Source organism: Pseudomonas sp. S30 (assembly GCF_016518545.1).
In the GTDB taxonomy this organism is placed as follows: domain Bacteria; phylum Pseudomonadota; class Gammaproteobacteria; order Pseudomonadales; family Pseudomonadaceae; genus Aquipseudomonas.
In genome coordinates, this window is record NZ_JACVTO010000002.1 from 225,009 (window position 1) to 281,253 (window position 56,245).

Sequence of the window (56,245 nt, forward strand, 5' to 3'; positions counted from 1 at the left end):
ATCGCCCAGCTGTACGGCATCGACCTGTCGATCGGCCAGCAGCTGATGCTGGTGCTGACCCTCATGGTCACTTCCAAAGGCATCGCTGGCGTACCTGGCGTGTCCTTCGTCGTGCTGCTGGCCACTCTGGGCAGCGTGGGCATCCCGCTGGAAGGCCTGGCATTCATCGCCGGCGTCGATCGGATCATGGACATGGCCCGCACCGCGTTGAACGTGGTGGGCAACGCGCTGGCCGCTGTCGTCATCGCCAAGTGGCAGGGCATGTACGATGCCAAGAAAGGCGAGGCGTACTACCTCTCGCTGTTCCCGGCCGGTGGCAGGAAAGAGGCCATGGTGGCTGGCGAGACCGCCAACCGCTGAGGCCTGGCGTTGTCATCGACGTAACCAGCTGGGGCCGCGTTTGCGGCCCCAGTGCTGTCCGGGCCTGACCTGGACCGTCCGCGTGACCGCCGCTGGAGGCGCCCCGGGGTGTACGGGTCGGCGTGAGGATTGCGTTATCATTCGGGCATTTTTCACCGGGAGATATGCGGATGCTCAACGGCCTGTGGCTCGGCTTTTTCGTGGTGGCGGCCATCTCCGCCCTGGCCCAGTGGCTGGTCGGTGGCAACGCTGGCATCTTCGCGGCCATGGTCGAGAGCATCTTCGCCATGGCCAAGCTGTCGGTGGAGGTCATGGTGCTGCTGTTCGGCACCCTCACCTTGTGGCTGGGCTTTCTGAAGATCGCCGAAAAGGCCGGCATCGTCGAGTGGTTGGCCAAGGTGCTCGGCCCATTGTTCGCCCGGCTCATGCCAGAAGTGCCACCGGGGCACCCTGCCCTCGGCCTGATCACCATGAACTTCGCGGCCAATGGCCTGGGCCTGGATAACGCCGCCACGCCCATTGGCCTGAAGGCCATGCGCGCATTGCAGGAGCTCAACCCCAGTAGCACCACGGCCAGCAACGCCCAGATTCTGTTCCTGGTGCTCAACGCGTCGTCGCTGACCCTGCTGCCGGTGACCATCTTCATGTATCGCGCCCAACAAGGCGCTACCGACCCGACCCTGGTGTTCCTGCCGATCCTGCTGGCCACCAGCGTCTCGACCCTGGTCGGACTACTGTCGGTGGCAGTGATGCAGCGGCTGCGCCTGTGGGACCCGGTGGTGCTGGCCTACTTCATCCCCGGGGCGCTGCTGCTCGGCGGTTTCATGGCCTTTCTCGGCACCTTGTCAGCGGCCGCGCTGGCGAGCCTGTCCTCGATTCTCGGCAACCTCACCCTGTTCGGGGTGATCATGCTGTTCGTGGTGATCGGTGCGCTGCGGCGGGTGAAGGTCTACGAGGCCTTCGTCGAGGGGGCCAAGGAAGGCTTCGACGTGGCCAAGAGCCTGTTGCCGTATCTGGTGGCGATGCTGGTGGCGGTCGGCGTGCTGCGCGCTTCCGGTGCCCTGGAACTGGCGCTCGATGGCATCCGCCACGCGGTCGAGTGGCTGGGCATGGACAGCCGCTTCGTCGAGGGGCTGCCCACGGCGCTGGTCAAGCCGTTCTCCGGCAGCGCGGCACGGGCGATGCTGATCGAGACCATGCAGAGCCAGGGCGTGGACAGCTTCCCGGCGCTGGTGGCCGCCACCATCCAGGGCAGCACCGAAACCACCTTCTATGTGCTGGCGGTGTATTTCGGCGCGGTCGGCATCCAGCGCGTGCGCCATGCCGTGGGCTGTGCGCTGCTGGCCGAGCTGTCCGGGGTGATCGCAGCGATCTGCGTGTGCTACTGGTTCTTCGCCTGAGCCTGCTCGCGTGAAGCTTGAGCTACGGTCCAGTCCACCAGCTGGCGCGCCAGCCGATCCCCTGCCACGCCGAAGCCGCTGACCACCCCCGGCACCTGGGTGTCGGTCAGGGGCTGGCGCACCTCGAAGCGTCTGCTGGCCAGGATGCGCTGGCTGCGGCCCAGCACCAAGCGGGCATCGTAGCGAATCAGCACGTCGACGCCACCCTCCTGGCGGTATTCGCTCTGGAAAGCCGACAGCTCTCCCACCAGCTCATAGTCCGCCTGCAAGTTGCTGTCGTCGGCGCTCAGGCGCGAGACGCGCCCGTCGCGCTGGAAGGCATCGAGCAGGCGATTGCGTACCAGCAGCGGCACTGGGTCGCTCCAGCGCGCGCCCTGGTAGCTGCTGATCACATTACCCTGGGGAATCACGGCGATGCGCGGCCCTGCCAGCACTTCACTGGCCAGTGGCTTGTTCACGCGCAGAGACCAGGCTACAGGCGTGGCGGCCTGGCTGGCCTGCTGCACCGGCAGGCGATAGACATCGTTGGGCTGGCCCTGCGGCAGGATCGAGCAGGCGCCGGTCATGCCCAGCAGGCCGGCCGCGGCCAGCAATCGAAGCGGCAGGCTCATGGCTGGAACTCCTTGTTCGGGTCGCGGCCCAGCAGGTAGCCGCCGGGGTCGGCCTCCAGGCGCCGCGAGATGCCTTTGAGGGCGTTGAGGGTTTCACGCAACTCGCGAATGGCCGGGGCCAGCTGATTGAGGCCCTGGGCGCCATCGTCCAGGGCCTCGCGGTTGTGGCTGAGCAGGTCGTTGATGGTTGCGGTGCTCTGCGCCAACGATTGCATGGCCTGTTCGGCACTGCCGATGGCCTGCCGGCCTTCGCTGCCGAGCAGGCCATTGGCATTGCGCATCAGGGTCTGGGTCTCGGCCAGGGTGGCGTTGGCCTGCTTGCCCAATTGACCGAGCTGCTCTATGGCCTGGGCGATGCCGCCTTTCTGGCTGGCGAAAGCGCCGGTGGTCTGTTCCAGATTGGCCAGGGTGTTGCTCATGCGCTCGATGTTGGCGTCCGAGAACATCTGGTTGGCGTTGTGCAGCAGCAGGTTGACGTTGGTGATCAGGTCGCTGCCGTCGTCGAGCAATCGCGAAATCGGCGAGGGCGAGGCGACGATCACCGGCACCTGGCCGTCCTTGCCCTTGAGCGAGGGGCTCTGCGGCGTGCCCCCGCTGAGCTGGATGAACGTGTTGCCGGTGACCCCGGCCAGGGTCAGCTTGGCCTGGGTGTCCTGCTTGACCGGCGTGTCGGCGCTCAGGCGAATGCGCGCCAGGACCCGGCGCGGGTCCGTGGGGTCCAGGCGCAGGGAGCTGACATCGCCCACCTTGATGCCGTTGTACTGCACCGGGCTACCGCGAGACAGACCCGAAACCGCTTCGCTGAACACCACCTCGTAGTCCTTGAAGGCATCGTCCACGCTGGACTTGGCCAGCCACAGGCCGAACAGCATGGCGGCTGCCACCACCAGCACGGCGACCAGTCCGATGAGCACATGATGTGCGCGGGTTTCCATGTTCAATGCTCCTGTTCCGCGTCGGCGGCGGCCTGCGCCGCGGCGCGCCCGCGCGGGCCGTGAAAGTAGTGGTGGATCCAGGGGTCGTCGGCGCGCTCGACCTCGGCCAGGGGGCCTGCGACCAGCACCTTCTTCTGCGCCAGCACGGCGACGCGGTCGGTGATGGTGTACAGGGTGTCCAGGTCGTGGGTGATGAGCAACACCGACAGGCCGAGGGCATCGCGCAAGGTCAGGATCAACTGATCGAAGGCGGCGGCGCCGATGGGGTCGAGCCCGGCGGTGGGCTCGTCGAGGAACAGGATGTCCGGGTCCAGCGCCAGGGCACGGGCCAGGGCGGCGCGCTTGATCATCCCACCCGACAACGAGGCGGGGTACTTGTCGGCGGCGCTGATCGGCAGCCCCGCCAGGGCCAGCTTGACGCCGGCCAGGTGCTCGGCATCGGCGCGTGACAGCCCGGCGTGCTCGATCAGTGGCAGCGCGACGTTTTCGGCGATGGTCAGCGAGGAGAACAGCGCGCCCTTCTGGAACAGCACGCCGAAGCGTCGCTCAACCTGTGAGCGCTGGGCATCGCCCAGGTTCGCCAGATGCTGCCCCAGCACCTCGACGCTGCCGGCATCGGGCCGACGCAAGCCGACGATACTGCGCAGCAGCACCGACTTGCCGCTGCCCGAGCCGCCGACCACGGCGAGGATTTCGCCGCGGTACAGCTCCAGGTCCAGTCGCTCGTGCACGCTCTGGCTGCCGAACCGATTGCACAGGCCGCGGACCCGTATCACCGCATCGCCCGCGCCACTCACCAGCCCATCTCCATGAAGAACAGTGCGGCCAGCGCATCGAGCACGATCACCACGAAGATCGACTGGACCACGGCCGAGGTGGTGTGGGCGCCCACCGATTCGGCGCTGCCGCTGACCTTGAAGCCTTCCAGGCAGCCGATGGCCGCGATCAGGAAGGCGAAGAACGGTGCCTTGAGCAGCCCGACGAGAAAATGCTGCACGCCGATGTCGCTGTGCAGCAGCGACAGGAACATGGCCGGCGGAATGTCCAGTGACAGCGCACAGACCACCGCTCCGCCGACCATGCCGCACACCATGGCGACGAATGTCAGCAGCGGCAGGGCGACGAGCAGCGCCAGCACCCGCGGCAGCACCAGCAATTCGACCGGATTCAGGCCCAGGGTGCGAATGGCGTCCACTTCTTCGTTGGCCTTCATCGAGCCGATCTGTGCAGTGAAGGCGCTGGCGGTGCGCCCGGCCATCAGGATGGCGGTGAGCAGCACGGCGAATTCACGCAGGAAGGAGAAGGCCACCAGGTCCACGGTGAATACCGTGGCGCCGAAGTCGGCCAGTACCGTGGCGCCGAGAAAGGCCACCACCGCGCCGACCAGGAATGTCAGCAGGGCGACGATGGGTGCTGCGTCCAGGCCGGTCTGTTCGATGTGCGCCACCACCGGCGTGATGCGCCAGCGGTGCGGCTGGAACAGCCGGGCGCCGAGGGTGGCGAGAATCAGGCCGATGAAACCGAGCAGCTGCAGCATGTCCTGCCACAGGGTATCCACGGCGCGACCTATGCGGGCCAGCAGTTGCACCAGCACCGGTTGCTCAGGCTCCCTGTGGGGGATGCGGTAGTCCTGCAGCGAGCGGTAGACGGTCGCCAGCAGGGCGCGGCTGGCCTCAGGCAACTGGTCGCTGCAGTGGGCCAGGCGTTCGGCACCCAGCAGCTCGGCCAGCAGCGACGCACCTGCGGTATCCAGACGTCCCAGCTGGTGCAGATCGGCCTGGGCACCAACGCCAGGCTGCTCGCGCAGGCGCTCGCTGTCGCGCCGCAGGCGGGCGTAGTGCTCCAGGGTCCAGTCACCGGCGATGCGCAGGCGCGGGGGATGCTGGCGGGTGTCGAGGGTGACGCTGGGCTCCATGCGGTTGGCTCTGCGCGGCGGCGTTGAGCCTGATGATAGCCTGATGCGACCGGGTTTTGTCTTCAGTGCGCCGCATTCACGACAAAACCGGCCAGGCCGTGCGGGGTGTCACGGCGCCGAGCCGTCCACCACCTTGAAGCGCAGCACGCCGATCACCTGGCCGTCTTCGGTGAGCACGCGCACCTGCCAGCGGCCTACCGGATTGGCCGGGAAGTTCTGCTTGTGGGTCCAGGCGCGGTAGCCCTCCTTGCGCCCGCCGTGAATGTCCAGGGCGATGCGGTCGACCTCCTGGCCGTCGTGCTGCCAGACATGGAAGATCCGCTCGTTCAGGCCGCGCGGGGCGTTGATCGAGGTATAGGCATACAGCCCGGCACTGCGGATACGGCTGGCCTGGATCTCCTTGAGCGACTCGCCCGGCTCGCGGTCCTGCAATTGAGTGGTCACCGCCACTTCGGTCATCCACAAGGTCGCCGGAGGCACCCAGGAACGGACCAGCCAGCCACCACCGCCAATGGCCAGGGTCATCACCACCACTGCCAGCGCGCGCCGCCAGCTGTTGAGCGGGAAGCTGCTGGCCAGGCTCGGGAACGACAGCACCATGGCCGCGATCAGCGCCAGCTTGAAGCTCTGCGCGGTGGTCAGGTGCAGGATGATCGGCAGCGCCGTGAGCAGCGCGGCGAACAGGGTGAAGGTGTGCAGGGCGAGAAACAGCCAGCGTTTCGGCGCGAGCCAGCGGTAATACAGCGGGTCGACGATGGAGATCAGCCCGGCGGCGCCCAGCAGGCCGGTGAACACCAGTTGGCCGCTGTTCCAGGTGGTGGTGATGAAGAAGAACGGCAAGACGAAGAACAGGCTTTCCTGATGGATCATCTGCGTCGCGTAGCGCAGTAGCGGTTGCGGGATCTCGCGTTTGAACGTGCGTGCGAACAGGGCGGTGAGGGTGTTCTCCAGCATCAGCCAGACCCAGCTGACCAGCATGAGCACCGCGATCCAGCTGGCCAGCCCGGCCTGGCGGTCGACCAGGATGAAGCTGCCGATACCCGACAGGAAGCCTCCCAGTGCGATGACCCCAGGGTAGCGTTTGAGCAGTTCGATGAGGCGCTGGACGATCTGGGGGATGGGGGGCATGGTCTGCGACTGGATCAGGAAGTGGCGGTGCCGGCACGCTCCGCAGGGCGGACCGCGCTCGGGGCGGCACAGCATAGCGCCGATTCAGCGTTCACGTGTAGCACCGCTGGGGCGATCGGGGGTGCGCCGGCGTCGACCGATCAGGCCGATGGCCAGCATTGCGGCGAGCACCAGGGCCACCAGGCCGTACAGCTCGTCATAGCCCAGCAGGGGTTTCTCGATGCGCAGGTAGCCCGGGGTGGCCAGCAATTGGCGCAGGGCATCGTTGGCCTGGGCCAGGCTGACCTGGCGCAGTTTGCCCACCGGATCGGCGAAGCGGCCGTCTTCGTAGTCGTTCAGCGCTCCCCAGTAATAGTCCGCCAGCGCACTGTTGCCCTGGCTGGTCCAACTCTCGCGGGCAATCGCGGCCTCTTTCAGGCGGGCGAAGGTCTCGGCGTCCAGGCCCTGCTCGCGCAAGTGCTCGAACAGCTCCTGCAGGACCTTGACCGCCGCGTCGATGTCGTGGCGCTCCAGGTCGGCATCGAAGCTGAGCATGCCGCTGTCGCCGAAGCTTTCGCGGCGTACCGACGGGCCGTACGACAGGCCATGGCGCAGGCGCAACTGATCGTACAGCGCCCAGTCGAGGTAGCGCGACAGCAGGTCGAGGGTCTGGTCGTGATCGTTGTCCAGTACCGGCTCGATGAACAGCCAGTGCAACCTGGCGCTGTCGCCGAGCCAGCCGCGAGTGAGGTCGCGGCGCTGCTCGGCCTGCCGGGTGATGCCGTCCAGGTCGCGGCGCTCGCCCGGCTCGGTGGCCGGCAGCTCGCCGTAGGTGCGTTCAAGGTAGGCCGGCAGCAGCCGGTCGAGACCGCCGACCACGATCAGGCTCATGTTGTTGGCCGCGTACCAGTGCTCGCGTACAGCCTGGACCTGCTTGAGGGTCATGCTGGCGATGTCCGAGCGTTCGGCGCATTTGAGGCCCAGCTCCACGGCCAGCTGTTCGCTGGCTGGATGGCCGATGTCCTGGCGGTCGAGCCAGCGTTGCAGGTGGCCATAGTGGCCGCCGTCCTCGCGCTCGACGATCTTGCGGGCGGTGTCGAGCGCCTTGGCGTCCAGCCGGGTATCGCGCACGGCGGCCAGCAGCAGGTCGAGCACCTTGCGCTGGTTGCGCGCCGGTGCCTCGATGACGAAGGTGGTGTCGGCGGCGCTGGTGAAGGCGTTCCACTCGCCGCCCAACGCTTGCAGGCGCTCTTCCAGACCGCCTTCACCGGTGTCGTCGATACCGCTGAACAGCAGGTGCTCGAGCAAGTGGGGCAACTCGCGCTGCTCGCAGGGGAAGTCGTCCAGGCCGACGCCCACCACCAGGCGGATCGACACATGGTCGCGTTCGTAGCCGGATTTGAGGATCACCTGCAGGCCGTTGGCCAACAGGTAGCCCTCGACACGCGAGCGGTCGAGGGCGAGGGAAGACAGGCTGCACAGCAGCAGGCAGGCGAACATCAGGCAACGCATGGGCAGGCTTCCAGGCCGGTCTCCAGGTGTGCGGGCGTCAGGATGGCTGGGGGTCTTGCGTGGCGTCGTCGAGCAGGAGCCCGCCGGTGTCCGCGCTACCCAGTACCACATAGGCACTGCTGCAGAACAAAGAGTTCAACCGTTTCATGTCGGCGATCAACTCCAGGTGCAGCGAGCTGGTCTCGATACTCTGCACCACCTTGCGTTGCAAACGGCTGACATGAGCATGGGCCAGGCGCCGTTCGTGGGCGCGGAACCGACGCTTCTCGCGCAGCAGCAACCGCGCGCTTTCGGGGTCGGCACTGAGGAACACCGACAGCCCCAGGCGCAGGTTGGCCAGCAGTTGCTGCTGCAGTTCGGTCAGTTCCCCCAGCCCCATTTCGGAAAACTCCCTGCGCTGGGAGGTCTTCTGCTGCTGCACCTTGCGCAGCATGCGTTCGATCAGGTCGCTGGCCAGCTTGAGGTTGATCGCCAGCTCGATGATTTCGGCCCAGCGTCGGCTGTCATGATCGCCCAGGTCCTCGCGAGGCATCTGCGCCAGGTACAGCTTGATCGCGCTGTACAGCGCTTCGGCGTCCTCACCCAGGGCGCGGGTCTGCTGGGGGAGCGCGGTCTGCGTGCCGCGCAGGGCGCCGAGCATGGCATCGAGCAGGCTCTCGACGATGTCGCCCAGGCGCAGGGTTTCCCGTGCGGCATTGGCCAGGGCCAGGCTTGGCGTCTGCAAGGCGCTCGGGTCGAGATGGCGAGGCTTGACCTGGCCGTTGGCCAGCTCGCGCTCGGGCAGCAGGGTGTTGCACAGGCGTCCCATGGGCTTGACCGTCGGCAGCATGATCAGGCAACGCGCCGTGTTGTAGAGCAGGTGGAAGCCGATCACCAGCTCCTGCGGGCTGAAGCTCAGCGAGTCCATCCAGTCGACCAGCGGATGAAGGACCGGGATGATCAACAGCAGGCCGATCAGCTTGTACAACAGGCTGCCCAGTGCCACCCGACGTCCCGCGGCGTTCTGCATGCTGGTGCTGAGGAAAGCCAGCAGGCCACTGCCGATGTTGGCACCCACCACCAGGCCGATGGCCACCGGCAGGCTGATCACCTCGGCACCGGCCAGGGTCGCGGTCAGCAGCACGGCGGCCAGGCTGGAGTAGGAAATCATGGCGAACAGCGCGCCGAACAGGGCATCGAGCAGGATGTCGCCGGTCAATGAAGCGAACAGCACCTTCACGCCCTGGGCCTGGGTGATGGGCGCCGCCGCCTGGACGATCAGTTGCAGGGCCAGGATGATCAAGCCCAGGCCGATGGCCACGCGGCCCAGTTGGCCGATGCGGGTCTGCTTGCGCGAGAGAAAGAAGATCACGCCGAGGAAGATCAGCAGGGGCGACAGCCATGACAGGTCGAAGGTGAGCACACGTGCCATGAGCGCCGTGCCGACGTCGGCGCCGAGCATGATCGCCAGTGCCGGCGTCATGGCCATCAGCCCCTGACCGACGAACGAGGTGACCAGCATGGCGGTGGCGTTGCTGCTCTGGACCACGGCGGTGACCACGATGCCGGCGACGAACGCCAGCGGCCGGCGATTCATGTTCTGCCCCAGCACGCGGCGCAGATGCGAGCCATACACGCGCAGGATGCCGGTGCGCACGATATGCGTACCCCAGACGAGCAAGGTCACGGCCGAGAGCAGGTTGAGCAGGGTCAGCATGGTGGCGACGCCCCCTTGTTACCGATGCCCCAGCGTGCGGGGCCAATGGATGAAGCCGTGAGCCCGGCCCGGGGTGGGCGATCGGATGGGGTTCACTGAACGCTTGGGTGTGTTATGCAGCAAGGTAACCAGCTTCGCACGGAGGGTGTCGGTTTGAAACAATTCTGTCATGCGAGCAGCGTCTATCTTCGGCATCGAGTCTGGCGGGGGCAAGCGCGATGGCATGGATAGGTGCCAGAGAGTGGAAATTCCTGTCGATCGGCAATTTCGCAGGAGTTTTGCAGGGCTACAGGAGGGCGCGGGCGTGTCCCCGGCTTTCAGGCCGGGCCGCTGCAGGCGCGGTGGTTCGCCACGCCTGCAAGCGCACTGTACAGCGGCGTCAGCTCACTGACCCGGCACGTCCTTGCGCAGCTTCACCGCGTCGGGCTCCTTGCCTTCCTTGCGCGCCATGGCGGTGCGCATGCGAATGTTGATTGCCTCGACGGCCAGCGAGAAGGCCATGGCGAAGTACACGTAGCCCTTGGGCACATGCACGTCGAAGGATTCGGCGATCAGCACCGTGCCCACCACGATCAGGAACGACAACGCGAGCATCTTCAGCGATGGGTGCTTGTCGATGAAATCGCTGATGGTGCCGGCGCAGAGCATCATCACCAGTACCGCGACGATGATCGCAGCGATCATCACCGGCACGTGGGACACCATGCCGACGGCGGTGATCACCGAATCCAGCGAGAACACGATGTCGATGATGGCGATCTGAATGATGGTGTAGAAGAACTTGCCGCCACCGCCTTTGGGCTCTTCGCTGCCTTCTTCCTCACCCTCGAGCCCGTGGTAGATCTCCTGGGAGCTTTTCCACAGCAAGAACAGACCGCCGAAGAACAGGATCAGGTCGCGACCGGAAATGCCTTCGCCGAGGATGACGAACAGGTCGTCGGTCAGGCGCATCACCCAGGTGATCGACAGCAGCAACATGATCCGGGTGACCATCGCCAGGGCCAGGCCGAAGATGCGTGTGCGCGGCTGCATGTGCTTGGGCATGCGGCTGACCAGGATCGAGATCATGATGATGTTGTCGATCCCGAGCACGATCTCGAGTGCGGTGAGGGTGAAAAAGGCAACCCAGATTTCTGGGCTGGTCAGCCATTCCATGTGTATTCCTTCGAGCGGTGGAGGCGAAGCCCTCCGATTCGGCAGGCTTCGCGGTGAGGTGATGCGCTTGTATCAGAGACTGCTGAACAGCGGGAAAACTCCCATGAGCAGGGCTGCGAACATTATGCACAGGCATACCAGCACTGCCCACTTGAGGGTAAAGCGCTGGTGGTCGCCGAACTCGATCCCTGCCAGGGCCACCAGCAGGTAGGTGGAGGGCACCAGGGGGCTGAGCAGGTGTACCGGCTGGCCGACGATCGAGGCGCGGGCCATTTCCACCGGGGTGATGCCGTAATGGGCGGCCGCTTCGGCCAGTACCGGCAGCACGCCATAGTAGAAGGCGTCATTGGACATGAAGAAGGTGAACGGCATGCTGACGATCGCCGTGATCGTCGCCAGGTAGGGGCCCATGGCGTCGGGAATCACTGCCAGCAGGCTCTTGGACATGGCGTCGACCATGCCGGTGCCGGAGAGGATCCCGGTGAAGATCCCGGCAGCGAAGATCAGCCCGGTCACCGCCAGGACGCTGCCGGCGTGGGCCGCGATGCGGTCCTTCTGCTGCTGTAGGCAGGGGTAGTTGACGATCATGGCGATGCTGAACGCGATCATGAACAGCACCGGCAGCGGCAACAGCCCGGCGATCAACGCGACCATCAGCGCGGCGGTGAGGGCGCCGTTGAACCAGATCAGCTTGGGGCGGCGCGCCTCGGGGAACTGCGAGACGCTGATGTCGCTGTGGTCGATGTCGTCGGTGGGCAGGTGCAGCTCGCCCAGGCGGGCACGTTCGCGCTTGCCGTACAGGTAGGCGATGACCAGGATCGCCAGTACGCCGAAGGCCATGGCCGGGATCATCGGCACGAAGATGTCCGACGGGTCGACGTGCAGGGCGCTGGCGGCGCGGGCGGTGGGGCCGCCCCAGGGGGTCATGTTCATCACCCCGCCGGCGAGGATGATCAGGCCGGCCATGATGCGCGGGCTCATGCCCAGGCGGCTGTACAGCGGCAGCATGGCCGCGCAGCAGATCATGTAGGTGGTGGCGCCGTCACCGTCGAGCGACACCACCAGGGCCAGCACGGCGGTGCCCACCGAGACTTTCAGCGGGTCGCCCTTGACCAGCTTGAGGATCTGGCGCACGGCCGGGTCGAACAGGCCGGAGTCGATCATCAGGGCGAAATAGAGAATGGCGAACATCAGCATCACGCCGGTGGGCGCCAGCTTGCTGATGCCTTCGAGCATCATGGGCCCGATCTTGGCGGCGAAACCGCCGAACAGGGCGAACAGGATCGGTACCAGGATCAGGGCGATCAAGGCCGACAGGCGCTTGGTCATGATCAGGTACATGAAAGTGATGACCATGGCGAAGCCGAGGAAGGTCAGCATGACGGTACTCCAGACGGTGTGCGGCGAAAGATGTCGGACGGATCAGCGCAGCGGGCGCTGTGGTCGGAGTACGGGAGGGGGTACAGCGAAGAGAAGGGCACAGGACAGCATCGGAAATCACCATTGTTGTTGTTGGTTGAGCCAGGCGGCCTGTTTGCGCACACCTTGGCTGACCGGTCTTGTCGCCGGTGGTGGGGCTATCCTAGGGGCGAAAGCTTTCAGCCAGCTTTCGCTGCCGAGCAATTGACCGGAGGTCGTGACGATGCATGAGGTGATGGAAGGTGGGTGCCACTGCGGCGCCCTGCGCTATCGGCTGGAGGGGGATCTGGGCGATGTCGCCCACTGCCATTGTTCCATTTGTCGGCGGGTCAGTGGCGGCCTGGTGGTGACCTGGGTCACCGTACCGCGAACCGCCTTCAGCTGGCTGGCAGGCCAGCCGCAACGCTATGTGGCGCCGGCCAGCTGCACGCGCTGGTTCTGTGGCCGGTGTGGTGCGCACGTGGCGCTGCAGACCACGCACAGCGAGGCGAGCATCGACGTGACGGTCGCCACCATGGACAGGCCGGAGCAGGTGCGCGCCAACCGGCACATCTGGACGGGCAGTCGCCTGCCGTGGCTGCATCTGGACGAGCAGTTGCCGAGCGAGGAACGGGAGCAGTTGTGAACGCGGACGGGGCCTGGTCAGAGGCCCCGTACGGTTCAGATGGTCAGCGTCCAGTCGTAGTCGACGATCAGCGGTGCGTGCTGGGAGAAGCGTGGCTGACGGGGCAGGCGCGCCTGGCGCACGCAACGACGCAGGCCCTGGGTGAGGATCTGGTAGTCGAAGCGATAGCCGAGGTTGAGCATCTCGGCCTGTTCGTTGTCCGGCCACCAGCTGAACTGGTCGCCTTCGCGGCTGACTTCGCGCAGGGCATCGACATAGCCCATTTCGCCGATGATCGCGTCCATCCAGGCCCGCTCGGGCGGCAGGAAGCCAGGCGACTGCTGGCTGTCGCGCCAGTTCTTGATGTCCAGCTTCTGCTGCGCGACGTACAGCGAGCCACAGTAGATGTACTCGCGACGCTTGCGACGCTGCTTGTCCAGGTACTTGGCGAAGTCGTCCATCAACTTGAATTTCTGGTTCAAGTCTTCATCGCCGTTCATGCCCGAAGGCAGCAACAGGCTGGCGATGCTCACCTTGTCGAAATCGGCCTGCAGGTAACGTCCGTAACGGTCGGCTGTCTCGAAGCCCAGGCCGGTGATGACTGCCTTGGGCTGCATCCGCGAGTAGAGTGCCACGCCACCTTGGGTGGGCACCTCCGCGTCGCAGGCATAAAGGAAATAGCCATCGAGCTGGAAAGCTGGGTCGTCGAGTTCAAAGGCCGAGGCGCGGGTATCCTGAAGGCAGATGACGTCGGCATTCTGGGCTTGCAACCAGCTGAGCAAACCACGCTCGGCCGCAGCCTGAATGCCATTCACGTTCACACTGATGATCCGCATAAATGGCCCCAAAAATCTCGTGCGTGTATGATACCCGAGCTCAACTCATTTAGCTAAATCCGTGGTGTCCGGGACTTTTCATGCAGCCGTATCAGCGCGACTTCATCCGTTTTGCCATCGATCGGGGCGTGCTGCGCTTCGGTGAATTCACCCTGAAATCGGGGCGTACCAGCCCGTACTTCTTCAATGCCGGCCTGTTCAACAGTGGCTCGGCACTGGCCCAGCTCGGGCGTTGCTACGCCGCCGCCATCGTCGACAGCACGATCCCTTTCGACGTGCTGTTCGGCCCTGCCTACAAGGGCATTCCCCTGGCGGCCGCCACGGCGGTGGCGCTGGCCGAGCAACATGGCCTGGACGTGCCCTGGTGCTTCAACCGCAAGGAGGCCAAGGATCACGGTGAAGGCGGCAGCCTGGTCGGCGCACCGCTGGCTGGCGAGGTGCTGATCATCGACGACGTGATCACCGCAGGCACTGCCATCCGCGAGGTCATGCAGATCATCCAGGCCCAGCAGGCGCGGGCGGCGGGCGTGCTGATCGCGCTGAACCGCGAAGAGCGTGGCAACGGCGAGCTGTCGGCGATCCAGGAAGTGGAGCGTGACTTCGGCGTGCCGGTGGTCAGCATCGTCTCGCTGACCCAGGTACTGGAATTCCTCGCCGACGACCCGCAGCTCAAGCAGCACCTGCCGGCGGTCGAGGCGTATCGGGCGCAGTACGGCATCTGACCCGGTCCAGGGTCAAAGCAAAGGCGACCTTCGTGAGAAGGCCGCCTTTTTTATCGCCTGAACCGAGGCTGTCGCGCGAGGCCCGCGCAGTTCAGTCGGTGCCGTACTTGGGCGAGCGAGGGCCGTAGAGCAGCCCGCCATTGGGGTTTGGCGAGAGCAGGCGGGCGCTGGTGATACCGGCGATCGGGTAGCCCGCGTCGTCTTGCACGCTGGAGATGATCTGGTTCACCGCCGCGGTGACCAGCATGCCGATCAACCCGCCCTGGTTCTGCCGGCCTTCTTCGCTGGACGCCGAGGCGGTGCCGGTCCACAGGGTGGTGCCGGTCTTGAGGTCGACCAGCTTGGCGCTGGCGGTGACGATGGTCGCGCTGCTCAGGATCATGTAGCGGGTGCCGTAGTCGCTGACGGTCACGTACAGCCCGGCGTCGGCACCGAAGATCTCGCGCAGCTTGGCGGTCGGCAGCTCATGGATGTCGGCCGGGGTGGTCATGCCGTTCTGGCGGAAGGTCTCGGCGACCAGCGCCACGGGCATCACGTAGTAGCCTGCCTCGGCCAGCGGGTAGGTGACCTGCGACAGCATGCTGTAGCTGGCCTTCACATCCGGCGAGTTGTTCAGCGGCGGCACGATCAGGATCGACTTGGGGCGGCTCTGCTTGAACGCGGCATAGTCGGTGGCCTTGCGCTCGGCACACCCGGCGAACAGGGCCAGGACGCAGGCGCCGACGAGCAGTTGGGTCAGGCGCTTGATCATGGCTTGGCTCCTTGCGCGGCGTTCTTCATCAGGAAGTCCATGTAGGCCGCCGACTCAGGGAACAGCGCCTTTTCCGTCTGGAACTGCTGGATCATCTGGTCGTCCTTGCCCAGGCTCGAGTAGAGCAGGCCCAGCTGCGCGTGGTAGCCCGGCGGCACGGCGCCGTTCTTGGCCTTGATCTTCTCCAGGTCGCGCTCCAGCGCGATCGCCTGTTCTTCCTTGGACTGGTCGTTGAAATATTCGCGGACCTGGGGCTGGTAGCTTTCCCATTGGTACAGCGGTTTGGGCGAATTGCAGCCGGCCAGCAGGGCGCCGGCCAGCAGCAGGCCGGCGCCAGTGCGCCAGGCCGAGCGGGTGATGCTCATGGATGTGCTTTCCTTGTCGTGTAACGGGTCTTCGAGCAGGTGCGCCGGATCAGCGCGCCTGGGGCTTCCACTGGCCGCTGTCGACGGCGTTGACCAGCTTGTTCACCGCTTCGCGCATGGCCAGGTCCAGGACCTTGCCGTTGAGCGTCGAATCGTAGCTGGCGGTGCCGCCGAAGCCGATGATCTCGCGGTTCGAGAGGGCGTACTCGCCGGCGCCCTGGCTCGAATAGACCACCTCGGAGGTGCTGATGTTGACGATGTTCAGCGCCACCTTGGCATAGGCGATCTGGGTCTTGCCGCGGCCGAGAATGCCAAACAGCTGATGATCGCCGACTTCCTTGCGGCCGAACTCGGTGACATCGCCGGTGACGACGAAGTCGGCGCCCTTGAGCTGCTGCTGCAGGCCCTTGAGGGTCGCTTCCTGCTGGATTTCGCCCAGGTTGTCGCGGTCCAGCACATTGAACCGGTTGGTCTGCTGCAAGTGGGTGATCAGGATGGTCTTGGCCTGGCCGCCCAGACGGTCTACGCCGTCCGAGAAAATGCCGCGCATGTAGCTGGAACGGTTGTCGAACTTGCCGACGGCGATGGGTGTGCGCACCCCGCTGTAGGGGCGGTTGACGCTTTCGACCTGTTGCACGGCCACGGCGGTCGAGGTTTCGGTGGCGCAGCCTGCGAGGGACCCGAGCGCGACGGCGGCCGCCAGCACGAGTCCTTGTGATGCGTATTTCACGCGTATTTCTCCAGATGAACGGTAACTTTTTGCAACGGGCGTGCATTCTGCCACGTTGTTCCGGCCGTCAGGAGGGAAAATTCAGAAGCGTGAAATGCGTCGCTCCAGGCGCTGGCATGCAGGCATGCCAGCGTTTTGCTGAAGGCGGGGAGGGGTCAGGCGCGCTTGCGATTGGTGATCAGGGTGCCGACGCCGCTGTCGGTGAAGATCTCCAGCAACACGGCATTGGGCACGCGACCATCGATGATATGCGAGCTGTTGACGCCGCCTTGCACCGCTTCCAGTGCGCACTTGATCTTCGGCAGCATGCCGCCGTAGATGGTGCCGTCGGCGATCAGCTCGTTGACCTGCTCGGTGGTCAGGCCGGTGAGCACCTGGCCCTGCTTGTCCATCAGGCCGGCGATGTTGGTCAGCAGCATCAGTTTTTCGGCCTTCAGCGCTTCGGCCACCTTACCGGCCACCAGGTCGGCGTTGATGTTGTAGGACTCGCCGTTGGCGCCCACGCCGATCGGTGCGATCACCGGGATGAAGTCGCCGCGTACCAGCATGTTCAGCAGCTCGGTATTGACCCCCACCACTTCGCCGACGTGACCGATGTCGATGATCTCGGCGGTGGTCATTTCCGGCGTCTGGCGGCTCACGGTGAGCTTCTTCGCGCGGATCAGCTCGGCGTCCTTGCCGGTCAGGCCGATGGCGCTGCCGCCGTGACGGTTGATCAGGTTGACGATGTCCTTGTTGACCTGGCCGCCCAGCACCATCTCGACCACGTCCATGGTCGCCGAGTCGGTGACGCGCATGCCGTCGATGAAGTGGCTCTCGATCGACAGGCGCTTGAGCAGGTCGCCGATCTGCGGGCCGCCGCCATGCACCACCACCGGGTTGATGCCCACCGCCTTCATCAGCACGATGTCACGGGCGAATCCGGTCTTGAGCTCTTCGCTCTCCATCGCGTTGCCGCCGTACTTGATCACCAGCGTCTTGCCGACGAAGCGGCGGATATAGGGCAGCGCTTCGGACAAAACCTCGGCTACATGGGAAGCGGCATCGCGATCGAGGGTCATGCAGGGCTCCAGTGCGTGAAAGTCAGAACGGCAGCTGCAGGCCGGGGTCGACCTTGAGCAACTGCTCGCGGAATACAGCCTTGATTCGGTCCAGCTCTGCCTCACTGTCGGCCTCGAAGCGCAGCACCAGCACCGGGGTGGTATTGGAGGCGCGGACCAGGCCCCAGCCGTGAGGGTAGTCGACTCGCACACCGTCGATGGTGGTCAGGTCGGCCGCGCCCCAGTCGGCATCGCGTTGCAGTGCATCAATGATGCTGAATTTACCCTCGTCGGTCACATCGATATTGATTTCCGGCGTGGAAATATCGTTCGGGAACGCGGCGAACAGGCTTTCGGCATCCTGGTCGGCCTTGCTGAGGATCTCCAGCAGGCGTGCGGCGCTGTAGATGCCGTCGTCGAAACCGTACCAGCGTTCCTTGATGAAGATGTGTCCGCTCATCTCGCCAGCCAGCAGCGAGCCGGTGAGCTTCATCTTCTTCTTGATCAACGAATGACCGGTCTTCCACATCAGGGCACGACCGCCGTGGTGCTCGATCAGCGGGGTGAGGCGGCGGGTACACTTGACGTCGAAGATGATCTCGGCGTTGGGGTTGCGCGACAGCACGTCCTGGGCGAACAGCATCAGCAGGCGATCGGGGTAGACGATGTTGCCGGTGTTGGTCACCACGCCGACGCGGTCGCCGTCGCCGTCGAAGGCCAGGCCGATGTCGGCGCCGGTCTCGCGCACCTTGGCGATCAGATCCTGCAGGTTTTCAGGCTTGCCCGGATCGGGATGATGGTTGGGAAAGTGGCCGTCGACCTCGCAGAACAGCGGGATCACCTCGCAGCCCAGGGCCTGGATCAGGCGCGGGGCGATGACGCCCGCCGCGCCGTTGCCGCAGTCGACCACCACCTTGAGCTTTCGCGCCAGCTTGACGTCGCCGACGACCTGCTGGAAGTAGCGATCGAGGATCTCGACCCGCTCGATGCGGCCTTCGGCCTGGGTCAGGTCGTTGTCCTTCAGGCGCGTCAGCAGGGCCTGGATCTGTTCGTTGGCCAAGGTATCGCCAGCGATGACGATCTTGAAGCCGTTGTAGTCCGAAGGGTTATGGCTGCCGGTGAGCATCACCCCGGAGGTGCCGGCCAGCACGTTGGCGGCGTAGTAGAGGGCAGGGGTGGGCACCAGGCCGACGTCGCTGACCTGGCAGCCGGCATCGGCCAGACCCTGGATCAGTCGCTCGACCAGCATCGGGCCGGACAGGCGGCCGTCGCGGCCTACGGAAATGTTCGGTTCGCCCTGGGCCAGGGTCTGGGCGCCGATGGCGCGACCGATCCAGTAGGCGGTCTCGGCGTGCAGTGTCTTGCCGACGATGCCGCGGATGTCATAGGCGCGGAAAATGCTGTCCGGCAGGGCGGGGACCAATTGGGCCATGTCGCTCATCTCAGGGTACTCCAAAGGGCTGAGGCTACTGGGTAGGCGAAAACAGAACGCTTGGACGGTGCTTAGACCCGAGAGTTCACCATCCCAGGCGCCAGCGTTCGTCTCAGCGGGTGCCGGAATGACCGAATCCGCCGGTGCCGCGCTGGGTTTCGTCGAAGGCCTCGACGATTTCGAACTGCGCCTGCACCACCGGCACCAGGATCAGTTGCGCGATGCGCTCGCCCACGGTGAGGGTGAAGGGCGTGTCGCCTCGGTTCCAGCACGAGACCATCAGTTCGCCCTGGTAGTCCGAGTCGATCAGGCCCACCAGGTTGCCCAGCACGACGCCATGCTTGTGGCCCAGGCCCGAGCGCGGCAGCACCATGGCCGCCAGGCCCGGGTCGGCGATGTAGATCGACAGGCCGGTGGGGATGAGCAGGGTCTGGCCGGGCTCCAGAACGGTGTCCTGTTGCAGCAGGGCGCGCAGGTCCAGGCCGGCCGAGCCGGGCGTGGCGTACTGCGGGAGGGGGAATTCGCTACCCAGGCGTGGGTCGAGGATCTTGGCTTGTAGGGCGTGCATGTAACTCATTGAACCTGATTGAGCCGTTCGGCGATGAAGGCGACCAGTTGCCGGGCGATCTTGCCTTTGCTGGTCTGCGCGAAGAGGGTCTGGTGCTGCTGGCGATCGATCACGGTCAAGGCGTTCTCCTCGCTGTTGAAGCCGATGCTGGGGTTGGCCACATCGTTGGCGACGATCAGGTCGAGGTTCTTGTCCTTGAGCTTGCGCGTGGCGTAATCGAGCAGGTGTTCGGTCTCGGCGGCGAAGCCGACGCTGAACGGTCGATCGGCACGACCGGCCAGGGTGGCAAGGATATCCGGATTGCGCACCATCTGCAGCAGCATGCCGTCGCCGGTCGTAGGGTCTTTCTTGAGCTTCTGCGGGGCGACCACTTCCGGGCGGTAGTCCGCCACCGCCGCCGAGGCGATGAACAGGTCGCATGGCATGGCCGTTTCACAGGCCGCGAGCATGTCCCGCGCGCTCACCACGTCGATGCGCTGGACCCGGTCCGGGGTGGGCAGGTGCACGGGACCGGTGACGAGGGTCACCCGAGCCCCCGCTTCGGCGGCCGCCTCGGCCAGGGCGAAGCCCATCTTTCCGGAGCTATGATTGGTGATGTAGCGCACCGGATCGATGTTTTCCTGGGTCGGGCCGGCGGTGATCAGCACGTGCTTGCCAGTCAGCGCCTGGCGCTTGAAGCTTTCGGCAGCGCACCAGGCCAGGTCGGTGGCCTCGAGCATGCGGCCCAGGCCGACGTCGCCACAGGCCTGGCTGCCGGAGGCCGGGCCGAAGACCTGGATGCCCCGGCGCTGGAGCAGCGCCAGGTTGTCCTGGGTCGCTGGATCGCGCCACATGGCCTGGTTCATGGCCGGCGCCACGGCGACGGTGGCATCGGTGGCCAGCACCAAGGTGGTCAGCAGGTCGTCGGCCATGCCTTGGGCCAGGCGCGCCATGAGGTCGGCGGTGGCCGGGGCGATGAGCACCAGGTCGGCCCATTTGGCCAGTTCGATGTGGCCCATGGCCGCTTCTGCGGCCGGATCGAGCAGGTCCAGATGCACCGGGTGACCGGAGAGCGCCTGCAGGGTCAGTGGAGTGATGAACTCGGCACCGCCGCGGGTCATGACCACGCGCACCTGTGCGCCGTGTTCCAGGAGTCGGCGGATCAGCTCGGCGCTCTTGTAGGCGGCAATGCCGCCACCCACGCCGAGAACGATGCGCTTGCGATACAGCCGCTGCATAGGCTTGCCTTATTCCAGTGAAAGCGGGCGACGAAAAAAGTGAACATGCCTGCGGCAGAACGTCGCATTCAACGAGGCGAACTAGATTAACACAGGGCTCGGAGCCACCGCAGCAGCACGCAAGGAGGGGTATGAACATCAGGGAATGGCCGGCGCAGGAGCGGCCCAGGGAAAAGTTGCTGGCGCGAGGTGCGGCGGTGCTGTCCGATGCCGAGCTGCTGGCCGTGCTGCTGGGGTCGGGCGTGGCCGGACGCAATGTGGTCGATCTGGCCCGCAGCCTGATCGGCCGGTTCGGCGGGCTGCGGCCCTTTCTGGAGGGCGACCGCCACGCGCTGCTGCGCGAGCCGGGCATGGGGCCGGTGAAGTATGCGCAGTTGCAGGCGCTGCTGGAAATTGGCAGACGCTACCTGGACGAGACCATCGTGCGCACCCCGGCACTGGAGAATCCGGCGGCGGTGAGGCGCTACCTCAAGGCCATGCTGCGCCACGAGCGCTGCGAGGTGTTCGGTTGCCTTTTCCTGGACACCAAGCACCGGCCGGTCGCGTTCGAAATCCTCTTCCGCGGCACCATCGACCGGGCGAGCATCTATCCGCGCGAGGTGGTGCGCCGATCGCTGCTGCACAATGCGGCGGCCCTGATCATCTGTCACAACCACCCTTCCGGAAGCCCCGAGCCCAGCCAGGACGACGTGCGCCTCACCTGCACCCTGAAGCAGGCCCTGGCGCTGATCGATGTGCGCGTGCTCGACCATGTGATCGTCGGCGACGGCGAGCCGTTGTCGATGGCCGAGCGAGGTTGGATCGGCGCCTAGGCTTTTCAGACGCAAGCCAAGGGGCGGTCGTAGCGAGGCCGATCAGCGCTGCACCGACACCTTGCTGAAGTCTACCCGTCCGAACGGGCTCACCTGATAGCCGTGCACTGCCTTGGTCAGCAAGGCCGACGCGGTAGGATGGGCCAGCGGCAGCCACAGCGCCTGCTGCTGGATCACTGCCTGCGCCTGCTGATACAGCCGGCTGCGCACGCTCTGGTCGTTGGTGGTGCGGCCGGCGCTGATCAACTGGTCCAGTCGGTTGTCGCAGAACCGCGCGAAGTTGGTTCCGGAAGTGACCGCGGCACAGGAAAACTGCGGCGTGAGGAAGTTGTCCGGGTCGCCGTTGTCGCCGGCCCAGCCCATGAACAGCAGGTCGTGCTCGCCGGCCTTGGCGCGGCGGATCAGCTCGCCCCATTCGAGGGTGCGGATCTGCGCCTTGATGCCGACCTTGGCCAGGTCCGCCTGGAGCATCTGCGCGCCCAGGCTGGGATTGGGGTTGAGCAGGCTGCCGGTGGGGCGCGTCCAGATCGTGGTGTCGAAGCCATCGGCCAGGCCGGCCTTGGCCAGCAGCGCCTTGGCCTTGTTCAGGTCGAGCGCATAGCCCGGCAGGTCCTTGGCGTAACTCCAGGTGTTGGGCGGGTAGGGGCCATTGGCCGCGATCGCGGTGTCGTCGAACACCGCCTTGAGGTAGGCCGCCTTGTCGAAGGCGAGGTTGATCGCCTGACGCACCTCAGGCTTGTCCAGGGGCGGATGCTCGCTGTTCAGGGCCACGAACGCAGTCATGAACGCGGGCGTCGAGGCGACCTGGAGCTTGTCGTTCGCAGCTGCGTCGGCGATGTCCAGCGGCTTGGGCGACAGGGCCACCTGGCACTCGTTGCGCTTGAGCTTCTGCAGGCGCACGTTGGGGTCGGTGGTGATGGCGAAGATCAGCGGATCCACCGCAGGCTTGCCGTCGAAATAGTCCGGGTTGGCGCGATAGCGCACCACCGCGTCCTTCTGGAAGCGCTGGAACACGAACGGCCCCGTGCCGATCGGCTGGCTGTTGAGCTTGTCCGGCGTGCCGGCCTTGAGCAGCTTGTCGGCGTATTCGGCCGAGTAGATCGAGGCGAAGCCCATGCTCAGGGTGGCCAGGAAGGTGGCGTCCGGGTGCGTGAGGGTGAAGCGCACGTGCTGCGCGTCGGGCGCGTCGATCGACTTGATCAGGCTGCCCAATTGCAGCGACTGGGCATGGGGGTAGCCGCCAGGCGCGGTCTTGTGCCAGGCGTGGGCCGGGTAGAGCATGCGCTGGAAGCTGAACAGCACGTCGTCGGCGTCCAACGTCCGGCTGGGCTTGAAGTACTCGGTGGTGTGAAACTTCACGCCGTCGCGCAGGGTGAAGTCGTAGGTCAGCCCGTCATCGGAGATGCGCCAGGCTTGCGCCAGGCTCGGCACCACCTTGCCTTGCCCGGCGTCGAATTCCACCAGGCGGTTCATCAGCACATCGGCCGACGCGTTGGTGGTGGTCAGCGAGTTGTACTGGACCACATCGAAGCCTTCGGGGCTGGCTTCGGTGCACACCGCCAGCGGAGCTGCCTGGGCCAGGCCAGTGGCGAGCAATGAAGTGAACAGGACGGTAAGGGCGGCGACGCGCATGCTAGATCCTCGGCTGGTCAGTGGCCCATCTGCCAGTGCAGTCTGGAAGCGGAAAAGCTCTAACCCTAGAGTGCCGCTGCGCAAATGGCTACCGGATTTTTACCGCGTGCGGCGACGAGCGGTCGACAGCGTGCAACCCTTGTCGCTATGCTGGCTCGGCGCGATCGGCCCGCTCGGCAATGTGCATCTTCTATTGTTGCGGCCGACCCTTTCTGGTATAAAGCAGCGCTCTTTTCTAGGGGCTGTGTCCGTCGCTTTACCAGCCGGTCCGATAAGACCCCCGGAAACACGGCGCCTTGGCGCCATAGACTGAGAGATTAAGCGGCCAACCCATGCCGGGTTGGGCATGTGGTTTTAGAGGGCTGAGGCATGTCGAGAGTCTGTCAAGTTACCGGTAAGGGTCCGGTAACCGGGAATAACATTTCCCACGCGAACAACAAAACCCGTCGTCGTTTCCTGCCGAACCTGCAGCATCACCGTTTCTGGGTCGAGTCCGAGAAGCGTTTCGTGCGTCTGCGCGTTTCCGCCAAGGGCATGCGCGTCATTGACAAGCGTGGTATCGACGTCGTGCTGTCCGAGCTGCGTGCTCGCGGCGAAAAGTTCTAAGGAGAACGTCATGCGTGAATTGATCCGTCTGGTTTCGAGTGCTGGCACTGGCCACTTCTACACCACCGACAAGAACAAGCGCACCACCCCGGACAAGATCGAGATCAAGAAATACGATCCGGTCGTCCGCAAGCACGTGGTGTACAAGGAAGCCAAGATCAAGTAATTGATCGGCGACCACAAAAAACCCGCTGTCGAAAGACCGCGGGTTTTTTTGTGCGTGTTACCGGTCAGAATCAGCTGATGCGCAGTTGGGTGATGATGCCGGCTTCGTCAGCGTCGATGATGATGCGATCCTGCCTGATGTCCATGGTCGTCACATCGCCTGGGCCTGCGGCCAGGTGCAGGCCGGTCAGCTCCAGCAGGTAGGCTTTGACGCTTTCCACGTAGCGAGTGCCGATCACATGGCGGGCTGGGCTGAGAATGTCGGTGGTCATGATGGATGCTCCCGGTTCAGTTGAATGTGCGCGTAATGAGGTCGTTGGCCGTCAGGATCGAATCAGCCGAATTGGATACCTGTGATCAGGTCCTGATCGTCGGTCTGAATCGTGATGCGAAAAGGGTTCAAGTCTCGGCTCTTGGCATCATGAGGCCCATAGACCGGGCGGTCGGTGAGTCGCAGGAGTTCGTCGCGAATCGACGGCTCGTAAGGCATGCCCATGAAACGCTGCATGGCTTCGAGCGCCTGATCGTCGGTCGAGGGGTTCCAGTGCTCGGGCGGCTGCCAGCCAATGCCCGGTTCGCTCTGGCTCTTGCGTGTATCGCTGGTGTCGTCAGACATGAGGCTGTCTCCAATAGGTGTCCGGTATGGACAAGCCATGTTCGCCTCAGTCCCTCGCACCCTTGCGGTAGATAGTTCTCCTGCACACTGTCAGCGACCTTCGAACATCGCATAGATCTTGCGGCACGGCTCCAGCACTTCCCAGGTGCCCTGGAAGCCTGCCGGTATCACGAAGCGGTCGCCGGCGCGCAAGGTCTTGGCATTGCCGTGCCGATCGCGCAGTACCGACACGCCCTGGACGATCTCGCAGTACTCGTGTTCGGTGTAGTTCACCGTCCACTGGCCCACCTCGCCTTCCCAGACGCCGGCAGCGAACTGTCCGCACGGGCTGGCATAGTGGTTGTACAGGGTCTGGTGCGGATCGCCCTTGAGAATCTTTTCCGCTGCCGGGCGGTAGCGCTCGGCCTCGGTCAGGGCGTGGGAGAAGTCGATGATGTGGTCGATGCTCATGCGGATGATCCCTGGGTTGTTTAATAAAATTAACATCAGTAGGCTTTTGGCCTGCTAGTGTCAAATATATTGATAGTTCGAGTCGCCTGGTTTAGGGTGTTCGATGCCTGGGTGCGCTCGTCGCCCGGCCAGAATACCCGACAGTGCCCGTGAGTCCTCGGTGCGGGGCTGCACTTCAACAAGAGGAGGAGTTTCGTATGACTACCTTGACGCGTGCGGACTGGGAACAACGTGCCCAGCAACTGAAGATCGAAGGCCGCGCCTTCATCGACGGCCACTACACCGACGCCGCCTCGGGCGACACCTTCGACTGCCTCAGCCCGGTCGATGGACGCTTCCTGGCCAAGGTCGCCAGCTGCGACCTGGCCGATGCCAACCGTGCCGTGGAGAATGCGCGCGCCACCTTCGCCTCTGGCGTGTGGTCGCAGCTGCCACCGGCCAAGCGCAAGGCCACGCTGATCCGTTTCGCGGGCCTGCTGCGCCAGCACGTCGAAGAGCTGGCGCTGCTGGAAACCCTGGACATGGGCAAGCCGATCGGCGACTCCTCCGGCATCGACATTCCGGGGGCGGCCAACGCCATCCAGTGGACCGCTGAAGCCATCGACAAGGTCTACGACGAGGTCGCGCCCACCCCGCACGACCAGCTCGGGCTGGTCACCCGCGAGCCGGTGGGCGTGGTCGGTGCCATCGTACCCTGGAATTTCCCGTTGATGATGGCCTGCTGGAAGCTCGGCCCGGCGCTCGCCACCGGCAACTCGGTGGTGCTCAAGCCGTCGGAAAAATCGCCGCTGACTGCCGTGCGCATCGCGCAACTGGCCATCGAGGCCGGCATTCCGGCGGGCGTGCTCAACGTGCTGCCTGGCTATGGGCATACCGTCGGCAAGGCCCTGGCACTGCACATGGATGTCGACACCCTGGTGTTCACCGGCTCCACCCGAGTCGCCAAGCAACTGATGGTGTACGCGGGCGAATCGAACATGAAGCGCATCTGGCTGGAAGCCGGTGGCAAGAGCCCGAACATCGTCTTCGCCGATGCGCCGGACCTGCACGCCGCCGCCGAGGCCGCGGCCAGCGCCATCGCCTTCAACCAGGGCGAGGTGTGCACCGCAGGCTCGCGTCTGCTGGTCGAGCGCTCCATCAAGGACCGCTTCCTGCCGATGGTGGTCGAGGCGCTCAAGGCCTGGAAGCCCGGCAACCCGCTGGACCCGGCGACCACGGTCGGTGCGCTGGTGGATACGCAGCAGATGAACACCGTGCTGTCCTACATCGAATCCGGCCAGCAAGGCGGTGCTACCCTGCTGACCGGTGGCAAGCGCATCCTCGAGGAGACCGGTGGCACCTACGTCGAGCCGACCATCTTCGATGGCGTCACCAACGCCATGAAGATCGCCCAGGAAGAGATCTTCGGCCCGGTGCTGTCGGTGATCGCCTTCGACAGCCCGGAAGAGGCCGTGGCCATCGCCAACGATACGCCCTATGGCCTGGCGGCCGGGATCTGGACCGCCGACCTGTCCAAGGCGCACCAGACCGCTCGCGCCGTGCGCGCCGGTAGCGTGTGGGTGAACCAGTACGATGGCGGCGACATGACCGCACCGTTCGGCGGCTTCAAGCAGTCGGGCAACGGTCGCGACAAGTCGCTGCATGCGCTGGAAAAATACACCGAGCTGAAGGCGACCTGGATCAAGCTCTGATCGTTCGCCGCCTGCCTCGCGGGTAAAGCGCCCTGGCGCACCACGGTCGCTGCACGCAGACGTTTGCAGCAGGCGGGGTGCGCCGGGGCGCTTTGCGCGTGATCGTCTATCACTTGTTCAGGAGGCGCCATGCGTTGGGGCACCTACTTCGCCGTACTTGCCGCAGTGCTCAGCGTCGGCCTCGCCCTGGGCGTGAGCATGCCGCTGGTGTCCCTGCGTCTGGAAAGCTGGGGCTACGGCGGCTTCGCCATCGGGGTGATGGCAGCGATGCCCGCGATCGGCGTTCTGCTGGGGGCCAGCCTGGCCAGTCGCCTGGCTGGATGGATCGGCGTGCCGGCCACGATGCGCCTGTGCCTATGGGGCGGAGCGCTGTCGGTCGGGCTGCTCGCCGTGCTGCCCAGCTACCCGCTCTGGTTGGTCCTGCGCCTGCTGATCGGCACCTCTCTGACCGTGGTGTTCATTCTGGGTGAAAGCTGGATCAATCAACTAGTGGTGGAGCAGTGGCGTGGCCGTCTGGTGGCGCTGTATGGCAGTAGCTATGCCCTGAGTCAGCTGGCCGGTCCGCTGGTGCTCGGTGCGCTCGGCTCGGACGACGACTTCGGCTTCTGGGCTGCCACGGGCCTGTTGCTGGTGGCGCCGCTGCTGCTGTTCGGTCGCAGCGGCGCGCCGTCCACCGACGCATGCAGCGTGACCTTCGCCGATCTGCTGGGCTTCTGTCGGCGCCTGCCGGTGATCGCCTGGGCCATCGCTCTGTTCGCCGGGTTCGAGGCGATGATCCTCACCCTGTTGCCCGTCTATGTGCTGCGCCAAGGCTTCACTGCCGAGGTGGCGCTGTTCATGGTCAGCACGGTGGTGGTCGGCGATGCGGTCCTGCAATTGCCGATTGGCGCGCTGGCCGACCGCCTGTCCCGGCAGGCCCTGTTCAGTGGCTGTGCGCTCAGCCTGCTGTGTTCCAGCCTGGCCATTCCGCTGCTGCTGCACACGCCGGCGATCTGGCCGCTGTGGGTGCTGTTCGGCGCGAGCGCAGGCGGCCTGTTCACGCTATCGCTGATCCTGATCGGCGAGCGTTATCGGGACGATGCCCTGGTGCGGGCCAATGCCCACGTGGCGCAGTTGTGGGGCGTGGGCTGCCTGCTCGGCCCGCTGCTGGCCGGTGCCGGCAGCCAGTGGGTCAGCGGCCACGCGCTGCTGTGGCTGATGGCGGCCGGAGCTCTGGGGCTGGTGCTGCTGACGCGACGCCCGGACGCCTTCGAGCCGAGCGCCGCCTGACGAGCTTCACAGGCCCGCACGCCTAGAGCATACGCTCCAGGCCGACGGCCTTGGCCACCCAGGCGTTGAAGCGTCGCCACAGATCGCCCGGTTCGGTGGTCAAGGTGTGCAACTGGCCATTGTCTTCGGTCACCCAGACCATCTTGCCGTCCTTGAGCCTGGGCTGATAGCTCAGCGCCGGAGCCATGCCCTGCTCGGCCAGTTCACGGGTGTACTCGGCCAGTTCCGGGCTGTCCACCAGCACCCCCACCTCGGTGTTCCACAGCACCGAGCGCGGGTCGAAATTGAACGAGCCGATGAAGGTCTTCTGCCGGTCGAAGACCATGGCCTTGCTGTGCAGGCTCGAATCCGACTGTCCCTTGAAGCTCAGCGCGCCGCGCACCGCACTGGGGTCGCCCGGCTGGCGGCGCAGCTCGAACAGCTCCACCCCGTGCTCGAGCAGCGCGCGGCGATAGGGTGCATAGCCGCCATGCACCGCCGGCACATCGGTGGCCTCCAGGGAGTTGGTGAGCAACTTCACCGAAGCGCCGGCGTCGGCGCGGCCTGTGAGGTACAGCAGGCCTGTTCTGCCTGGCACGAAGTAGGCCGACACCAGGATCAGCTCGCGGTGCACCTGCTCCAGGTCCGGTGCCAGTTGCCGGGTCATCAGCAACTGGGGGTCGGGGTCGCCGCTGGACAGCACCTTGCTGGGGGCGTCCCACAGGGCCTGGCTGTGGGCCCAGATCAGTTCGTTGCGCCAGAAGTCCAGGCGCGGCTCGGTCCGATAGGCCATCAGCCGATCGTACAGCGCCCTGCGTTGCACGCGGGCCTCGGCCAGCCACACCTCCAGACGCTGGCGACTGGCGTGCAGGTCGTCGGCGTCCGGCGTGCGCCAGAGAAAATCGCCGATCGGCCGGCTCAGGGCGCTGTTCCAGTATTGATCGAAACTGTGCCCGAGCTGTTCGGCCACGGGTCCCACGCCCAGCAGGTCGATGTCGGTGAAGTTCAGGTTGGGTTCGGCGTCGAAGTACTCGTCACCCAGGTTGCGGCCACCGACGATGGCCATGGCACCGTCGACCAGGAACAGCTTATTGTGCATGCGCCGGTGCTGCAGCGACAGGTCGAACAGCCGGCCCATGGCCCGGGTGAGGCCGGTGCTGCGGCCCAGGTGCAAGGGGTTGAACAGGCGGATCTGGATGCGCGGATGGGCGTCGAGGGTGGCGATCAGGCTGTCCAGGCCGTCGCTGGTGGTGTCGTCGAGCAGGATGCGCACCCTCACACCACGGTCGGCGGCTCGCAGCAGCTCATGCACCAGGGCGCGCGTGCTCAGGCCGTCGTGGACGATGTAGTACTGCAGGTCGATGCTGGTCCTGGCGTGGCGGATCAGCTCGGCACGGGCGCGGAACGCCTCGCTGCTGTTGGGCAGCAGGCGAAAGCCGGAGCGGCCGGCGTAGGGCGCGGCCTGGCGCAGCACCGAGCGACCGAAGGCCGAGTCGCTGGCCGGCAATGCCTGGCTGACATCGCGCGGGGCGTCGACGCTGGCGCAGCCATGCAGGCCGAGCAGTAGCGCCAGCAGCAGGGGCAGGGCTCGCTGGAAGGTCAAGGGTGGTCCTGTGGGCGGGTCGGTGGAAAGCCTTGGACCCTGCAAGAGTGTGCAACGTTACCCGGCGTTGCCTTCCTGCGCCAGTAGCCGGCTGGCCGTTTCACCGACCTTGCGCACGGCCGCTTCGATCTGTGGCGTGGCTTGGGCGGCGAAATTCATGCGCAGGCAATGGCGGTACTTGCCCGACGCCGAAAAGATGCTGCCGACCGCGATCTGTACGCCCTGCTCGAGCAGTTCGCGGTTCAAACGCAGGGTGTCGAAACTTTCCGGCAGCTCCACCCACAGCATGAAGCCGCCTTGTGGACGACTGGCGCGGGTTCCCGGCGGGAAGTAGCGTGTCACCCAGTCGCTCATCTGGTCGCGGGCACGCTGGTACTGGGCACGCATGCGGCGCAGGTGCGGTGCGTAGTGACCCTCGGCGATGAAGTCGGCGACCGCCAGCTGCGGCTGGCAGGCCGTGCTGCCGGTACTGATGTATTTCATGTGCAGCACCCGCTTCAGGTATCGCCCCGGCGCCACCCAGCCGACCCGCAGCCCTGGGGCGAGGGTCTTGGAGAAGGAGCTGCACAGCAGCACGCGGCCGTCCTCGTCGAAGGATTTCAGGGTGCGTGGGCGCGGGTAGGTATAGGCCAGGTCGCCGTACACGTCGTCTTCGATGATCGCCACGTCATAGCGCTGGGCAAGGGTGAGCAGCGCCTTCTTGCGCGTCTCGGGCATGGTGTAGCCCAGCGGATTGTTGCAGTTCGGCGTGATCTGGATGAGCTTGATCGGCCACTGTTCCAGGGCCAGTTCCAGCGCCTCCAGGCTGATGCCGGTGATCGGGTCGGTGGGAATCTCCATGGCCTTCATGCCGAAGCCCTTGAGGGTCTGCATGGCGCCATGGAAGCTGGGCGAGTCGACCGCGACGATGTCGCCCGGCTCGCACACCGCACGGATGCTGGTCGACAGCGCCTCATGGCAACCGGTGGTCACGACCAGGTCGCCGGGTGCCAGGGTGCAGCCCGAATCCAGGGCCAGGCGCGCGATCTGTTCACGCAGGCCCTGGTTGCCGTGGATGTTGTCGTAATACAGCCCAGGCATGTCTCGGCGTCGGCTGAGCTGGGCCAGGCTGCGCAGCAGGGGTTTGAGCGTGGGGCTGTCGATGTCCGGCATACCGCGGCCGAGCTGAATGACATCGGGGTGCGGGGTCGCGCGGACCAGCTCGAGCACCTGCTCCCATTGAGAGATGTCCACCGGCCGTTGGGCGGGGCGGCTGATCGCGGGCAGGGCCGGCACGCCCAGGTGCTCGGTGACGAAATAGCCCGATTTGGGCCGTGGCGCCACCAGGCCGCTGTCTTCCAGCTGGCGGTAGGCCTGCTGCACGGTATTCAGGCTGACGCCGTGCTCCAGGCTCAAGGCACGTACAGATGGCAGGCGTTCGCCCGGACGATAAAGACCCTGCTGAATGCGTGCGCCCAGTACCTGGGCGAGGTTCATGTAGAGCGTCATACCATACTCCCGGGTCATCGCCGCGTAGCTGACTGATACAGATAAGCTGAAAATACAGCATTCAGTGTAAAGTCGGGTAATTCTGTATGGCGATAAAAGTGCTTGTTTGAATCTGTATTGTCGTAATGGTCTGGCGCATGCTTTCTCCGTGCCCTTTCAGGAGAATTCAGGATGAACAGCATGAGAAAGGTCGGTTTACCTACTGCAGTCCAGGCGTTCGAACGGGTTCAGGGAGCCGATGCCCCTGATGCACCGATGGATTTCGGACGCCTGGGGCTGATGCTGCATCGCTGGAACTCGCGCCGCGCGCTGGGCGAGTTGAGCGACCAGGCGCTGCAGGACATCGGCCTGAGCCGCGAGCAGGCTCAGCGTGAAGCCAGCAAGCCGTTCTGGCTAGGTTGATCAGAGCAGCGCCTTGAGCCGGTACCAGAGCATGCCCAGCGCCAGCAGTGGCGAGCGCAGGTGCCGGCCGCCAGGGAAGGTAGGATGCGGCACCTTGGCGAACAGGTCGAAGCGCCCCGTCTGCTGACCGCTGATGGCTTCACCGAGCAAGCGGCCAGCCAGGTGCGTGACGTTCAGCCCGTGGCCGGCATAGGCCTGGGCGTAGTACACGTTGCGCTGCTCGGGCAGGCGACCGATCTGCGGCAGGCGATTGGCCCCGATACCGATCATGCCGCCCCATTGGTAGTCGATGCGCACGCCCGCCAGTTGCGGGAACACCTTGAGCATCTTCGGCGCCATGTAGCCGGCGATGTCCTTGGGGTCGCGACCCGAGTAGTGGCAGGCACCACCGAACAGCAGGCGGTGGTCGGCGGACAGGCGGAAGTAGTCCAGCGCCACCCGCTGATCGCACACCGCCATGTTCTGCGGCAGCAGCTCGCGGGCGCGTGCCTTACCCAGCGGCTCGGTGGCGATGATATAGCTGCCGGCGGGCAGCACCTTGCCGCCCAGTTCGGCATTGAGGTCGTTGTGGTAGGCGTTGGTGCACAGCACCAGGGTATTGGCCCTGACCCGGCCGTGCGCGGTGTGCACCGCTACCTGCGCACCGTAGTCGATGCGCGTGACTGCCGAACGCTCGTACAGCTTCACACCCAGGCGCACGGCCACGTCGGCTTCGCCGAGCGCCAGGTTGAGCGGATGCAGGTGGCCCGAGCCCCGGTCGACCAAGGCGCCGACGAAACGCTGCGAACCCACCACGCTGCGCACCTGCGCCTGAGGCACGATCTGCAGGTCGTGTTCATACCCCAGGCCGCGCAGGGTCTCGATTTCCTTGGCAAAGCCCTCCAGCTCGCTGGGCTTGTAGGCCAGGTCGGCGTAGCCCCAGCTGAGGTCGCAGGCGATGGCGTGGCGCTCGATACGCTGGCGAGCGATCTGCACCGCCTCCAGCCCCATGCGTTTGAGGCTGCGCACACCGTCTTCGCCCAGCACCGGCAGGAACTGCTCGACATCGTGACCCACGCCGCGAATCAGCTGCCCGCCGTTGCGCCCGCTGGCGCCCCAGCCGATGCAGCGCGCTTCGAGCAGGATCACCGAGAAGCCACGTTCGGCCAGTTCGATGGCGGTGTTCAGGCCCGAATAGCCGCCGCCGACGATGCACACATCGGCCCGCTGCTCGCCCTCCAGCGAGGGGTGACGCGGCTGTGGTGCGCTGCTGGCCGCATAGTAGGAGGCGGCATGCTCTGCGCTGTGGATCATCTTCGGGCCCTGGCGTCGATGGGAGGGCGGCGAGAATAAGCCGGTATTTCACCTCACGGCAACCGGGCGTGGGCCTCGACACGGGTTATAATTTTCCGCCCCTTCGCCCCACAGGCTGACCATGTCCTGCAACCACAAGATCCAGTTCCTGCGCGAACTCGTTCCGGCCTTCGAATGCGAGCCTGGCTGCCACGACTGTTGCGGCCCGGTGACCACTTCGAGCGCGGAAATGGCGCGCCTGCCGCGCAAGACGCCGGCCGAGCAGCAGGCCGCGCTCGAGCGCCTGGATTGCGTGCACCTGGGGCCGCAGGGCTGCACGGTGTACGAGCAGCGACCACTGATCTGTCGACTGTTCGGCACCACTCCACGGATGCCCTGCCCGCGTGGGCGCGGGCCGCAGACGCCGATCGAGCCCGAGGCCGAGCGTCTGATTCACGGCTATATCGCCAGTACCCGCCAGGTGCTGGTCTGACGGCTCAGTCGGGGATCGGCAGGCACAGGCTCTCTTTCACCTCTTCCATCACGATGTAGCTCTTGGATTCGCGCACGTGCGGCAACTTGAGCAGGATGTCGCCGAGCAGCTTGCGGTAAGAGGCCATCTCCGAGATCCGCGCCTTGACCAGGTAGTCGAAATCGCCGGATACCAGGTGGCACTCCAGCACGTGAGGCAGTTTCAGCACGGCGCGGCGAAACTCTTCGAAGGTGTCGCCGGATTTGTAGTCCAGGCTGATCTCCACGAACACCAGCAGGCTGCCCTTGAGGTGCTGCGGATTGAGCCGCGCGTTGTAGCCCATGATGATCCCCTCGCGCTCCAGCCGGCGGACGCGTTCGGTGCAGGGGGTGGTGGACAGGCCGACCTTTTCGCCCAGCTCAGTGAACGAAATACGCCCGTCGCTTTGCAGGATGCGCAGGATGTTGCGGTCGATCTTGTCCAGCTCGCGCTTGCTCTGATGCTGGGTTCTCATAGGGGATGCCCCTCCGTAGAAGGCGATTGCGCCGAGAATTCTCGCCAAATATAGGCTTTTATATAGTGAAATGCACTGGCCTCAGATTCTTATACTGCGCCCATCCATGCCATTTCGAACAACACAGCGGCGTGCCGCGCATGAGGGATAGACGATGCGAGTTCTGGTACTTGGTAGCGGCGTGATCGGGACCGCCAGTGCCTATTACCTGGCCCGGCAAGGCTTCGAGGTGACGGTGGTCGATCGCCAGCCGTCGGTGGCCCTGGAAACCAGCTTCGCCAACGCCGGCCAGATCTCTCCCGGCTATGCCTCGCCCTGGGCAGCGCCCGGTGTTCCCCTGAAGGCCATCAAGTGGCTGCTCGAACGTCACGCACCGCTGGCCATCAAGCTCACCGGCGATGTCGACCAGTACCTGTGGATGGCGCAGATGCTGCGCAATTGCACCGCCAGCCGCTATGCGGTGAACAAGGAACGCATGGTGCGGTTGTCCGAATACAGCCGCGACTGCCTCGACGAGCTGCGCGCCGAAACCGGCATCGCCTACGAAAGCCGTACCCTGGGCACCACCCAGCTGTTCCGCACCCAGGCCCAGGTGGATGCCGCGGCCAAGGACATCGCCGTGCTCGAACGCTCGGGTGTGCCTTACGAACTGCTCGACCGTGACGGCATCGCCCGTGTCGAGCCTGCGTTGGCCGGAGCCAGGCACCTGCTGGCCGGCGCGCTGCGCCTGCCCAACGACCAGACCGGCGACTGCCAGTTGTTCACTACCCGACTGGCGCAGATGGCGGTCGAGCTGGGTGTCGAGTTCCGTTTCGGCCAGAACATCGAGCGCCTGGTGCAGTCCGGCGACCGCCTGGACGGCGTGATGATCGACGGCAAGCTGGAAACCGCCGACCGCTACGTGCTCGCCTTGGGCAGCTACTCGCCCCAGTTGCTCAAGCCGCTGGGCATCAAGGCACCCGTCTACCCGCTCAAGGGCTACTCGCTGACCGTGCCGATCACCGACGCGGCCATGGCGCCTGCCTCGACCATTCTCGACGAAACGTTCAAGGTCGCCATCACCCGCTTCGACGACCGTATCCGGGTCGGCGGCATGGCCGAGATCGCCGGTTTCGACCTGTCGCTGAACCCGAGTCGGCGAGAAACGCTGGAGATGATCGTCAACGACCTTTATCCTCGCGGCGGCGACCTGAGCCAGGCCAGCTTCTGGACCGGCCTGCGTCCGGCGACGCCGGACGGCACGCCGATCGTCGGCGCCACGGCGCTGAACAACCTGTATCTGAATACCGGTCACGGGACCCTGGGCTGGACCATGGCCTGTGGCTCCGGCCGACTGCTGGCCGACCTGATCGCGCGCAGAACGCCGCAGATCAGCGCGGCCGGGCTGGACATCGCTCGCTATGGCCAGGGCGGCGAGGTGCAGCGTCACGGCAAGCCGGTGTCGGCGCTGTAGGCGCCGGTTCACCTGCTACCGGCCGCGTCGGTCTCACAACCTGTCATCACCTGTTTCATCACAAGGCTGCCCCATGCGTCCCGCCCGTGCCCTGATCGACCTCCAAGCCCTTCGTCACAACTACCGCCTGGCCCGTGAGCTGTCAGGCGCCAAGGCCCTGGCCGTGATCAAGGCCGATGCCTACGGCCACGGTGCCGTGCGCTGCGCCCTGGCGCTGGAGGCCGAGGCCGATGGCTTCGCCGTGGCCTGCATCGAGGAGGCGCTGGAGTTGCGGGCGGCGGGTATCAAGGCGCCGGTGCTGTTGCTCGAAGGCTTCTTCGAGGCCAGCGAGCTGGCCACGATCGCCGAGCACTCGCTGTGGTGCGTGGTGCACTCGCTGTGGCAGCTCGAAGCCATCGAGCAGCACCCGGTGCACAGGCCGTTGAATGTCTGGCTCAAGCTCGACAGCGGCATGCACCGCGTCGGCCTGCACCCTAAGGACTACCACGAGGCCTATCGACGCCTGCTGGCCAGCGGCAAGGTCGCTCGCATCGTGCTGATGAGCCATTTCGCCCGTGCCGATGAGCTGGGTACGGCAAGCACCGAACAGCAGGTCGCGGTCTTCCAGGCCGCGCGCGAAGGCCTGGCCGCCGAGTGCAGCCTGCGCAACTCGCCGGGCGTGCTGGGTTGGCCGCAGATTCCAAGCGACTGGGTGCGGCCCGGCATCATGCTGTACGGGGCCTCGCCGTTCGAGGTCGAGCAGGCGCAGGCGGCGCGTCTTCAGCCGGTGATGACGCTGCAGTCACGGATCATCAGCGTACGCGAGCTGCCCGTGGGTGAGCCGGTCGGCTACGGCGCCCGCTTCACCAGCGAACGTCCCACCCGCGTCGGCGTGGTCGCCATGGGCTACGCCGACGGCTATCCGCGCCATGCGCCCACGGGCACGCCGGTGATGGTGGCCGGTCAGCGCACCCAGCTGATTGGCCGGGTGTCGATGGACATGCTGTGCGTCGACCTGACCGACATTCCCGAAGCGACCCTGGGCAGTCACGTGGAGCTGTGGGGCAAGCAGGTGCTGGCCAGCGACGTGGCGCAGCAGGCTGGCACCATCCCGTATCAGATCTTCTGCAACTTGCGCCGGGTCCGCCTGGAATACGAAGGCAACTGACCCGGCATCCTGGCGCAGTACGGGCGGCGTGTTGTGAATACTGAACGGCGTTGACATGATATCGTTCACATTCCGCACCTGATCGTTTCTGGAGACCCCCGCCTTGGACGTTGGCGAACGACTGCAAGCCATCCGCAAGCTCAAGGGCCTGTCCCAGCGCGAACTCGCCAAGCGGGCGGGGGTGACCAACAGCACCATTTCGATGATCGAGAAGAACAGCGTGAGCCCGTCGATCAGCTCGCTGCGCAAGGTGCTCGGCGGGATTCCGATGTCCATGGTCGAGTTCTTCTCGGTGGAGCTGGCACCGCCAAGCCCGACCCAGATCGTCTACAAGGCCGACGAGTTGATCGACATCTCCGACGGTGCGGTGACCATGAAGCTGGTCGGCAAGTCGCACCCCAATCGGTCCATCGCCTTTCTCAACGAGGTGTATCCGCCCGGCGCCGACACCGGTGAGGAGATGCTCACCCATGATGGCGAAGAAACCGGCATCCTGCTCGAAGGACGTCTGGAACTGGTGGTGGGGACCGAGACCTTCCTGTTGGAAGTGGGCGACAGCTACTATTTCGAAAGCACCCGTCCGCACCGTTTCCGCAATCCATTCGACCAGCCCGCTCGCCTGATCAGCGCCGCCACCCCCTCGAATTTTTGATTTAGCGCAGGCTTTCGCGTCGCCAATACCCCATTGCGCAGTGGGGTCGTTCACCCTCCCCAAGTGCCTCGGTATACTCTGCGGCGCTCGCCGACCGTGGCCGCGGGCGTGATCAGCCACCATGAGGGTGTACGCGTGAACCCAATCAAGAAGATGCTGGCTCTACCAGCAGCCCTGCTCGCGCTGTGGACGATGAGCGCGACAGCGACCACCAGTGACGAAATCGCCAAGCGTCTGGAGCCGGTCGGGCAGGTATGCATCCAGGGCCAGGAGTGCAAGGGCATGGCCGTGACCGCAGCGGCGGCCGGCGCAGGCGCCAGGAGCGCTGACGACATCGTTGCCAAGCATTGCAACGCCTGTCATGGCACGGGGCTGCTGGATGCGCCCAAAATCGGCGATACGGCCGCGTGGCAGGCGCGCGCCGATCACCAGGGAGGCCTCGACGGCATCCTGGCCAAGGCCATCACCGGCTTGAATGCGATGCCGCCGAAGGGCACCTGCGGCGACTGCTCGGACGACGAGCTGATGAAGGCGATCAAGAAGATGTCCGGGCTCTGAAGCGCCTGGCGACTATGGCTGGAGGCCGCGCGCGCTGATCCCGTGTGCGGGGCAGGCAACTGTCGCAGGTTTGTATCGAGGCGTGTGGCGGGGTCAGCAAATCGGCCCGGGCAGTGGTCACATCCTGCAGGTGCAGACCACATCTCAGGAGCCCGCCCATGCCCCAGCGCTGTTCCATCGACCAGGCCGTCGATCAGGTCCTGGCCCATCTGCCGGCCCATATTCACATGGGCCTGCCGTTGGGCCTGGGCAAACCCAACGCCTTCGTCAACGCGCTGTATTCACGCATTCGTGCGCTGCCCGAACGTCGCCTGACGATCTACACGGCGCTCAGCCTGGGTCGTCCGCCACTGGGCGAGGGCTTGCAACGGCGCTTTCTCGAGCCGTTCGTCGAGCGGGTCTTCGCCGACTACGAGGAACTGGACTACCTCGCGGACCTGCGCAATGACACCCTGCCCGCCAACATCCGTGTCGAGCAGTTCTTCATGCAGCCGGGCTCCCTGCTGCACAGTGCCCCGGCCCAGCACGACTACGTCAGCAGCAACTACAGCCATGCGGCGCGCGACATCAACGCCAAGGGACTGAACCTGATCGCCCAGCTGGTGGCGGCGTCGCCGCAGCGGCCCGATCACCTGAGCCTGGCCTGCAACCCCGACATCACCCTCGATCTGCTGCCGATGGTCGCCAGGCGCCGCGCGGCCGGCGAGACCATCCTGGTGCTGGGGCAGGTCCACGCCGAGCTGCCCTACATGCCGGGCGAGGCGGAGTTGACGACCGAGGCCTTCGACCTGCTGATCGACGAGGTCGAACAGCGGCGCCTGTTCTGCACGCCCAACATGCCGGTGACCACCCAGGATCACTTCATCGGCCTGTACGCCAGTGCTCTGGTGCGCGACGGTGGCACCTTGCAGATCGGCATTGGCGCCATGGGCGACGCCGTGGCGGCGGCCTTGTTGGCGCGGCAGGCCGACAACGCCGGCTACCGGGCGCTGCTCGAAGCGTGCGACCTGGGTCCTTGGCGCGCACTCGTCGAGCGTGAGGGTGGCCTGGACGATTTTACCCAGGGCCTCTACGGTTGCAGCGAGATGTTCGTCAATGGCCTGCTCGCCCTCGCCGAGGCGGGCGTGGTGCGGCGTCCGGCCGACGAGCAGGGGGCGCTGGTGCATGGCGGTTTCTTCCTCGGCCCGGCCGATTTCTACCAGCGCCTGCGGCAGATGACCCTCGAGCAGCGCGCACGCTTTTGCATGAGCGCCATCAGCTTCATCAACGAATTGTACGGCGACGAGTCGCTCAAGCGCCGCCAGCGTCGGGATGCGCGCTTTCTCAACACGGTGTTCGGCATGACCCTGCTCGGCGCCGGCGTGGCGGACCAGCTCGAAGACGGTCGCGTGCTCAGTGGGGTGGGCGGGCAGTACAACTTCGTCGCCCAGGCCCATGCGCTAGAGGGCGCGCGCTCGATCCTGCTGCTGCGCAGCTGGCGCGAGGCCGGTGGCCAGGTCAGCGCCAACCTTTACTGGCAGTACGGCCACTGCACCATCCCGCGACACCTGCGCGACATCGTCATCACCGAATATGGCATCGCCGACCTGCGTGGGCAGACCGACGCCGAGGTCATCGCCCGGCTGCTGGCCATCAGCGACTCGCGCTTTCAGGAAACATTGATGGCGCAGGCGAAGAAGGCGGGCAAGCTGGCCAAGGATTTCACGCTGGATGCGCGCTTCACCGACAACACGCCCGAACGCCTCGAAGCGATCCGCTCACGGCACGCCGCGCTGTTCGCCGAATACCCGCTGGGCAGCGATTTCACCGCCCAGGAGCAGGACCTGCTGCGCGCCCTGAACTGGCTCAAGGGCAAGTTCAAACTCAGCGAAATGCTCGAGCTGGGCAAGGCCGCGCTGGATGCGCCCGAGCCCGAGGCGTATCCCGCGCACCTGCTGCGGATGGGGCTCGACCAGCCTCAGGGGCTGAAGGAGGAGCTGTATCAGCGGCTGCTGCTGGCAGGCTTGCAGGCCACCGCGCCATGCCCGGCAGGGTGAGGCCGGCGCGGCGCTTCACGGCGGCGACCGACCCGCGATGGCCGACGGAACCGGCCCTTGTAGGGCGTCACGCGGGGGCGGCCACAGTCGAATGCAGCCCCCGCCTGGACGCAGCGAAGTGCCTAGAGGAACGACACCACGCCGCCTTCCAGTGACTTCACCCGAGCCAGCGACTCCACCCGATAACCCTGGCTGTCCAGCTCGGCGCGGCCGCCCTGGAACGACTTCTCGATGACGATGCCCAGGCCGGCGACGGTGGCGCCGGCCTGCTTGATGATCGAGATCAGGGCTTGCGAGGCCTTGCCGTTGGCCAGGAAGTCGTCGATCACCAGTACCCGGTCGCTGCTGTTCAGGTGGCGCGGCGAGATGGCCACGGTGTTCTCGGTCTGCTTGGTGAACGAGTACACCGACGCGGTCAGCAGGTTTTCGGTGAGGGTCAGCGACTGGTGCTTGCGGGCGAAGATCACCGGCACGCCCAGTTTCAGGCCGGTCATCACTGCCGGCGCGATACCCGAGGCCTCGATGGTGACGATCTTGGTCACGCCGGCATCGGCGAACAGGCGGGCGAACTCGTCACCGATCAGCTGCATCAGCGCAGGGTCGATCTGGTGGTTGAGAAACGCGTCGACTTTGAGAACCTGATCGGAAAGCACGATGCCTTCTTCGCGAATCTTCTGATGCAGTGCTTGCACTGTGTATTCCTCGATGTAGCAGAAAGTTGCCGCATCCAAGGGTCGCGGCACAGGTTGAAAGAGTAGGGGTGATTCAGCGTTTGAGCATGGCCCGGATGTCGGCCAGCGCGTTGTTGCCTCGCGCCGCCTTGACCTCCACCGGGGCATCGTCCAGGCCCTCCCAGGCCAGGTCGTCCGGAGGCAGTTCGTCGAGGAAGCGGCTGGGCGTGCAGTCGATGATCTCGCCGTATTGCTTGCGCTTGGCGGCGAAGGTGAAGGCCAGGGTCTGGCGCGCGCGGGTGATGCCCACGTAGGCCAGGCGCCGTTCTTCCTCGATGGTGTCGGCTTCGATGCTGGAGCGGTGGGGCAGGATCTCTTCTTCCATGCCCATGATGAACACGTAGGGAAACTCCAGGCCCTTGGAGGCGTGCAGGGTCATCATCTGCACGCCCTCGGCGTTTTCTTCCTCCTCCTGCTGACGCTCGAGCATGTCGCGCAGCACCAGCTTGCCGATGGCGTCCTCGATGGTCATGTCACCCTCTTCGTCCTTCTCCAGGGTGTTCTTCAAGGCGTCGATGAGGAACCAGACATTGCCGATACGAAAGTCCGCCGCCTTGTCGCTGGCGGTGTTCTGGCGAATCCAGTTCTCGTAGTCGATGTCCTTGACCATCTCGTGCAGCGCGGCGATCGGATCTTCCAGGGCGACCTTGTGGCGCACGCCATCGAGCCAGTGCTTGAAGCGTTGCAGGCGTTCGGTGTAGCGCGCGTCCAGGTGCTCGCCCAGGCCCAGCTCCTCGCTGGCCGCGTACATCGACACGCCGCGCTCGGTGGCGTAGTTGCCGAGCTTTTCCAGGGTGGTAGAGCCGATTTCGCGGCGCGGCACGTTGATCACCCGCAGGTAGGCGTTGTCGTCATCGGGATTGACCAGCAGGCGCAGGTAGGCCATGAGGTCCTTGACCTCCTGGCGACCGAAGAAGCTGTTGCCGCCGGACAGGCGATAAGGCACCTGGTGGTGCTGCAGCTTCAGTTCGATGAGCTTGGCCTGGTAGTTGCCCCGGTAGAGGATGGCGAAGTCGCTGTAGGGCCGGTCGGTGCGCAGGTGCAGGGTGAGGATCTCCATGGCCACGCGCTCGGCCTCGGCGTCCTCGTTCTTGCAGCGGATCACGCGAATCTCGTCGCCCACGCCCATTTCGCTCCACAACTGCTTCTCGAAGTCATGGGGGTTGTTGGCGATCAGCACGTTGGCGCAGCGCAGGATGCGGCTGGTGGAGCGGTAGTTCTGCTCGAGCATCACCACCTTCAGGGACGGGTAGTCCTCCTTGAGCAGCATCAGGTTCTCCGGCCGCGCACCGCGCCAGGCGTAGATCGACTGGTCGTCGTCACCCACCACGGTGAACTGGTTGCGCATGCCGATGAGCATCTTCACCAGCAGGTACTGGCTGGCGTTGGTGTCCTGGTACTCGTCCACCAGCAGGTAGCGCACGCGATTCTGCCAGCGTTCGAGGACATCGGCGTGCTCCTGGAACAGCTTGACCGGCAGCAGGATCAGGTCGTCGAAGTCCACCGCATTGTAGGCCTTGAGCGTGCGCTGGTAGTGGGTGTAGACGATGGCGGCGGTCTGCTCGCGTGGGTTGCGCGCTTTTTCCAGGGCCTCGACGGGCAGGATCAGGTCGTTCTTCCACGAGCCGATCATGTTCTTGATCTCGTCCAGGCCGTCGTCGCCGGAATACTCCTTCTGCATGATGTCCGACAGCAGCGCCTTGATGTCCGATTCGTCGAAGATCGAGAAGCCCGGCTTGTAGCCCAGGCGCTGGTGTTCCCGGCGAATGATGTTCAGGCCCAGGTTGTGGAAGGTGCAGACCGTCAGGCCCCGACCCTCGCCCGGGCGCAGCAGGGTCGCGACCCGCTCCTTCATCTCGCGCGCGGCCTTGTTGGTGAAGGTCATGGCGACGATGTACTGGGCACGGATGCCACAGTTCTGGATCAGGTGGGCGATCTTGCGCGTGATCACGCTGGTCTTGCCCGAACCTGCACCGGCGAGCACCAATAGAGGGCCGCCGACGTAGTCTCGGGCTTCCTGTTGCCGGGGATTGAGTCGGGACATGCTAGAAACCGGGGTGACCAGAAAATAGCCGCGCATTCTAGCAGGCATGGGTCGCTTGTGGCGCGCCCGTCTGACCGGGCGGTTAGGTCAGTCGATGCGATTGCCCGATCAGGGCATTTGGCGCAGGATGCACCACGAAAACCGGCGAAATGACGCAAAGTGACCACCACGACTAAAAGTGAGAATCATTGCCAGTCGTCGGTTAGCATACGGCCAGTCTAGATCATCGGTCCAAAGGCCTAAGGAGCCCGCTTGTCCACGCCCATCGAACCCGTGCGTCTGCTGCTGTTGGCCGAGGAGCCGTACTGGGCTGCACTGCTGCGCGAGTGCGTTCGACCGCTGGCCGGCAGCGCGGTGCTGCTGACCGCACCGAGTTGGGAAGCCGTGGACAGCCTCTTCGCCCATGATCCACAGGCTGTGGTGGTGGCCACCGCCCAGTTGCAGCCGGCCGCTGGCCGCTGCGATCTGCCGGTCATCCTGCTGCTGGAGGCCGAACCGGAGGCGCCGCCGGAGGGTGTCAGCGACTGGCTGGTGCGTGACTCGCTGAGCAGCGATGCCTTGCGCCGTTCGCTGCGTCATGTACGCGAGCGCAGCGTGCTGATGGCGTCGCTGCAGCGGCTGGCCGAACAGGATCCGCTCACCGGCATCGCCAACCGCCAGGGCTTCCAGGCACTGCTCACGGCGCGCCTGGCGCAGCACGGCGGTCGCGGCCTGGCCCTGGGGCACCTGGACCTGGACGCGTTCCGCCACGTCAACGACGCGCTGGGTCATCAAGGTGGCGATCGAGTGATCCTGCAGGTGGTGCATAGGCTCAAGCAGCGACTGGGACCCGACGACCAGCTGGCGCGCCTGGGCAGCGACGAATTCGCCCTGTTGATCGACACCCGCCGCGACCCCAACCGAGCCGAGCGCGTGGCCGAAGCCATCGTCGAAGCACTGGCCGAGCCGTTCTGGGTCGACGGCGAGAGCCTGCTGCTGGGCTGCAGCCTGGGCCTGGCCCACGCCCGGGCGCAGGCGGGCGCCGATCCGCTGCTGTGGCACGCGCACATCGCCATGCGCCAGGCCAAGGATGCCCAGGGCTGCACGTATCAGGTGTTCAACGAACGCATCAACCGCCACGCACGCAGCCTGGCCGACCTGGAAAGCGAACTGCGCCGTGCCCTGCGTCGCGACGAACTGGAACTGCACTATCAGCCTCGGCTGAGCCTGGAAGAAGGGCGGATCGTCGGGCTGGAGGCGCTGGTGCGCTGGCGCCATCCGCAGCGGGGTCTGCTGGCGCCCAGCGAGTTCGTGCCGCTGGCCGAGCAGAGCGGCCTGATCGTGCCGCTGGGGTACTGGGTCATCTGCCGCGCCCTGCGTGACATGCAGGCCTTGCGGCTGTGTGGGATGGAGCCGCTGCACATGGCGGTGAACCTGAGTTTCCGCCAGTTCCAGGACAGCCAGCTGCTGGCGACGCTCAGTCGCCTGATCGTCGAGCATGGCGTGGATGCACGCTGGCTCGAGTTCGAGCTGACCGAGACGGCGGTGATGCGTCGCAACGAAGTGGTGCGCCAGACCATGGATGCGCTGGGGCGGCTGGGCGTGCGCTTCTCACTGGACGACTTCGGCACCGGTTTTTCTTCGTTCGTACACCTGAACAGCCTGCCCATCGCCTTGCTGAAGATCGACCGCAGCTTCGTCGCCGGCATGGAAACCCGGCCGGAGAACTGCAAGCTGGTGCACGCGATGATCCATCTGGCGCACAACCTCAACCTGGAGGTGGTGGCGGAAGGGGTCGAGCGCGACGGGCAGCTGGCGCTGCTGCGCGAATTCGGCTGCGACCAGGTACAAGGGTTCCTGGTCAGCCGGCCGTTGCCGATCGATGAGCTGATGGTCTATCTGGCGCAGGCTGGCGGGCAATGCCACGACGGCCAAGGCCGATAACGGGCGCTGGCGGTCGGTGTCGACGCGCCGGGCCGCCAGGCTTTTCAGACAGAGCCTGACGTTGCTTGTGAAACATCACACTAGCCTGCCGCCGGCGTCGCACGACCCACGCCGGCCTTGCGCAGCAACCGCTTCATTCGCCATTCGAACGCGAGGGTCAGTGCGACCGCCGCGCATGCCAGCCCCAGCGCCAGCCCCCACCAGATGCCCACCGCGCCGCCGCCGAGGGTGAAGGCGAACAGCCAGGCGCTGGGAGCACCGACCAGCCAGTAGCACAGCAGGCCGATGATGAAGGTGGTCTTGGCATCCTTGAGGCCGCGGATCGAGCCCATGGCGATGGTCTGGGTGCCGTCGAACAGCTCGAACCAGGCGGCTACCATCACCAGTTGCACCGCCAGCGCGAAGATGCCGGCGAATGCCGGGTCGTGGCGGTCGACCAGCCAGCCGACGAAGGTGTCCGGGAACAACCAGAACAACAGGGCGAAGGCGAACATGAGTACCGCGCCCATGCCGATCCCCACTCGACCGGCACTGCGTGCGGCAAGCAGGTTGCCCGCACCGTAGTACAGCCCGACGCGCATGGTGACGGCGTAGGACAAGCCGGTCGGCACCATGAACGCCGCCGACACGATCGGCAGGGCGATCTGGTGCGCCGCCAGTTCGGTATTGCCGAGCACGCCCATGCACAGGGCGGCGAAGGCGAACAGGCCGACCTCGACGATGTAGGTGCCGCCGATCGGCAGACCCAGTCGCCACAGTTCGCGCAAGGCGTCCAGCGAGGGTCGCGACAGGCCCTGGCGCAGCGGGTAGGCCTCGTAGGCGCGGTGCCAGCGGATATACAGGGCCAAGGCGACGGCCATGCCCAGCGAGACCAGCGCAGTGACCAGGCCGATACCCATCAGGCCCAGCTTGGGCAAGCCATACAGGCCTTCGATCAGCGCATGGTTGAACAGGTAGTTGAGCACTGTGCCCACCAGGCTGATGATCATCACCGGTGTTGAATGGCCCAGGGCGCTGGTGAAGCCGCGCAGCGCCATGAAGGTGAGGTAGCCGGGCAATGCCAGCGGCAGCAGGGTGAGAAACTGCATGGCCATGTCGACGTTGTCCGGGCGCTGGCCGAACAACAGCAACACAGGCTTCAGGTTCCACAGCGCCAGACCTGCCCCCAAGGCCAGTCCCCAGGCCAGCCACAGGCCGTTCTGCGCCAGGCGGGTGGCGCCGGGGATGTCACCGGCGCCCTTGCGAAACGCCACCAGGGTGCCGACCGCCGCGATCACGCCCAGGCAGAAGATCGACACGAACGAATAGCTGGCGGCGCCGAGCCCGCCGCCAGCCAGGGCCTGTGGGCTGATGCGCGCCATCATCAAGGTGTCGGTGAGCACCATCAGCATGTGCGCCAACTGCGAGGCGACCAGAGGCCCTGCCAGGCGCAGCAGGGCCTTGAGTTCGGTGGTGGGCGCGACGTGCATGGGCGGGGGTCCTTCGAATCGGGTGTCACGGGGAAAGCGATTCTGCGGCCTGGGCGGAGATTGCACAAAAGGAAAAATCCGATCTCTCGCATGAGTCTGACTCATGCCGGTAAAATCCGCCCGGTCGACTCATCGCCCGACGAAGGAGCCGTATGTCCCGTCAGTTGCCCCCGCTGTATGCGCTGCGCGCATTCGAAGCCGCCGCCCGTCTGTGTTCGTTCACCCGCGCCGCAGAGACGCTGTCGATCACCCAGAGCGCGGTCAGTCGGCATGTGCGCACGCTCGAAACCCATTTCGGGTGCCGGCTGTTCATTCGCCAGGGTCGCCAGCTTCGGCTCACCGAGGCGGCACGCACGTTGCTGCCGGGCGTGCGTGACGGCTTCGCGGCGCTGGAGCGGGCTTGCGGCACACTGCGAGGGGAAGACGAGGTGTTGCGCATGAAGGCGCCCTCCACGCTGACCATGCGCTGGCTGCTGGCACGCCTGAGCCGCTTTCGGCATTTGCAGCCAGGCAATGAGGTGCAGCTGACCAGCGCCTGGATGGAGGTCGACCACGTGGACTTCAACCACGAGCCTTTCGACTGCGCCGTGCTGCTCAGCGACGGCCAGTTTCCCGCCGACTGGGAAGTGCGCCGGCTGTTCGCCGAACTGCTGATTCCGGTGTGCGCACCGCACGTGCTGGCCGAGGCGCCGTGGGACGCAGGCCGCCTGGCCCAGACCGAACTGCTGCACCCCACGCCCGACCGCCGCGACTGGCGCAACTGGTTGGCGCGAATGGGTCTGAGCGAACGCGTGTCGATCAAGGGCGGCCAGGTGTTCGATACCCTGGAGCTGGGCATGATCGCCGCGGCCCGGGGCTATGGCGTGTCGATGGGCGATCTGCTGATGGTGGCCGAAGACGTCGCTGCGGCGCGCCTGAGCCTGCCCTGGCCAACCGCCGTGCCCAGCGGGCTGGACTACTATCTGGTGTGGCCACGCACACGGCCGGGTGGCGAGCGCCTGCATCGGCTGAGTGCGTTTCTGCAGCAGGAGGCGCTGGCGATGGTATTGCCGGAGGTGGAGGTCCTGCCGGTCGACGCTTGATCTGTTGCAGAATTTTTCAAGAATTCGCGCGGTCAGCCTTGAGCCGGTAGAAGCGGATGTGAACAATGCTCGCTTTCGTCTTTCCCGCCGAGATTCGTCATGAACGTCCGTTCCTCCCTTCTGGCCTGGCTGGTGGTGCCTGTGCTGGCGCTGTGCAGTTGCCTGGCGCTGGCCGAAGCCCCTGCCGAGGCCACCAAGGCCCTGCACCTGCTGGACTACATCGGCGCCGACTACCCGCCGACCGTGCGCGACGGCCAGGTGGTGGACGCGGGCGAATATCGCGAGCAACAGGAGTTCAGCGCCGTGCTGGCGGACCTGCTGGCGCGCCTGCCGGCCCATGCCGAGCGCGAGGCGTTGAGCCAGGGCGTGGCGGCGCTGCGTGAGGCCATCGACCAGCGCCAGGCTGGCGCGGCGGTGGCGCGTCAGGCTCGGCAACTGGGCGCGCGCCTGGCAGTGGCCTATGAAGTCAGCCAGGCTCCCGTGATCACGCCTGATCCGGCCCGTGGCGCGTCGCTGTACGCACAGAACTGCGCCATCTGCCATGGCGACAGCGGCGCCGGCGACGGCCCTGCGGGGGTTGGCCTGGAGCCTGCACCGGCCAACCTGCGCAGCCTCGAGCGGCTGGACCAGCTAAGCCTGTTCGACCTCTACAACACCCTGGGGCTGGGCATCGAAGGCACCGAGATGCCGTCCTTCGCCGACCAGCTCGACGAGCGCCAGCGCTGGGACGTGGCCGCGTACATCGCCGGCTTCAGCGCCGATCCGCAAACGGCCCAGGGCGAGCGCGTCTGGGATATCGCCGACCTGGCGCGCCAGACGCCCGCTGAAATCGCCGCGGCCGAGGGGGCCGAGGCCGTCGCCGCGTTCCGCGCCCAGCGCGCCCGGCCACCGGTGGTCAAGCGCGGCCCGGCGCAGTTGCTCGACTACACCGCCACTACCCTGGACAAGAGCCTGGCGGCCTATCGCGAGGGCGATCACGACCAGGCCTATGACCTGTCCGTAGCGGCGTACCTGGAAGGCTTCGAGCTGGTCGAAAGCTCGCTGGACAACATCGATGCCCAAGTGCGCAAGGACACCGAAAAGTCGTTGATGGCCTACCGTCAGGCGCTGCAGGACGGCCTGCCGGTCGAGCAGGCCACCCAGCGTCTGGCAGAGGCCAAGGTGAAGCTGGAGCAGGCGGCAAAGCTATTGGGCAGCGATGGTCTGAGCTGGTCGCTGAGCTATGTCTCGGGCTTGCTGATCCTGCTGCGCGAAGGACTGGAGGCGATCCTGGTGCTGGCGGCGATCCTGGCCTTCCTGCGCAATACCGGTCAGCAGTCGGCGGTGCGCAGCGTCAACATCGGCTGGGCCCTGGCGCTGGTCGCAGGCTTCGCCACCTGGGCCCTGGCCGCCTACGTGATCGACGTCGGCGGTGCCCAGCGCGAGTTGCTCGAAGGCTGCACGGCGCTGTTCGCCGCGGTGATGGTGCTGTGGCTGGGCGTGTGGATGCATGACCGGCGCCACGCCGATGCCTGGCAGGACTACATCAAGAGCAGCCTGGTCAGCGGCGGCGGGCGCTTCGGCTTCGCCCTGCTGGCGTTCTTCTCGGTGTATCGCGAGCTGTTCGAGGTGATCCTGTTCTACGAAACCCTGTGGTTGCAGGCCGGACCCGCGGGCCACCAGGCGGTGCTGGCTGGTGGCGCCACGGCGCTGGTGCTGCTGGTCGGGCTGGCCTGGGTGATCCTGCGCGGCTCGGCGCGCCTGCCGTTGTCGCTGTTCTTCAGTATCAACGCAGCCCTGCTCTGCGCCTTGTCGGTGGTGTTCGCAGGACACGGAGTGAAGGCCTTGCAGGAAGCCGGGGTGCTGGGCACGCGGCCGGTGCCGTTCTTCGAGTTCGACTGGCTGGGCATCCACGCCGACGCCTATTCGCTCAGTGCCCAAGCCGTGGCGCTGCTGGCGATCGCGGTGTTGTACGGACGGTCGCGTATCGCCGAGAAGCGCAGGCATACTGTCGCCCGCTCGTAGACGCGAACGACCGAAGGTGGCCGGCTTCGCCGAGCCACCCCACCGCACGCCGCCTCACACCCAGGCGCCACCGCCGCCCAAGGAGATGAACCCATGCGTATCTGGATCGACGCCGATGCCTGCCCCAAGGCCGCGAAGGACCTGATCGTCAAATTCGCCCTCAAGCGCAAGCTCGAGGTGGTGATGGTCGCGGGTCAAGCGGTGGCCAAGCCGGCATTCGCGGTCGTGCGCCTGATCGTGGTGCCCGCCGGGCCGGATGCCGCGGACGATTACCTGGTCGAGCACGCGGTGCCTGGAGAGCTGGTGATCTGCAGCGACGTGCCGCTGGCCGACCGTCTGGTCAAGAAAGGCGTGGCGGCGCTGGATCCGCGGGGTCGCGAGTTCGACGAGCGCAACATGGGTGACCGTCTGGCGGTGCGCAACCTGTTCACCGAGCTGCGTGAACAGGGGCAGGTGGGCGGCGGCCAGGCGCCCTATGGCGAGCGCGAGAAACAGGCCTTCGCCAACAGCCTGGACCGGATACTGACGCGCCTGTCCAGACGCTGACCGGCGGCGTCTGGCGCCACGGCGCTGGCGGGCGTCACTCGTCGGCTTCGTGGGTCATTTCCAGCACGCGGTCGACCAGCTTGTAGATCCCGCTCGCAGCTTCGCTGATGGAGGTGGCCAGCATGTAGGCCGGGGTGCTCACCAGCTTGCGCTGGGTGTCCTCGACGATGTCGTGCACGTCGCATTCCTGGTGCGTGCCGCCCATTTTCACCACGGCGGCACTGGTCTGGGCGTCGTTGCCGATGGTGCACACGACACCCGGGCCGTAGATCTTCGCGGCCAGGGCCGGCGAGATGCAGATCAGCCCCACCGGTTTGCAGGCGGCGGCGAAGGCCTCGGCCAGCGCCAGCACATCGGGATGCACCGTGCAGTTGGCACCCTCCACCGCGAAATCGGACAGGTTCTTCGCTGCACCGAAGCCACCGGGGACGATCAGGGCGTCGAACGCCTCGACCTTGGCTTCGCGAATGTCCTTCACCTGACCACGGGCGATGCGCGCCGACTCCACCAGCACATTGCGCGACTCGGGCATCTCCTCGCCGGTGAGGTGATCGACCACGTGCCGCTGCGCCACATTCGGCGCGAAGCACTGCACCTGGGCCCCGCGCTGGTCCAGGCGCAGCAGGGTGATCACGCTTTCGTGGATTTCGGCGCCGTCGTAGACGCCGCAGCCCGATAGAATCACCGCGACTTTCTTGGTCATGTTGGTTGCTCCCGTGTCGAGACGTTCGATGCCTGTCGTATGACGTATTGGATCGTCGCGACGGCGCCGTGTTCAGTGCAAAGGCGTACCGCGACGGCCGACACTCAGCGCCGGTCGCTGGACTCGTCGCTCGGGCCATCCGCCTCTGGCGCGGCGCTCTGGCTGGCCAAGGCGGCCTTGCGCTCGGCGCGGCGGTTGCGCACGCTGCGGCGCACCCACAGCAGCACGCCGATCACCAGCAAGGTGCCCAGCACCCACAGCTCGTAGCGCTTGATGTTGCCCAGCATGCCTTCGAGGATGGCGCCGAAGTGGTAGGCCGCAGCGCCGAGGGCCAGCGCCCAGACAGCGGCGCCGATGCCATTGAGCAGCAGGTAGCGCCTGGGCGGGTAGCCGGACAGACCGATGGCCACCGGCATCACGGTACGCAGGCCGTAGACGAAGCGAAAGCTCAGCACCCAGATGTCCGGGTGCCGGCGGATATGCTCCAGGGCACGGTCGCCCATGGCCTGCCAGCGCGGCTTGCGCGCGAGGATCTTGCGTCCATGGCGACGGCCCATGAAGTACCACAGCTGGTCGCCGGCATAGCTGCCGAAAAATGCGACCACCACCACCCAGGAAATGTCCATGTACCCGCGGAAGGCGAGAAATCCTGCAAGCACGAGGATGGTCTCGCCTTCGAAGAAGGTGCCTAGAAAGAGGGCGAAGTAGCCAAAATCATGCAGGAATTGTTGGAGCATTTTCTAAGATGCTGGCGAAATGAACGCGCAGCCTACCCCTTCACGCGTCTGGGGGAAAGTGTCCAAATGTGTCTCAAAGTGAACATTTCCTACATACAAGTACCCTGCGGCGACAGGTCGCAGGGTTGCCCTTCCCTGTAACCTACGCGTCATAATGGACGCTTATAACTGTCGCGCTAGCCCGCCTGCGCGGGCTCAGGAGTCTGCCGTGAGCTTTACCCCCGCCAATCGCCTGTTTCCTGCCACACGCCTGCGTCGCAACCGCCGGGATGACTTTTCTCGTCGTCTGGTTCGCGAAAATACCCTCACCGTCGATGACCTGATCCTGCCGGTGTTCGTGCTCGACGGTGAAAATCGTCGAGAGCAGGTGCCGTCGATGCCGGGCGTGGAGCGCCTGTCCATCGACCTGTTGCTCGAAGCGGCCCAGGGCTGGGTGGAGCTGGGCATCCCGGCCCTGGCGCTGTTCCCGGTCACCCCGGTGGAGAACAAGTCGCTCGATGGTGCCGAGGCGTGGAACCCGCAGGGCATCGCCCAGCGTGCCACCCGCGCGCTGCGTGAGCGCTTCCCGCAGCTGGGGGTGATCACCGACGTCGCGCTGGATCCGTTCACCACCCATGGTCAGGACGGCATTCTCGACGAAGAAGGCTACGTACAGAACGACATCACCGTCGACGCCCTGGTGCGTCAGGCCCTGTCCCACGCCGAGGCCGGCGCGCAGGTGGTGGCGCCGTCGGACATGATGGACGGTCGCTTGCAGGCCATCCGCGAAGCCCTGGAACTGGCCGGGCATGTGAACGTGCGCATCATGGCGTACTCGGCCAAGTACGCCAGCGCCTACTACGGCCCCTTCCGCGATGCGGTGGGCTCGGCGCTGAACCTGGGCAAGGCCAACAAGGCCTCCTACCAGATGGACCCGGCCAACAGCGACGAGGCCCTGCATGAAGTGGCCACCGACCTGGCCGAAGGCGCCGACATGGTCATGGTCAAGCCGGGCATGCCGTACCTGGACATCGTCCACCGGGTGAAGACCGAATTCCGCGTACCGACCTTCGTGTACCAGGTCAGTGGCGAATATGCCATGCACATGGCCGCGATCCAGAACGGATGGCTCAGCGAAGCGGTCATTCTGGAGTCCCTCACCGCTTTCAAACGAGCCGGCGCTGATGGCATCCTGACCTACTTCGCCGTGCGTGCCGCTCAATTGTTGAGAGGGCAGTAACGCCCTCACAGGAACTCAGATGAATAACGAAGTGCTCACTGCTGTCGAGATCAAACACGCCAAGGCCCTGCCCGAGGAACTGGTGCAGACCCCGCCGGACCTGCCTGTGGCGTCCCAGCCTGCGGCCGAGCCCGAGACGGTCGTCGAAGCGGCCACGCCAGCGCCGGCCCCGGCCATTCCGGTGCCGAGCCTGGACGACAGCAGCCTGTACATTCATCGTGAGCTCTCGCAGCTGCAGTTCAACATCCGCGTGCTGGAGCAGGCGCTGGACGAGTCCTACCCGCTGCTCGAGCGTCTGAAGTTCCTGCTGATCTTCTCCAGCAACCTCGACGAGTTCTTCGAGATCCGCGTGGCCGGCCTGAAGAAGCAGATCAACTTCGCCCGCGAGCAGGCCGGTGCCGATGGTCTGCAACCGCACCAGGCCCTGGCGCGGATCAGCGAACTGGTGCACATCGAGGTCGATCGCCAGTACGCGATTCTCAACGACGTGCTGCTGCCCGAGCTGGAGAAGCACCAGATCCGTTTCATCCGTCGCCGCTACTGGACGCCCAAGCTCAAGACCTGGGTGCGCCGCTACTTCCGCGACGAGATCGCGCCGATCATCACGCCCATCGGCCTGGACCCGACTCACCCATTCCCGCTGCTGGTCAACAAGAGCCTGAACTTCATCGTCGAGCTGGAGGGGGTGGATGCCTTCGGGCGCGATTCGGGCCTGGCGATCATTCCGGCCCCGCGCCTGCTGCCGCGGGTCATTCGCGTGCCCGAAGAAGTGGGCGGGCCGGGTGCCAACTACGTGTTCCTGTCGTCGATGATCCACGCCCATGCCGACGACCTGTTCCAGGGCATGAAGGTCAAGGGTTGCTACCAGTTCCGCCTGACCCGCAACGCCGACCTGGCCCTGGACTCCGAAGAGGTCGACGACCTGGCCCGCGCCCTGCGCGGCGAGCTGTTCTCCCGTCGCTATGGCGATGCGGTACGCCTGGAAGTGGCCGACACCTGTCCCAAGCATCTTTCGGACTACCTGCTCAAGCAGTTCAGCCTGAGCGAGAGCGAGCTCTACCAGGTCAACGGTCCGGTCAACCTGACCCGCCTGTTCAGCATCACCGGCCTGGACAGCCACCCGGAGTTGCAGTACACGCCGTTCACCCCGGCGATTCCCAAGACCTTGCAGAACGCCGACAACCTGTTCAGCGTGATCAGCAAGCAGGACATGCTGCTGATGCACCCGTTCGAGTCGTTCACCCCGGTGGTCGACCTGCTGCGCCAGGCGGCCAAGGACCCGCACGTGCTCGCCGTGCGCCAGACGCTGTACCGCTCCGGCGCCAATTCCGAGATCGTCGACGCGCTGGTGGATGCGGCGCGTAACGGCAAGGAGGTCACCGCGGTGATCGAACTGCGTGCGCGCTTCGACGAAGAGTCCAACCTGCAGATGGCCAGCCGCTTGCAGGCGGCGGGCGCCGTGGTGATCTATGGCGTGGTCGGGTTCAAGACCCACGCCAAGATGATGCTGATCCTGCGCCGCGAGCAGGGCGAAATCGTCCGCTACGCCCACCTGGGCACGGGCAACTATCACGCTGGCAACGCACGCCTGTACACCGACTACAGCCTGCTGACCTCCGACGATGCCCTCACCGAGGACGTCGGCAAGCTGTTCAGCCAGTTGATCGGCATGGGCAAGACCCTGCGCATGAAGAAGCTGCTGCACGCCCCCTTCACCCTGAAGAAGGGCATGCTCGACATGATCGCCCGCGAGACGCAGTTCGCCCTGGATGGCAAGCCGGCGCACATCATCGCCAAGTTCAACTCGCTGACCGACGCCAAGGTGATCAAGGCGCTGTACAAGGCCAGCCAGTCGGGCGTACGCATCGACCTGGTGGTGCGCGGCATGTGCTGCCTGCGCCCGGGTATCGCCGGCGTATCGCACAACATCACGGTGCGCTCGATCATCGGCCGGTTCCTGGAGCACACTCGGGTGTTCTATTTCCTCAATGGCGGCGACGAGCAGATCTACCTGTCCAGCGCCGACTGGATGGAACGCAACCTCGACAAGCGGGTGGAGACCTGTTTCCCGGTGGAGGGCAAGAAGCTGCTGCTGCGGGTCAAGAAGGAGCTGGAGAGCTACCTGACCGACAACACCCAGGCCTGGACCTTGCAGCCCGATGGCCGCTACGTGCGCAGCACGCCGACCGGCAACCAGAACCCGCGCAGCGCGCAGGCGACGCTGCTGGAGCGCCTGAGCAACCCGGTGCTGAACGTGCGCTGAGGCCTGGCCGGCGCGGTGACCGGCAGCGCGGCTGAGCCGGGGTCGGTCACGCCGTGGCCGGTGCCCCTGCACCGGCGCCTGGGAACGTGGATCGGGTCACCGACCCTCAGCGCACGCTGAGGATGAACCCGACCCGTGCCAGCCATTCGGCTTCGTTGGCGAAATCGGCCTGGGTCAGCTGGTTCTGCTCCAGCCAACCTTCCGGGAACACCACTTCCAGGCTGTCGTCGCCGGCCTTGAGTTCCACCTTGGGCATCTGCTGGGTGCCACGAATGTGGTGGAACAGGATGGCGAAGCGCAGCAGCACGCACAGGCGGATCAGCTTGACGCCTTCGTCGCCGAACTCGGCGAACTTGTCCTTGGGAATGTTGCGGCGGTGGCCACGCACCAGCAGCGCGAGCATCTGCTGGTCCTCGCGGGAAAAGCCCGCCAGGTCGGAGTGCTCGATGAGGTAGGCGCCGTGCTTGTGATAGTGGTAGTGGGCGATGTCCAGCCCCACCTCGTGCACCTTGGCCGCCCAGCCCAGCAGGTCGCGCCAGTTGCCGTTCTCCAGGTCCCAGGCTTTGGCCACCTGGTCGAAGGCATGCGCGGCCTTGCGCTCGACCCGCGCCGCCTGGCTCTGGTCGACATGGTAGCGCTCCATCAGCGAGTTCAGCGTGCGCTCGCGCACATCCTCGTGATGGTGCCGGCCCAGCAGGTCGAACAGCACGCCCTCGCGCAGGGCCCCGTCGCAGTGGTCCATGCGCTGCAGTTCCAGGGCGTCGAAGATCGCCTCCAGAATGGCCAGGCCGGCAGGGAAGATCGCCCGGCGGTCGGGCTTGACGCCCTCGAAGTCGATCCTGTCGACCTCGCCGAGCTTGAACAGCTTGCGCTTGAGCGAGGCCAGCCCTTCGGCGTTGACCTCGCCACTGCCCTGGCCATGCGCCTTGATCGCGGCGCCGATGGCGCGGATGGTCCCGGAAGAGCCGATGGCTTCGTCCCAGGTCAGGCGATGCAGGGCGTTCTCGATGCTCATCAGTTCCAGGCGCGCGGCGGTGTAGGCCTGGGCGTAGCGCGCCGGAGTGATCTTGCCGTCGCGGAAGTAGCGCTGGGTGAAGCTCACGCAGCCCATCTGCAGGCTTTCGCGCAGCAGCGGCTCGAAGCGCTGGCCGATGATGAATTCGGTACTGCCGCCGCCGATGTCGGCGACCAGGCGTTTGCCGGGGTTGTCGGCCAGGGTGTGGGAGACACCCAGGTAGATCAGGCGGGCCTCTTCACGGCCGGAAATCACCTCCACCGGGTGGCCGAGGATCGCTTCTGCACGCTGGATGAAGGCGTTGCGGTTGCGCGCCTCGCGCAGGGCATTGGTGCCGACGATGCGCACGGCGCCGGCCGGCATGCCGTTGATCAGTTGGGAAAACCGCTTCAGGCATTCGAGGCCGCGCTGCATGGCTTCCTCGCTCAGCAAGCGGTCTTCGCTGATGCCGGCGGCCAGCTGAACCTTCTCCCCCAGCCGCTCGAGAATGCGGATCTCGGTATGGTGGGCCTTGGCCACGACCATGTGGAAGCTGTTGGAGCCAAGGTCGATGGCGGCGATCAGAGACAGGTTCTTCGCGGTGGTATGCGGCATATCTGGTTGTTCTCGGTCGATAACCTGGCAATCCTGCCACGATCGCAGGCCGACGCCAACGCGCGGCATGGCAAGGTTTGACGCAAGGCAATGTACAGGTGGCCTGTGCGATGAATGAATGCAGGCCTCGGATAAGCCTATGACGCGTGTATGACAGTTTCGATTCGTGACGTCTTGCATCACTATAGCCACACTCAATCGACCGTCGGCTTCCTGTAGGGCCTGGGTGCGGCTATGATGGGCGACGTTTTTTTATGCTTACGACCTGGAGAACTCCATGAGCAGCGATCTGATCAAATACGTCACCGACGCCACCTTCGAAAGCGAAGTGCTCCAGGCCGGTGTTCCAGTGCTGGTCGACTACTGGGCCGAATGGTGCGGTCCCTGCAAGATGATCGCGCCGGTTCTGGACGACGTCGCCACCACCTACGAGGGCAAGCTGCTGGTCGCCAAGCTGAACATCGACGAAAACCAGGAAACCCCGGCCAAGCACGGCGTGCGCGGCATCCCGACCCTGATGCTGTTCAAGAACGGCAACGTGGAGGCCACCAAGGTCGGTGCGCTGTCCAAATCGCAGCTCACGGCGTTCCTCGACGCCCACCTGTGATGCAAGAGAGCCCCGCCGATGCGGGGCTTTCGCTGTCCCCTGTTCACGCACCACGTCCCAGGACACCGTCCAGACCCGTTGCCACGGGTGCCGATTTCCCCGGTCAAAACCACTAG

At 65.5% G+C, this 56,245-nt stretch carries 52 protein-coding genes and 2 pseudogenes (1 of these 54 running past the window's edge); 23 read left to right on the forward strand and 31 right to left on the reverse strand.

All coding sequences use genetic code 11. The features are described from left to right. Positions 1–360, forward strand: partial view of a glutamate/aspartate:proton symporter GltP gene (gltP, locus tag IAE34_RS03895; RefSeq protein WP_200137539.1) — the final stretch only. 975 nt of this gene lie to the left of the window's left edge; 360 of the gene's 1,335 nt are visible here — the last part of the coding sequence; its start codon lies off the left edge, out of view; its stop codon occupies positions 358–360. A gap of 170 nt (positions 361–530) precedes the next feature. Then, positions 531–1,760, forward strand: a complete 1,230-nt coding sequence (locus tag IAE34_RS03900; RefSeq protein ID WP_200137540.1) for a nucleoside recognition domain-containing protein — start codon at positions 531–533, stop codon at positions 1,758–1,760. Here the strand turns inward: IAE34_RS03900 and IAE34_RS03905 are convergent. The 9 genes from IAE34_RS03905 to IAE34_RS03945 form a co-directional block, all read right to left on the reverse strand. Then, a complete protein-coding gene (locus IAE34_RS03905) occupies positions 1,742–2,371 on the reverse strand; it encodes an ABC-type transport auxiliary lipoprotein family protein (protein WP_200137541.1) in 630 nt (209 codons plus the stop codon). The two genes, IAE34_RS03900 and IAE34_RS03905, sit on opposite strands and share 19 nt — an antisense overlap. Next, positions 2,368–3,306 carry an MlaD family protein gene (locus tag IAE34_RS03910; RefSeq protein WP_200137542.1) on the reverse strand — a complete coding sequence of 313 codons (939 nt, stop codon included), beginning with the start codon at positions 3,304–3,306 and terminating at the stop codon, positions 2,368–2,370. Before IAE34_RS03910 ends, IAE34_RS03905 begins: the two co-directional genes overlap by 4 nt. Positions 3,307–3,308: 2 nt before the next feature. Beyond that, complete coding sequence (locus IAE34_RS03915) at positions 3,309–4,103, reverse strand: ABC transporter ATP-binding protein (protein WP_200137543.1); 795 nt, start codon at positions 4,101–4,103, stop codon at positions 3,309–3,311. Further along, a complete protein-coding gene (locus tag IAE34_RS03920) occupies positions 4,100–5,221 on the reverse strand; it encodes an ABC transporter permease (RefSeq protein ID WP_200137544.1) in 1,122 nt (373 codons plus the stop codon). The genes IAE34_RS03915 and IAE34_RS03920 overlap by 4 nt, the downstream gene beginning before the upstream one ends. A 108-nt stretch (positions 5,222–5,329) precedes the next feature. Continuing rightward, a complete protein-coding gene (locus tag IAE34_RS03925) occupies positions 5,330–6,349 on the reverse strand; it encodes a DUF5924 family protein (protein ID WP_200137545.1) in 1,020 nt (339 codons plus the stop codon). An 84-nt stretch (positions 6,350–6,433) separates the two neighbouring features. After that, entirely contained in the window at positions 6,434–7,840 is a 1,407-nt protein-coding gene (locus IAE34_RS03930; RefSeq protein WP_200137546.1) for a M16 family metallopeptidase, read from the reverse strand. A 37-nt stretch (positions 7,841–7,877) separates the two neighbouring features. Continuing rightward, entirely contained in the window at positions 7,878–9,536 is a 1,659-nt protein-coding gene (locus IAE34_RS03935; protein ID WP_200137547.1) for a Na/Pi cotransporter family protein, read from the reverse strand. 384 nt (positions 9,537–9,920) lie between these two features. After that, positions 9,921–10,691, reverse strand: a complete 771-nt coding sequence (locus IAE34_RS03940; RefSeq protein WP_200137548.1) for a TerC family protein — start codon at positions 10,689–10,691, stop codon at positions 9,921–9,923. Between the two features lie 72 nt (positions 10,692–10,763). Then, a complete protein-coding gene (locus IAE34_RS03945) occupies positions 10,764–12,071 on the reverse strand; it encodes a CitMHS family transporter (protein ID WP_200137549.1) in 1,308 nt (435 codons plus the stop codon). A gap of 262 nt (positions 12,072–12,333) precedes the next feature. Here IAE34_RS03945 and IAE34_RS03950 point away from each other — a divergent pair, with 262 nt between their 5' ends. Continuing rightward, a complete protein-coding gene (locus tag IAE34_RS03950; RefSeq protein ID WP_200137550.1) occupies positions 12,334–12,735 on the forward strand; it encodes a GFA family protein in 402 nt (133 codons plus the stop codon). Between the two features lie 35 nt (positions 12,736–12,770). Here the strand turns inward: IAE34_RS03950 and IAE34_RS03955 are convergent, their stop codons facing one another. Further along, on the reverse strand, positions 12,771–13,550 hold the full coding sequence (locus IAE34_RS03955; RefSeq protein ID WP_200137551.1) for an exodeoxyribonuclease III: 780 nt from the start codon (positions 13,548–13,550) through the stop codon (positions 12,771–12,773). 80 nt (positions 13,551–13,630) lie between these two features. Between IAE34_RS03955 and pyrE the strand changes: the two genes are divergently transcribed. Then, complete coding sequence (gene pyrE, locus IAE34_RS03960; RefSeq protein ID WP_200137552.1) at positions 13,631–14,272, forward strand: orotate phosphoribosyltransferase; 642 nt, start codon at positions 13,631–13,633, stop codon at positions 14,270–14,272. Between the two features lie 91 nt (positions 14,273–14,363). Here the strand turns inward: pyrE and IAE34_RS03965 are convergent, their stop codons facing one another. The 7 genes and pseudogenes from IAE34_RS03965 to coaBC form a co-directional block, all read right to left on the reverse strand. Next, the gene (locus IAE34_RS03965; RefSeq protein WP_200137553.1) at positions 14,364–15,023 is read right to left on the reverse strand and encodes a DUF799 domain-containing protein; all 660 of its coding nucleotides are present in this window, start codon (positions 15,021–15,023) and stop codon (positions 14,364–14,366) included. After that, positions 15,020–15,388 (reverse strand): DUF4810 domain-containing protein, encoded by a 369-nt coding sequence (locus IAE34_RS03970; protein ID WP_200137554.1) that lies wholly within the window; start codon positions 15,386–15,388, stop codon positions 15,020–15,022. Before IAE34_RS03970 ends, IAE34_RS03965 begins: the two co-directional genes overlap by 4 nt. A gap of 49 nt (positions 15,389–15,437) precedes the next feature. Continuing rightward, the gene (locus IAE34_RS03975; RefSeq protein WP_200137555.1) at positions 15,438–16,118 is read right to left on the reverse strand and encodes a CsgG/HfaB family protein; all 681 of its coding nucleotides are present in this window, start codon (positions 16,116–16,118) and stop codon (positions 15,438–15,440) included. 155 nt (positions 16,119–16,273) lie between these two features. Beyond that, positions 16,274–17,179, reverse strand: coding sequence for an acetylglutamate kinase (gene argB / locus IAE34_RS03980; protein ID WP_200137556.1), 906 nt, complete (start codon positions 17,177–17,179; stop codon positions 16,274–16,276). A gap of 22 nt (positions 17,180–17,201) precedes the next feature. Then, positions 17,202–18,578: pseudogene (locus IAE34_RS03985) on the reverse strand (phosphomannomutase/phosphoglucomutase); the annotation flags it as partial. A 124-nt stretch (positions 18,579–18,702) separates the two neighbouring features. Then, positions 18,703–19,158, reverse strand: a complete 456-nt coding sequence (dut, locus tag IAE34_RS03990) for a dUTP diphosphatase (protein ID WP_200137558.1) — start codon at positions 19,156–19,158, stop codon at positions 18,703–18,705. Between the two features lie 5 nt (positions 19,159–19,163). Then, positions 19,164–20,375, reverse strand: a complete 1,212-nt coding sequence (gene coaBC, locus IAE34_RS03995) for a bifunctional phosphopantothenoylcysteine decarboxylase/phosphopantothenate--cysteine ligase CoaBC (protein WP_200137559.1) — start codon at positions 20,373–20,375, stop codon at positions 19,164–19,166. Between the two features lie 131 nt (positions 20,376–20,506). Between coaBC and radC the strand changes: the two genes are divergently transcribed. Beyond that, positions 20,507–21,187 (forward strand): RadC family protein, encoded by a 681-nt coding sequence (gene radC, locus IAE34_RS04000; RefSeq protein ID WP_200137560.1) that lies wholly within the window; start codon positions 20,507–20,509, stop codon positions 21,185–21,187. Positions 21,188–21,229: 42 nt separating this feature from the next. On the opposite strand, the gene IAE34_RS04005 is transcribed toward radC, so the two are convergent. After that, positions 21,230–22,819, reverse strand: a complete 1,590-nt coding sequence (locus tag IAE34_RS04005) for an ABC transporter substrate-binding protein (protein ID WP_200137561.1) — start codon at positions 22,817–22,819, stop codon at positions 21,230–21,232. A 369-nt stretch (positions 22,820–23,188) separates the two neighbouring features. Between IAE34_RS04005 and rpmB the strand changes: the two genes are divergently transcribed. Beyond that, a complete protein-coding gene (gene rpmB / locus IAE34_RS04010) occupies positions 23,189–23,425 on the forward strand; it encodes a 50S ribosomal protein L28 (RefSeq protein WP_200137562.1) in 237 nt (78 codons plus the stop codon). Positions 23,426–23,435: 10 nt separating this feature from the next. Beyond that, positions 23,436–23,591: a 50S ribosomal protein L33 gene (rpmG, locus tag IAE34_RS04015; RefSeq protein ID WP_003253507.1), complete on the forward strand. Its 156-nt coding sequence runs from the start codon at positions 23,436–23,438 to the stop codon at positions 23,589–23,591. 70 nt (positions 23,592–23,661) lie between these two features. Here the strand turns inward: rpmG and IAE34_RS04020 are convergent, their stop codons facing one another. The 3 genes from IAE34_RS04020 to IAE34_RS04030 form a co-directional block, all read right to left on the reverse strand. Next, entirely contained in the window at positions 23,662–23,862 is a 201-nt protein-coding gene (locus tag IAE34_RS04020) for a hypothetical protein (protein ID WP_200137563.1), read from the reverse strand. A 62-nt stretch (positions 23,863–23,924) separates the two neighbouring features. Next, a complete protein-coding gene (locus IAE34_RS04025; protein WP_200137564.1) occupies positions 23,925–24,206 on the reverse strand; it encodes a hypothetical protein in 282 nt (93 codons plus the stop codon). Between the two features lie 90 nt (positions 24,207–24,296). Next, complete coding sequence (locus IAE34_RS04030) at positions 24,297–24,656, reverse strand: cupin domain-containing protein (RefSeq protein ID WP_200137565.1); 360 nt, start codon at positions 24,654–24,656, stop codon at positions 24,297–24,299. A 197-nt stretch (positions 24,657–24,853) separates the two neighbouring features. Here IAE34_RS04030 and IAE34_RS04035 point away from each other — a divergent pair, with 197 nt between their 5' ends. Both IAE34_RS04035 and IAE34_RS04040 read left to right on the forward strand, forming a co-directional pair. Beyond that, positions 24,854–26,347, forward strand: coding sequence for an aldehyde dehydrogenase (locus tag IAE34_RS04035; RefSeq protein WP_200137566.1), 1,494 nt, complete (start codon positions 24,854–24,856; stop codon positions 26,345–26,347). A 129-nt stretch (positions 26,348–26,476) separates the two neighbouring features. Beyond that, positions 26,477–27,616 (forward strand): MFS transporter, encoded by a 1,140-nt coding sequence (locus IAE34_RS04040; RefSeq protein WP_200137567.1) that lies wholly within the window; start codon positions 26,477–26,479, stop codon positions 27,614–27,616. Between the two features lie 22 nt (positions 27,617–27,638). Here the strand turns inward: IAE34_RS04040 and IAE34_RS04045 are convergent, their stop codons facing one another. After that, the gene (locus IAE34_RS04045; protein WP_200137568.1) at positions 27,639–29,198 is read right to left on the reverse strand and encodes a phospholipase D family protein; all 1,560 of its coding nucleotides are present in this window, start codon (positions 29,196–29,198) and stop codon (positions 27,639–27,641) included. Positions 29,199–29,255: 57 nt separating this feature from the next. Beyond that, positions 29,256–30,686: an aminotransferase-like domain-containing protein gene (locus IAE34_RS04050; protein WP_200137569.1), complete on the reverse strand. Its 1,431-nt coding sequence runs from the start codon at positions 30,684–30,686 to the stop codon at positions 29,256–29,258. A 171-nt stretch (positions 30,687–30,857) separates the two neighbouring features. Here IAE34_RS04050 and IAE34_RS04055 point away from each other — a divergent pair, with 171 nt between their 5' ends. Next, positions 30,858–31,088 carry a DUF1127 domain-containing protein gene (locus tag IAE34_RS04055; RefSeq protein WP_200137570.1) on the forward strand — a complete coding sequence of 77 codons (231 nt, stop codon included), beginning with the start codon at positions 30,858–30,860 and terminating at the stop codon, positions 31,086–31,088. Here IAE34_RS04055 and IAE34_RS04060 read toward each other — a convergent pair whose 3' ends face one another. Beyond that, entirely contained in the window at positions 31,089–32,381 is a 1,293-nt protein-coding gene (locus IAE34_RS04060; protein ID WP_200137571.1) for an NAD(P)/FAD-dependent oxidoreductase, read from the reverse strand. It lies immediately after the preceding gene. 121 nt (positions 32,382–32,502) lie between these two features. On the opposite strand from IAE34_RS04060, the gene IAE34_RS04065 reads away from it, so the two are divergent. Further along, positions 32,503–32,853 carry a YkgJ family cysteine cluster protein gene (locus IAE34_RS04065; protein WP_200137572.1) on the forward strand — a complete coding sequence of 117 codons (351 nt, stop codon included), beginning with the start codon at positions 32,503–32,505 and terminating at the stop codon, positions 32,851–32,853. Positions 32,854–32,857: 4 nt separating this feature from the next. On the opposite strand, the gene dadR is transcribed toward IAE34_RS04065, so the two are convergent. Beyond that, a complete protein-coding gene (dadR, locus tag IAE34_RS04070; protein ID WP_039581953.1) occupies positions 32,858–33,346 on the reverse strand; it encodes a transcriptional regulator DadR in 489 nt (162 codons plus the stop codon). A 154-nt stretch (positions 33,347–33,500) separates the two neighbouring features. On the opposite strand from dadR, the gene dadA reads away from it, so the two are divergent. The 5 genes from dadA (at position 33,501) to IAE34_RS04095 (ending at position 39,192) form a co-directional block, all read left to right on the forward strand. Then, the gene (dadA, locus tag IAE34_RS04075; RefSeq protein WP_200137573.1) at positions 33,501–34,799 is read left to right on the forward strand and encodes a D-amino acid dehydrogenase; all 1,299 of its coding nucleotides are present in this window, start codon (positions 33,501–33,503) and stop codon (positions 34,797–34,799) included. Between the two features lie 73 nt (positions 34,800–34,872). Then, positions 34,873–35,946, forward strand: coding sequence for an alanine racemase (alr, locus tag IAE34_RS04080; RefSeq protein ID WP_200137574.1), 1,074 nt, complete (start codon positions 34,873–34,875; stop codon positions 35,944–35,946). Positions 35,947–36,049: 103 nt separating this feature from the next. Beyond that, the gene (locus tag IAE34_RS04085) at positions 36,050–36,598 is read left to right on the forward strand and encodes a cupin domain-containing protein (protein ID WP_200137575.1); all 549 of its coding nucleotides are present in this window, start codon (positions 36,050–36,052) and stop codon (positions 36,596–36,598) included. A gap of 135 nt (positions 36,599–36,733) precedes the next feature. Continuing rightward, complete coding sequence (locus IAE34_RS04090) at positions 36,734–37,156, forward strand: c-type cytochrome (protein WP_325100968.1); 423 nt, start codon at positions 36,734–36,736, stop codon at positions 37,154–37,156. 158 nt (positions 37,157–37,314) lie between these two features. Further along, positions 37,315–39,192, forward strand: a complete 1,878-nt coding sequence (locus IAE34_RS04095) for an acetyl-CoA hydrolase/transferase family protein (protein WP_200137576.1) — start codon at positions 37,315–37,317, stop codon at positions 39,190–39,192. A 122-nt stretch (positions 39,193–39,314) separates the two neighbouring features. On the opposite strand, the gene IAE34_RS04100 is transcribed toward IAE34_RS04095, so the two are convergent. Continuing rightward, positions 39,315–39,884 carry a xanthine phosphoribosyltransferase gene (locus tag IAE34_RS04100; protein ID WP_200137577.1) on the reverse strand — a complete coding sequence of 190 codons (570 nt, stop codon included), beginning with the start codon at positions 39,882–39,884 and terminating at the stop codon, positions 39,315–39,317. A 73-nt stretch (positions 39,885–39,957) separates the two neighbouring features. After that, positions 39,958–41,967: a DNA helicase Rep gene (rep, locus tag IAE34_RS04105; RefSeq protein WP_200137578.1), complete on the reverse strand. Its 2,010-nt coding sequence runs from the start codon at positions 41,965–41,967 to the stop codon at positions 39,958–39,960. 252 nt (positions 41,968–42,219) lie between these two features. Here rep and IAE34_RS04110 point away from each other — a divergent pair, with 252 nt between their 5' ends. Beyond that, entirely contained in the window at positions 42,220–43,890 is a 1,671-nt protein-coding gene (locus IAE34_RS04110; RefSeq protein ID WP_200137579.1) for a putative bifunctional diguanylate cyclase/phosphodiesterase, read from the forward strand. A gap of 80 nt (positions 43,891–43,970) precedes the next feature. Here IAE34_RS04110 and IAE34_RS04115 read toward each other — a convergent pair whose 3' ends face one another. After that, positions 43,971–45,359 carry a NorM family multidrug efflux MATE transporter gene (locus IAE34_RS04115; protein ID WP_200137580.1) on the reverse strand — a complete coding sequence of 463 codons (1,389 nt, stop codon included), beginning with the start codon at positions 45,357–45,359 and terminating at the stop codon, positions 43,971–43,973. 152 nt (positions 45,360–45,511) lie between these two features. Between IAE34_RS04115 and IAE34_RS04120 the strand changes: the two genes are divergently transcribed. The 3 genes and pseudogenes from IAE34_RS04120 to IAE34_RS04130 form a co-directional block, all read left to right on the forward strand. Then, positions 45,512–46,441: a LysR substrate-binding domain-containing protein gene (locus IAE34_RS04120; RefSeq protein ID WP_200137581.1), complete on the forward strand. Its 930-nt coding sequence runs from the start codon at positions 45,512–45,514 to the stop codon at positions 46,439–46,441. Between the two features lie 99 nt (positions 46,442–46,540). Continuing rightward, the gene (locus tag IAE34_RS04125) at positions 46,541–48,445 is read left to right on the forward strand and encodes an FTR1 family protein (protein WP_200137582.1); all 1,905 of its coding nucleotides are present in this window, start codon (positions 46,541–46,543) and stop codon (positions 48,443–48,445) included. A gap of 93 nt (positions 48,446–48,538) precedes the next feature. Then, positions 48,539–49,016 (forward strand): annotated as a pseudogene (locus IAE34_RS04130) (YaiI/YqxD family protein); the annotation flags it as partial. 9 nt (positions 49,017–49,025) lie between these two features. On the opposite strand, the gene elbB reads toward IAE34_RS04130, so the two are convergent. Then, positions 49,026–49,694, reverse strand: coding sequence for an isoprenoid biosynthesis glyoxalase ElbB (gene elbB / locus IAE34_RS04135; protein WP_200137584.1), 669 nt, complete (start codon positions 49,692–49,694; stop codon positions 49,026–49,028). 104 nt (positions 49,695–49,798) lie between these two features. After that, positions 49,799–50,431 (reverse strand): DedA family protein, encoded by a 633-nt coding sequence (locus IAE34_RS04140; protein WP_200137585.1) that lies wholly within the window; start codon positions 50,429–50,431, stop codon positions 49,799–49,801. Between the two features lie 208 nt (positions 50,432–50,639). Between IAE34_RS04140 and hemB the strand changes: the two genes are divergently transcribed. Continuing rightward, complete coding sequence (gene hemB / locus IAE34_RS04145) at positions 50,640–51,650, forward strand: porphobilinogen synthase (RefSeq protein ID WP_200137586.1); 1,011 nt, start codon at positions 50,640–50,642, stop codon at positions 51,648–51,650. Positions 51,651–51,669: 19 nt separating this feature from the next. Beyond that, positions 51,670–53,913, forward strand: coding sequence for a polyphosphate kinase 1 (gene ppk1 / locus IAE34_RS04150; protein WP_200137587.1), 2,244 nt, complete (start codon positions 51,670–51,672; stop codon positions 53,911–53,913). Positions 53,914–54,019: 106 nt separating this feature from the next. Here the strand turns inward: ppk1 and ppx are convergent, their stop codons facing one another. Then, complete coding sequence (gene ppx, locus IAE34_RS04155; RefSeq protein ID WP_200137588.1) at positions 54,020–55,522, reverse strand: exopolyphosphatase; 1,503 nt, start codon at positions 55,520–55,522, stop codon at positions 54,020–54,022. 277 nt (positions 55,523–55,799) lie between these two features. On the opposite strand from ppx, the gene trxA reads away from it, so the two are divergent. Then, entirely contained in the window at positions 55,800–56,129 is a 330-nt protein-coding gene (gene trxA, locus IAE34_RS04160; protein WP_200137589.1) for a thioredoxin TrxA, read from the forward strand. The last annotated feature ends 116 nt before the right edge of the window (positions 56,130–56,245 follow it).

Excerpts from the sequence above, each read along its gene's own strand:
- IAE34_RS03900 (WP_200137540.1), top strand. The coding sequence starts at position 531 with ATGCTCAACGGCCTGTGGCTCGGCTTTTTCGTGGTGGCGGCCATCTCC.
- IAE34_RS03905 (WP_200137541.1), bottom strand. The coding sequence starts at position 2,371 with ATGAGCCTGCCGCTTCGATTGCTGGCCGCGGCCGGCCTGCTGGGCATG.
- IAE34_RS03910 (WP_200137542.1), bottom strand. The coding sequence starts at position 3,306 with ATGGAAACCCGCGCACATCATGTGCTCATCGGACTGGTCGCCGTGCTG.
- IAE34_RS03920 (WP_200137544.1), bottom strand. The coding sequence starts at position 5,221 with ATGGAGCCCAGCGTCACCCTCGACACCCGCCAGCATCCCCCGCGCCTG.
- IAE34_RS03925 (WP_200137545.1), bottom strand. The coding sequence starts at position 6,349 with ATGCCCCCCATCCCCCAGATCGTCCAGCGCCTCATCGAACTGCTCAAA.
- IAE34_RS03930 (WP_200137546.1), bottom strand. The coding sequence starts at position 7,840 with ATGCGTTGCCTGATGTTCGCCTGCCTGCTGCTGTGCAGCCTGTCTTCC.
- IAE34_RS03935 (WP_200137547.1), bottom strand. The coding sequence starts at position 9,536 with ATGCTGACCCTGCTCAACCTGCTCTCGGCCGTGACCTTGCTCGTCTGG.
- IAE34_RS03940 (WP_200137548.1), bottom strand. The coding sequence starts at position 10,691 with ATGGAATGGCTGACCAGCCCAGAAATCTGGGTTGCCTTTTTCACCCTC.
- IAE34_RS03945 (WP_200137549.1), bottom strand. The coding sequence starts at position 12,071 with ATGCTGACCTTCCTCGGCTTCGCCATGGTCATCACTTTCATGTACCTG.
- IAE34_RS03950 (WP_200137550.1), top strand. The coding sequence starts at position 12,334 with ATGCATGAGGTGATGGAAGGTGGGTGCCACTGCGGCGCCCTGCGCTAT.
- IAE34_RS03955 (WP_200137551.1), bottom strand. The coding sequence starts at position 13,550 with ATGCGGATCATCAGTGTGAACGTGAATGGCATTCAGGCTGCGGCCGAG.
- pyrE (WP_200137552.1), top strand. The coding sequence starts at position 13,631 with ATGCAGCCGTATCAGCGCGACTTCATCCGTTTTGCCATCGATCGGGGC.
- IAE34_RS03965 (WP_200137553.1), bottom strand. The coding sequence starts at position 15,023 with ATGATCAAGCGCCTGACCCAACTGCTCGTCGGCGCCTGCGTCCTGGCC.
- IAE34_RS03970 (WP_200137554.1), bottom strand. The coding sequence starts at position 15,388 with ATGAGCATCACCCGCTCGGCCTGGCGCACTGGCGCCGGCCTGCTGCTG.
- argB (WP_200137556.1), bottom strand. The coding sequence starts at position 17,179 with ATGACCCTCGATCGCGATGCCGCTTCCCATGTAGCCGAGGTTTTGTCC.
- dut (WP_200137558.1), bottom strand. The coding sequence starts at position 19,158 with ATGCACGCCCTACAAGCCAAGATCCTCGACCCACGCCTGGGTAGCGAA.
- coaBC (WP_200137559.1), bottom strand. The coding sequence starts at position 20,375 with ATGCAGCGGCTGTATCGCAAGCGCATCGTTCTCGGCGTGGGTGGCGGC.
- radC (WP_200137560.1), top strand. The coding sequence starts at position 20,507 with ATGAACATCAGGGAATGGCCGGCGCAGGAGCGGCCCAGGGAAAAGTTG.
- IAE34_RS04005 (WP_200137561.1), bottom strand. The coding sequence starts at position 22,819 with ATGCGCGTCGCCGCCCTTACCGTCCTGTTCACTTCATTGCTCGCCACT.
- rpmB (WP_200137562.1), top strand. The coding sequence starts at position 23,189 with ATGTCGAGAGTCTGTCAAGTTACCGGTAAGGGTCCGGTAACCGGGAAT.
- rpmG (WP_003253507.1), top strand. The coding sequence starts at position 23,436 with ATGCGTGAATTGATCCGTCTGGTTTCGAGTGCTGGCACTGGCCACTTC.
- IAE34_RS04020 (WP_200137563.1), bottom strand. The coding sequence starts at position 23,862 with ATGACCACCGACATTCTCAGCCCAGCCCGCCATGTGATCGGCACTCGC.
- IAE34_RS04025 (WP_200137564.1), bottom strand. The coding sequence starts at position 24,206 with ATGTCTGACGACACCAGCGATACACGCAAGAGCCAGAGCGAACCGGGC.
- IAE34_RS04030 (WP_200137565.1), bottom strand. The coding sequence starts at position 24,656 with ATGAGCATCGACCACATCATCGACTTCTCCCACGCCCTGACCGAGGCC.
- IAE34_RS04035 (WP_200137566.1), top strand. The coding sequence starts at position 24,854 with ATGACTACCTTGACGCGTGCGGACTGGGAACAACGTGCCCAGCAACTG.
- IAE34_RS04040 (WP_200137567.1), top strand. The coding sequence starts at position 26,477 with ATGCGTTGGGGCACCTACTTCGCCGTACTTGCCGCAGTGCTCAGCGTC.
- IAE34_RS04050 (WP_200137569.1), bottom strand. The coding sequence starts at position 30,686 with ATGACGCTCTACATGAACCTCGCCCAGGTACTGGGCGCACGCATTCAG.
- IAE34_RS04055 (WP_200137570.1), top strand. The coding sequence starts at position 30,858 with ATGAACAGCATGAGAAAGGTCGGTTTACCTACTGCAGTCCAGGCGTTC.
- IAE34_RS04060 (WP_200137571.1), bottom strand. The coding sequence starts at position 32,381 with ATGATCCACAGCGCAGAGCATGCCGCCTCCTACTATGCGGCCAGCAGC.
- IAE34_RS04065 (WP_200137572.1), top strand. The coding sequence starts at position 32,503 with ATGTCCTGCAACCACAAGATCCAGTTCCTGCGCGAACTCGTTCCGGCC.
- dadR (WP_039581953.1), bottom strand. The coding sequence starts at position 33,346 with ATGAGAACCCAGCATCAGAGCAAGCGCGAGCTGGACAAGATCGACCGC.
- dadA (WP_200137573.1), top strand. The coding sequence starts at position 33,501 with ATGCGAGTTCTGGTACTTGGTAGCGGCGTGATCGGGACCGCCAGTGCC.
- alr (WP_200137574.1), top strand. The coding sequence starts at position 34,873 with ATGCGTCCCGCCCGTGCCCTGATCGACCTCCAAGCCCTTCGTCACAAC.
- IAE34_RS04095 (WP_200137576.1), top strand. The coding sequence starts at position 37,315 with ATGCCCCAGCGCTGTTCCATCGACCAGGCCGTCGATCAGGTCCTGGCC.
- rep (WP_200137578.1), bottom strand. The coding sequence starts at position 41,967 with ATGTCCCGACTCAATCCCCGGCAACAGGAAGCCCGAGACTACGTCGGC.
- IAE34_RS04115 (WP_200137580.1), bottom strand. The coding sequence starts at position 45,359 with ATGCACGTCGCGCCCACCACCGAACTCAAGGCCCTGCTGCGCCTGGCA.
- IAE34_RS04120 (WP_200137581.1), top strand. The coding sequence starts at position 45,512 with ATGTCCCGTCAGTTGCCCCCGCTGTATGCGCTGCGCGCATTCGAAGCC.
- IAE34_RS04125 (WP_200137582.1), top strand. The coding sequence starts at position 46,541 with ATGAACGTCCGTTCCTCCCTTCTGGCCTGGCTGGTGGTGCCTGTGCTG.
- elbB (WP_200137584.1), bottom strand. The coding sequence starts at position 49,694 with ATGACCAAGAAAGTCGCGGTGATTCTATCGGGCTGCGGCGTCTACGAC.
- IAE34_RS04140 (WP_200137585.1), bottom strand. The coding sequence starts at position 50,431 with ATGCTCCAACAATTCCTGCATGATTTTGGCTACTTCGCCCTCTTTCTA.
- ppk1 (WP_200137587.1), top strand. The coding sequence starts at position 51,670 with ATGAATAACGAAGTGCTCACTGCTGTCGAGATCAAACACGCCAAGGCC.
- ppx (WP_200137588.1), bottom strand. The coding sequence starts at position 55,522 with ATGCCGCATACCACCGCGAAGAACCTGTCTCTGATCGCCGCCATCGAC.
- trxA (WP_200137589.1), top strand. The coding sequence starts at position 55,800 with ATGAGCAGCGATCTGATCAAATACGTCACCGACGCCACCTTCGAAAGC.